The organism is Photobacterium sp. GB-210 (assembly GCF_003026075.1).
Classification (GTDB): Bacteria; Pseudomonadota; Gammaproteobacteria; order Enterobacterales; family Vibrionaceae; genus Photobacterium.
Genome location: NZ_PYNU01000021.1, coordinates 1 through 57,671, shown reverse-complemented (window position 1 = coordinate 57,671; position 57,671 = coordinate 1). Strand labels below are relative to the sequence as shown.

Sequence of the window (57,671 nt, the reverse complement as noted above, 5' to 3'; positions counted from 1 at the left end):
AGCTTGGTGTAATCGTAATGCATGGTGACAGTTGCGGTAACAGGTTTAGAAGCCGTTAATTCAAAAGTACAAATACCTGTAGGACAAAACACATCAATATCTTCTGCGGACGTCACCGCGATAGAATCTACATTCTTAATTGGCGTACCGGTGATTTTTGCTTCCCCACAGCCTGTTAATAATAATGCCGTTGTAACTGCAACAAGGCCAAGTTGAATTTTTTTCACACTGATATCCTCATGTATTCCGCTGAACGGTGATCTTTGTTCACTATAACAAAGAAAGTTTTACGTAGACTATATCAAACATAACAAGTTCAATGAATTAGCATTGCTGAGACAGTGCTAACATCCATAAATCACAAACCAACAACAATCAATTCACAATTTCACCTCTTTACCCTAACAAGTATCACTAATTGTTTTCACTTCTGTTTATTGGCTAAACGAATACATAATTTATTTCTTATCAATAACCAATAAAGGTTAATTTTTAATTAACCTTATAGGCATACTATAGATATAATCACCTACAATGTGTGAATAGGCTTTCTTTTATTCATGTTATAGACGCACCTATTTTTATTCCCACCCTATGGTGCACTCGAAGTTTCTAGGAGAAATAAATGAGTATCATTATTTTGGTCTGTTTGATCATTATTAATGGATTATTTGCTATGTCTGAGATAGCACTTGTCACAGCAAAGAAAAACCGGTTACAGCGATTAGCAGATGAAGGGAATATCTCTGCTCAAAAAGCAATAGAGCTAGGTGAATCACCAACTCAATTTCTATCAACAATGCAGATCGGTATCACTGTTATTGGTATTCTGAACGGTGTTATTGGTGAAGCTGCATTAGCTGGCCCTATTTCACATTGGTTAATTGAGTTAGGCCTTCCTGCAAAATCCGTTGGCTTTACTGCTTCAGCAATTGCGGTCATTGTTTTAACGTATGTATCGATTGTTATTGGTGAATTAGTCCCTAAACGATTAGGTCAAGTAAACGCTGTTTCTATTGCGGTATTTTTCGCCCGCCCAATTGCAGTTATCGCTTTTATTTCTCGTCCATTTGTCTGGCTATTGGCAAACTCAACCGATTTACTGTTGCGTTTATTGGGCAAAGGAAAAGACGACAGTTCAGCACTAACAGAAGATGATATCCGTGCAGTGATCGCGGAAGGTTCTCAGTCAGGTGTTATCCACCAGCATGAACATAACATGGTGCGTAATGTCTTCAATTTCGATGACCGCAAAGTATCTTCAATGATGACGCCACGAAATGAAATTGCGTATCTTGATTTAAATTATTCGCCTGAGAGCTATTTACAAAAATTACTCTCAAGCACGCATGCTTGCCTTCCTGTTGGAAATAACGGCTTCAGCGATTTAAAGGGCACATTAAATGCCAAGCAGTTATTACAATTTATCAATGATAATACGGCTGAAAATCCACTATCAATTTTAGATTACTTAACCCCTCCCGTTTTCGTACCAGAAAACTGGACAGGTACAACGCTATTAGAAATGTTCCAAAGCTCAGGTACAGACTTTGCCTTCGTGGTTGATGAATATGGTGATATTCAAGGTATTGTGACTTCTCAAGATATTTTAGAGGCATTAGCCGGTAAATTTACCCCTGATAATCCAAAGGATGTTTGGTCAAAGCAAAACCCAGATGGCAGTTGGAATTTAGATGGCATGATGCCAATCACTGTATTTAAAGATCTATTAGATATTAATAAACTGCCAGACGAAGAAGACGGCGGTTACCACACACTTAGCGGTATGTTAGTGTGGCTATTAGATGATTTACCTAAATTGGATGACTGTATTCGCTGGCAAGGTTGGCAATTCCGCATTCTAACATTAGAAAATAACCGTATAGATCGTATATTAGCTCAACGCTACGAATAATCTGTTGCGTTTCATTCAATCAAAAAAAGTTAGCCATAAAGGCTAACTTTTTTTTCATCTGCTCTATTAACTATAAGCAGGACTCGTTGTTTGTAACGTTGCTCTAAATGCCTTGATCATAAAAAAAGATAAAATACTTCAAAAGCAATACCAAATACTAATAAGCCGTAGGTATCATGTTTTAAAGAATCAGGAAAAACAAAATACATAAGACCCAAAAATACAAACGCAAATGGAATTAAATAAAAGATTGCAACTCGCCAGCCTACAACCCAACTTAACGAAAAGTATTTAATTAAAAAGTTCTTTCCGTTATTGCCGCCATTGACGATAAAAAAAATAATAAAGTTAATTATCATAATGAAGTTATTAGCGAGTGATTCTAACGAATCTGTTTTTGGTAAGTAATAGGAATACAGCATCAACAAAATAGTCGGAATCAAAACATACAACGCAGATTACCGCTCAGTGACATTGTTGTGTTTTAAATCAAGCAACAAGGCTTTCAAATTGAAAAAATACATATCCTCCTCCCTTATTGTCAATAAGCCTATCCTGTGAAGGTGGAGATAGTGATTGTAATAATTGATGAATTAGAATGAGTTATCAAAATATAACGTTTTGATGATAGCTATTTCAATCGAACGTGATCATACCTGCAGTTACTGATTAATATAACGAAAGGTCAAGTTTATGCGTGGCTCATTGACACGTTTAGTTTTAGGTAGTGCATGTTGCCAATACTGCTGGGTCTCTCCTGCCATTATCAGCAAAGATCCCGGTGTTAATTGAAAGGCAATTTTCTCTTTAGTGGTTTTATGTTTAAACACGAACTGCCGTGTTACACCAAAGCTTAAAGAAGCAATAACAGGTTGATGACCTAATTCACGCTCATTGTCTTGATGCCACCCCATGTAATCTTCTCCATCACGGTATAGATTGCCAAGCACTGAGTTAAACGACGTTTTCGCTTGCTGTTCACACTGTGCTTTTAGATCTAATATTGCCGATGTCCAAGGTTGTGGATGCATGGTAAGCCCTGAATAAGTATAAACAGCATCACCGAGCCATGTTTGTAACCTCGGCTGAAGCACTGACCTACCAAATAGCGTTATGTGTTCTTGTTGCCAGTTCAGTTCGTTTTTCAATTGCTGAAAGTACTGTTCAGACTGCTGTAAATTCAAAAACTGTGGATGCCAATAGAGTAATCCATTGTTGATTGTTATCCACTCCCCTTGATCAGCAAACAAATCCATCGTGTTTTCCTAAATTCATTTAACAACAAGTTATACGTTTTTAAGGTACAAAAAAGCCACAGTCAACACTATGGCTTTTAAGACGTTAAGATCAATTTGATTATCGTGAAAGCATCTCGACAAGGCACACAGGTGCACCGACATTACAACGATAACCTGTTGCTGTGATATCACCCGTCTCAACATTACGGTGATAGCTAACAATATCGTTAGAATGTTGATTCGCCACCAGCAACCATTCGCCATTTTGGGAAATCACAAAATCACGAGGGAATGCCCCGCCACAATCAACAGCGGCTAATTGAGTGACGTTTTCACCGTCTACATTAAAATAACTAATCTTGTTTTGAGCACGACAAGAAACATATAAAAAGCGTTCATCTGGTGATAAGTAAATAGCAGATGCCGCTTGTTTATTTTCTTCATTAGCAAGCAGTGCTTGTTGTGATACTTGCTCCCAGCAGCCATTTTGTTTTGTGATCACCACAAGCGTTTCAGACAGTTCACACACAACATAGCCGATTGATTCATCATGGCTGAAAACAAGATGTCGAGGGCCTGATCCTGCTGGCATGTTTAGCGTTTGATTTAAGGCAAATGATAATGTGTTTACGTCATAATCGTAAAAGTAAACGCAATCACTGCCTAAATCAACAACGGCTAACTGATTGGTATGCTTTAGAAATGTAACTTGATGTGCATGAGGGGCTTCTTGACGATCAACATTTGGTCCACAGCCATCAACAAATAAATCTGCGATACACTCTGTCGGTTGACCTTCTTCATCTAAACCATAAACAGTGACATTACCTGAACCATAGTTCGCCACCGCCAAAAGCTTATCTTTTACATCAATATGACAAGGATAATCCCCAGCAATAGCTAAAGAACAACGCGCTTGATGATCAGAATAATGAAGCTGTGCACCACTGTGTCGATCAACTTCATTAAAGGTATATAACCCGTTTTGAGTCGCAGCAAGATAAGATGGATTATGCTGTTGTTGCAACGTATCTGGCACTATCTCATTGTTTAACGTTAATACGCCAGATTGAGGATCAAGGGAAATGCCTACAACACCATGACTATCACTCGGTGCATCGGTATAAGTACCTACATAAAAATGTAAGGGAGATTGTTTTGTCATGGAAACCTTCATAAATAAATCCGTTATCAATCATTAAAATGCCGCCTGAATAATCAGACGGCAACGACTTCGTTTAATGATTTTCTAAAATGTGAAGTAACTGCTTAGTTGGCGAGACGATAGCAACGATGGTTTCGTCAAATATGACGGCATTTTTATCAATAATTTGATGATAAGCCGCTACCTCTTGCTCTGATAACTGACATCCCTGTTTAGTTTTATCAATCAGTTTCATACCGAGTTCTGCAACCGCTATAACAGCATCAGTCATCGGCAGAGTATTTACAGCAGCAATATTGTTAGCAAAAATTGGTTTTGCTTGCTGCGCGGCTAACTTAACGGTTAAGTAATGCATATTTAGCGTAGCAAGGGCTGACATATCCCCCTTATTAATACGTGAAACCAGATCGTTCATCTCATACACTGCCAAACTTTCAACAGGCAATGCATCCGCAAAGCGATTTAAACGCTCATACTGGTTATATAAATCGCCTTTCGTTGGTGTCGAATTCCACTTCTCCCAATGACGTGCATAATATTGGGCTGGCTCAACGTACTTGGCTAAGGTTTGTAACGGGCTTGAATCAGTACCATTAGCAAGACGTTTTAGCATCATGTTTGCATCTGCATGATGGCGTAACCCAACAGATATCTCTGACCACGTATCGATTGCTTTCATCCGCTTATACATGCTGCGCTCATCGGTTAACGCTTGGCTTGACCACAAACGCTCTGCAATTGCGTAACTTCGCGGCCATAAACGGTGTTCAATCGTCATAGAATCAAGGTTTTCGCCCCATATTGTGATTTCACCACCTAAAATCAATGCTTGTTCTTTTTCAGTTAATTCTGCTGGATAGCCCCCATTAGGTTCTGGGATCTGACTGCCTTTTATATCACTACTTGCAATAAGTTGCCCTGTTGCAGGCCAGCGCACATTACCGATTAACTGATAACTGCTGTCTGCAAGTTTGTCATTGGAAAAATCGTAATTAAATTCGGTGTATGACATGAAGTTATCGAAATAACCTCGGAATTTAACGCCTGGCACATACATAAGAATGTATACCTCTTCACGAGACTTACCGTTGTAGTCTGTAAACGCCCGATAACTGCCATCAGCAGCGGTAATAATAGTTAAGTTACCTTTACGTGGGCCATCTTTGCTTCTTGGCTTTACCCAATCATAAGTCTCGAATACCTCGCCTTGACGAAGTTTGTCATCCACCGTGCTCCCTTTAGGCATAGGATCGTTTCGATAGTGATAGCTTGTCGGTTGTGGCTGATCAAGGTAATACCCCGTAGAAAGAATACCTTGATACCCTTCTTTTGCGGCACGGCCTATGCTGTCATGACCTTGCCAGCTTTGGATCACTATCGATTTGGGTAACTCTTTATGCCAAATTTCATCCCACCCGATCATTTTCTTACCGCGCTCTGCCAGCATCTGCTCTACTTTAGTATTAAGATAAGACTGTAAACCGCGTTCACCATCAATATGATGCTCTTTAATAAACTGCTGAATTTTCGGGTTGTCACGCCATTGTTTATAGTTAGGCTCATCCCCGCCTATGTGGAAATACTCATCAGGAAATAAGGCAACAACTTCATCAAACACACTCGCTAGCATTGCATAAAGTTCTGGATTAGTAGGATCCATTAAAGGTTCAAATACTCCCCATCCACGTTGCTGAGGGTATTGTTGCTTTCCTATGCCAGACATTAATTCAGGGTAAGCATGAGCCACCGCAGATGCATGACCTGGTAATGATATTTCTGGAATAACACGAATACCTAAATTACGCGCATAATCGACAACCTGACGAATCTGAGCTTTGCTATAGAAATCACCATCGGTCGTGTCACGCCAAAGTTTTTGGTATTTATCGAGTTGAATACGTATGCCTTGATCGTCCCATAGATGCCAGTGAAAAACATTGAGTTTGGCTGATGCCATTGCATCTAATTGACGAAGGATCACATCAAGCTCAATGAAATGTCTTGAAGTATCATAAGATACCCCACGCCAAGGAAAGCGTGGCCTATCTTGAATAGAAACAGCAGGAAAAAAATAACCAGTAGCATCCGTAGAAACTATTTGAAGCAGAGTTTCTAAGCCACGAAATACACCATAATGCTGCGCTGCATTAATCACAATTTTACCGTTGCCAACATCAAGCGTGTAAGACTCGTCACTATTAATGTTCTGAACATCCGATTTGGGGCGATGATAAATATTAATCACTAACGTCGCGTCTTGTTCAGATTGTGCTTGCCAGTTCAACATGGGCAACCCTGTCTGACGATAAAGTCGCTCCATGATTCTTTTGGCGTAAAATTGTACACGAGGCGAATCGTAACCTTTGATATAAATAGCAAAGGATTTATCCAACGTGACTATGCCTTGTTTACGCTCCACTCTCTGTGGATAAGGCATTAAATTTAAATCGCTATTTGGCGTCATTGCTATGCAACCATTAGAAACGTGGAACAAGGAAAGACATTTTTATGATCTCAGGTAATTATAAAATTAAATGTCGCATTATATCGTTGGGGATAATGGCGCCTGAATGTTGGATCACAATTGCCGCTAAAGCATGTCCTAACGTTGCTGAGTCTTGATGGCTTTTCCCTGTAACTCGCCCAGCTAAATAGCCTGCAGCAAAAGAGTCACCTGCTGCACAAGTATCAATCACATTGCTCACCTGCTCTGTCGCAACATCAGCACGCTGAACAAGCTGATCTTGGCGCCAAATAAGCTGGCAAGGTTCACTCCCTCGTTTTATCACTATTTCATGACAGCCCATGCGTAAACAACGAGCAGCAACGCTTTCATCATCTCCCCACACCAATACATCATCGTCTTGTGTGATTAACGCGATATCAACCAGCGGTAAGATTTGGCTATACCAATGTTGCGCTTCTTCGCTCGACCATAATTGAGGGCGATAGTTATTATCAAAGATGATCTTTCCACCTGTTTGCGAAAAAGCTTCAAGCCGGTTTTTAAGTCGTAAGCGGCTTGCTTGGTCTAAAATGGCAAGACTAATACCGCTCAGGTAAAAGTAATCGTATTGCTTATCTTGTAATGCAATTTCTAATTTATTCAGTGATGAGGTTGAGAAATAGCGTTTTGCTGCCGAGTTATCTCGCCAATAGAGAAAACTCCGCTCACCCGTTTTATCCGTTTGTACCATGTATAAACCGGGTAATTGCTGAGCGAAGATTTCAACTAAATTGGTGTGGATTCCTTCTAGATGCCATGTTTCCAGCAGCTCTTGAGATAATGTGTCGACACCTAATCCTGTCGCATAAGAAACATGTACTGAGTGCTGGCAAGTTAATCGTGAAAGATAAAGCGCAGTATTTAATGTATCGCCACCAAAGCCTTTACGAATAGGATCGCCGCTTAGTTCGATCATACACTCACCAAAAAATGCAATCTTGGTTTCAGCGGAGTTAAGCATCAATTGAAAACTCGATATGTAATGATATAAATAAAAAAAGAGCGCCTAAATAATCGAAGAGATGGCATTTAGGCACTCCAAATAAAGCTTAAATCTAGGGTTAGCGGCGGTCTTCTCGGTAACAAGTCACATCGACTTCGACTTTTACATCAACAACCAAATCACACACCATGCAAATACGTGCTGGTGGATGTTCACCAAAAAATTCACGAAACACTTTATTGAATGATTGGAAATAACGAGCATCAGTAAGCACGACTTTTACATGCATTACATCGGCAAGGGTATAGCCTGCTTCGTCCATGATATCGATACAGTTTTGGATCGCTAAACGAGACTGGTCAACGATTCCGCCTTCTACTACCTCACCATCAATCATCGGTGTTTGACCAGAGACATAAAGAAACCCTCCAGCCTCAGTTGCGCGAGCAAATGGCAAGTGTTGACCTCCAGTTCCTACCCCACCTTCTACACCATAACGTTTGATTGACATACGACTCTCCACCGATAACTAGTTATTCTTTAAATATGTTTTTTTAATTATTTTCTTGGGTGCTACTTCTAAATAAAAATACGCCTTTCCTTTTGCCACTGACGTTGCCATTTGAATAGGTTAATTGTCCATTTACAAAGACGCTTTCTATACCCTTAGCAATAGATATTGGGTTTTGAAATGTGGCTGTATCTTTTATGGTATCAGGATCAAATAAAACTAAATCGGCAAACGCCCCTATTTTTATTTCACCACGATCTTTTAATTGATATCGATTCGCCGACATTCCCGTCATTTTATGAACCGCTTCTTCTAATGAAAATAACTGTTCTTCACGACAGTATTGACCTAACACTCGCGGGAACGTTCCCCATAAACGAGGGTGTGGCTTCGGATCATTCGGTAAGCCATCAGACCCCACCATGGTCAATTTATATTTTAAAACTCGTTTTACATCCTCTTCATCCATACAGTGATAAACAGCCCCTGCCGGTTGTAATGCTCTTGCTGCTTCTAATAATGAAAGATTCAACTCTTCAGTTATCACTTTCAGGGTTTTACCTGCGAGTTCTGGTTTGGGTTCTGACCAAGTAATAAAAATATCAAAATCATCTGTAACTTGATTTAAATCGAGCGTTGATGAACTGGCTGAATATGGATAACAATCACAAGCAATATCTTGATATTCTGAGACTTTATCCATCAAGGATAACACTTCTACCGTGCGCCCCCAGTTACCAGCTCCTGCACATTTTAAGTGAGATATAACCACAGGTACTTGCGCATGCTTTCCTGTTTCAAAGGCTTCTTCCATCGCACTGATGATCGCTTCAAACTCTGTACGCATATGGGTTGTATATATACCACCATATTGACTTAGCACAGTTGCCAACCTCATGACTTCATCTGCGGTGGCAGCTTTTGCACTTTGGTAAGCTAAACCGGAGCTTAATCCCAATGCACCTTGCTTCATCGCTTGAGCTAAGCTCTCGCGCATAGATTCAATTTCTTCATTTGTGGCAGTACGTTGCAAATCATCTATTACGTTATTGCGTAATGTGGTATGCCCCACCAAGGCTGCAACATTCACTGCTGGCTCCGCAGCTTGCACCGCCTTTACATAATCGCCAAAGGTTGAATATTGAAAATCGTCTTTTTTTCCCAATAAGTTCATTGGCTCCGGTGGCTCTCCTTTCAAAATCGTGGGGCTTGCACTAATGCCACAATTGCCCACTATCACGGTTGTGACACCTTGGCTAATTTTAGAAAGACACTCAGGAGCACGGATCACATTGGTATCATCATGGGTATGTACATCAATAAAACCCGGAGACAACACCAATCCTTCAGCGTGAATAATTTGCTTAGCGTCATAACCATCTAATTGACCAATCGCTTGAATACGATCCTGACAAATAGCGACATCCGCAATGAACGATGCCGCGCCAGTACCGTCAACAATGACTGCTTTTTTAATGATGGTATCGCACAGCATATTGAGCACGCTCTAAATTTATAAGATACAGACATAGTAAAGAAACGCGGATTTTAATCAGTGATAAAACACACAAAAAGGTAACAATTGTTTGATAGTTTCTAACACGTAACTTACCCTTTTATACATTTATAAAATAAGTATCAACAACTTAACTTATGTTAGAAAAGGTGATGCATGGATAAGAATCTCTTTGAATACGATAAAAACTATCATGATAACTGCTTTACCACCCCAGATTTCGGTGAAAAAGCTCAGCCTATTACGACTGAGTCAAACCGGCATTACTGCCTAATCGATGAAGAGATTGCTTTGCCTGCTGCGGTGATCAAAGCCTCTTTACTGGATAATAACCTTCAGTGGATGCAACAATTTGCGAATCACCATAACGTGAAATTGGCACCTCATGGTAAAACGACCATGACCCCAGCCTTTTTCCGCCAACAACTTGAACATGGAGCGTGGGGCATCACTATTGCAAGTCCTGCTCAAGCCCAAATAGCCGTACTCAGTGGGGCACAAAATATCATTATGGCGAATCAATTAGTGGGTCGCGCAAACATGATGATCATTTCGCAATTAATCAAAGATTATGATGTAGACTTTTATTGTTGCGTCGACTCAAGACGCAATGTTGAAGCCTTGGAAGACTTCTTTGCCAGCCATGATCAAAAACTGAATATATTAATTGAAATGGGTGTTGATGGCGGTCGTTGTGGTTGTCGTACAGCGCAAGAAGTCATGGCGTTAGCTCAACTTATTCACCAAAGCCCCCACTTAAACTTAAAAGGTATTGAAGTCTACGAAGGGGTTATTCATGGCGATGATGCAGAACAACGAGTCAGAGACTTTCTCAATCGTACTATTGCAATCACCATCCAATTACAGCAAGAACACCTCATTCAAGGAATGCCATTAGTCACAGGTGCGGGCTCTGCTTGGTATGACATTGTTGCTGAATGTTTTAATAAGCAGCAAGAGTTAGAGGCTGTTATTCGTCCCGGTTGTTATGCCATCCATGACACGGGCATTTATCTTGATGCGCAACATCAAGTCATGCAGCGTGCTGAAAAAAATCAGGGAATAGCATGTGATTTAGGTGGTGATTTAGCATCAGCACTGGAGCTTTGGGCTTATGTGGTCTCTCGACCAGAGCCGAATAAAGTGATTGTCGGCTTTGGCAAGCGTGATGCTGCTTTTGATGCAGGATTACCTATTCTTGAACGCGCTTATCGTAATGGTGAACCTGTTGTTTTTGATCAGGTAAAAACAACGGCTGTGATGGATCAACATGCTTTTCTCTCTGTTTCAAGTGATTGCGATCTACAAGTAGGTGATGTCCTCGTATTTTCAACTTCTCACCCTTGTCTAACCTTTGATAAATGGCGTGCTGTCGCAGTATCTGATGATAACGATCGCGTCACTCACTGGGTAAGAACATGGTTTTAAACGCACTAATTAACAAGAGGAAAACAATATGAGTGTAGATGTCGATATTATTTCTCAAATAACAGAGCGTTATAATGCCCTTCGTGATGCCGAAAAGAAAGTCGCACAATGGATCATGGATGACATCCAAAGCGCAGCCAATGCCAGTATTACTGAATTAGCACAAGGCGCTGATGTTAGTGAAGCTTCTATTACTCGTTTTGCTAAAGCGATTGGATGTAAGAACGTGCGTGACATGAAAATTAAACTCGCGCAAAGCTTATCTGTCGGTCAGCGATTTATTCTAGAGCCACCAGATCAAAGTGGTTATCAAGGTATTTATGAATCAATCAAACAGTCGTTAGATGTAAACCGCAGTTTAATTGTCGAAAAAGATATTGATACCGCTGCTGATTGGTTACACAACGCTCGGCAAGTCATCGCTATTGGAATGGGCGGCGGTTCAACAATTGCCGCACAAGAAATGCAGCACCGTTTATTTAGGTTAGGCTACCCTGTTGTGGCTTACAACGATGGGTTGTTGTCACGAATGATAGCCGCAACCGCCGAAAGTAATGATGTTTTGGTGATGATTTCATCTACTGGTTACACACCAATCGTGGTTGAAACCGCGCAGTTAGCCAAAGAGTACGGCTTAAAGATTATTGCTATAACCCCGAATAATACCCCACTCGCGGAACTAGCTAGTTTGGTGCTACAAATTAAACATCAAGAAACAGACTTTATCTATAAACCATCAGCATCACGCTATGCCATGCTGGCACTGGTTGATGTCATATCAATGGCTATTGCGGTTAAAAACAAACGACGTTCAAGAGACAAACTGCGACGGTTAAAAATAGCCCTTGATGCTCATCGAGGTGGCTTAGAGCGACAACCGCTTGGAGATTAATAAGAGAAATATCTATGTGGCTGTTTAAAGGGAAAATACTGGGTTAACAATCTTTATCTTCAATACCGACAACAGGTGGTTCACCATCGTAATAATTTACAAAGTAAACGCCACACTGATCGTTATAACTAAAACCACGAGGAAATATTTTACCGACTTTAGGTGTGGTATTGCCTGCTGGTAATGCTGAGATTTGACCACTAGGTATTGTACCTTGATTACCCAAACCACACCACTCAGCCTGGCATTGGGTATCTCTACCACTGGTATACATTACATCATTCAAGGTCAATAAGTAACGCATGCTATGCATCCAATGCCCGGTTGGATAACCCATAACAATTTCAATATCAACATCACCTGCATCTATCACTGACTTGTTAGGATCATGCTCAACACCAAGAACTATGGCGCGCGTATGGACAAAATCACTTGCCGTTATCAGTGAAGATTTCACTCCTTTTAATAAAGCAATGCGAGCATCTCTACTGATATTTAAAAACTTAGGGGCGACGAAAACAGCAATAATTCCAACAATAACGATGATGATAACTAGTTCAATAAGACTAAACCCTCTAATTTTCACTATCGTTATCCTTTATGTACATCAGTTTTTTGTGTCGTATATTTCCATCCTATTGACTGAGCAATGAATAGCAAACAAAGTGTTGGAAAAACGTTAGCAATATCAATAGATCATAAAAGCACAACATAAATTACATTGTGCTTTCGTATTCCTGTGTTTTAAGCCCCAAAATGCTGTAAAATAGCCTGACCAATTTGAGCTATTTCTTTATCACGCTCAGGAATACTCGCTTTAGTACCTGTTAGATAAATACTGATCACTAACGGTTGTTTTTGTTCGTTCCATACCACAGCAGTAATACCACGTGAACCATGGCCACCAGCGCCTGAGCGATCTGCAATTTCCCACCCTTTTGGTAAGACTGAACGCAACAAGCCATTTGAAACTTTATTGGCTTTCATCCAGTCTTTCAGTTGTTGTTTTGAAGACGCATTTAAAGCATTACCTAATACTAAATTGCTAATCGTTTTATTCATTGCATAAGGTGTAGTGGTATCACGCTCATCACCTGGTGTTGCCTCATTGAGTAATGGTTCAATACGATCTAACCTTGTTACATTGTCACCACTATCAATTAAAAATGTCGTTACGCCTACTGGGCCACCAATATGACTTAGTACTAAATTCGCCGCTGAATTATCACTGGTTGTCATGGTGGCAAAACACGCGTCTTTTAATGACACCTCTGTGCCGACTTTGTCTTGAAATACTGGCGCATAATCTAAAATTGTATCGGCGTTGATCAGATAGGTTTTATCCATCATGCCATCATTGATTTGGTTATCATGTAGTAACTTTGCACAAGCAAGTGTTTTAAAGGTACTCATTAATGGAAAACGTTGATCGCTGTTATAGCCAAACAACTGCTTTCCTTTGCCATCAACGACTGAGACACCAATTCTTGCACCTAATTGCTTTTCAGCATGTTCAATTGCTGAATTAACTGTGATGTTTTCCGCTAGGCTCACGCTAGAAAAGCCCAAAAGAGAGCCCATTAATACTGAACCAATAATGTGTTTTGATATTTTTTTTGATAAATAACGCATGTACACCTCTGATAATAGCTTTCACATTTTATCAGTAAAAAAATCCATTAAAAGTAACGTTTGCGATATAAAGTTAATTAAAATTGGATAACCACCTATATTTTCATTTACTATTTTACTTTATGCATTATTAGTATTAGTTTGATTTAGTATTTACATAATCTCCGTAACCACCCATATTCAAGCTACTACATAAATATAATGACTATTGAACCTACCACCTTACTTGCGATTGCAGCAATCTTTGTCGGATCTTATGTCCAAACAGCTATCGGCTTTGGTTTAGCAATTGTTTCTGCACCTATTTTAATTGTTTATGCTCCACAATATGTCCCTGCCCCTATTTGCCTTATTGCATTATTTATCTCATTACTTAACGCCTTAAAACATCGCAGTAGTATTGAACTTGGTGGTTTAAAAATGGCCATTTTAGGGCGGGTACCTGGCTCTATTGCAGGTGCGGCTTTACTTGTTTATGTTTCGGCTCATGTCCTAACATTGTGGATTGGTTTACTGGTACTACTTGCAGTGGTTGTGAGTATCTTACCTTATCGGATTGAACCGACGCCTCGTAGAATGGTTATTGCAGGCTTCTTCTCAGGCTTATTCGGTACAAGCTCCGCCATTGGTGGGCCGCCAATGGCGATATTGTTGCAACATCAAGAAGCCAATCAATTACGTGGTAACCTATCAGCATTCTTTGTCTTTAGTTCTATTGTTTCTTTAGCGGCACAAATTCCTGTCGGCTTTCTTTCTTTTGATAAACTTTGGATCACCCTCCCTTTAATCCCAAGTGCATGGCTGGGATATTGGTTAGCGCTCAAGACTACCCAGTCTCTGCCGAAAGAAAAAATACGCTACGCTGCTCTTATCCTGTGCTTAATTTGCGGTATCATTGCCATCTATGAAAGTATCCACTAGTAAATATGTACTCAATATCACATATCACTAAGATTAGTACCCACAGTATCAATTAAACCAAACAAAATGATTGACCATTACCGATACAACTTGATAAACATATGTTAACAAACATTAATTTTTATCAGTTATTTAAGAGGTATAATATGGATATTGTTGTTGCCTTAACGAATGGAAAGTTCGGTATTGTTGAAGACTGCATCACGGCAGATGATATTGAAGGTAGCTGTATTGAGTGCTGGGTTGAAAATGACACAGGCTTTACTTACGAAAAAGCGATTGTCGCATATTGTTTATAGTCTATTTACTTTAGAATTAAGCATCTAAATAATAGGTGCTTAATTCTCTCATCATATCAAGCCAACTCTATTCAAGAACTATTGTTTTATTTATCTGAAAATATGTTGGCAATTCAATTGATAATTATAGTTAGGGTAAATGCATAGAGCATATCCTAACTATGTTATTTTCCCATCACCTGAGACTACAAAAGTAAGTAATCGCCTCTCCCGCATTAGATCTCATTAACCTATTAACCTTCTTGCAAGCCTTTCTAAATACACATAAATGTCCTATCAGTAATGCTTTTATCTAGATTAATAACAAACCAACAATCCACATAACTATGCATCGGCTATAAGCAATACCGTGACGAATGCGCACAGAGCCATCTTCTATTCCCATTACTACATTAATTACGCTGATTAAACATCCACAGCAGCCTCAACAGTCAATTAACCGATTTAATACTGTAACTGTTTTTAACCCAACCACTGTACAAAACACTGTATGAATTACTGTATAAACACCTGTGACATAGCGCAATATTTTAACTATTGATAATTTTCAGTTTTCATAAAACAAAATAACACAAATAAAACATACTTAAATATTCATTTAAAATCAGATATTTAAATTAATTTGAATTCGAACGCCACCTATAAAAAACCACACAAGATATAAAAAGATCACACAAAAAACACTTGCATCAGGAGCTAAATAAAACTACTGTACACACATACAGTATGTATATATAACCACTAGTTGAGGAAAGCACTAATGAACTACCACTCATCAATTACTGCTTCACAAGTTTACAAGTCAACATTTGCAGCAGATTCAACCCAGCAACCTCTTTCTGCTGCGGTCGGACAACCAATTGAAGTGAGTTATAGTGCAGAGCAGCAAACTCAATTAGCCTATTTCTTACGACTATTAAAAAAAGCGAATAGTGAAAATCGTTGGATCATGTTTATTGGCTATGATGCCTTAATCGATAAGTCATTATTAAAAAATGCAGGTATCGACATCAACAAGGTCTTGCTGTTAAAAACACCTGTTCATCAAAGTAAACATAATTTAATGGTGAAGGCATTAGAAATGGGAAATTGCAGTGCTGTTATTGTTGCTGGTGAAATCGAACAATTTGATACTCCCCTTATATACTCTGCAGCGACCAGCGGACATGCGATGGCATTTGTACTAAATAAAAATACAACAACCCACTTAACTGTGCATTAACATGGACTAGGATCGTAACAAAATGGTTACAGTGACGTAATTTTAATGAGGATAACGTTAATAAGTTTAAATAATTCCCCTTGTTCCATCCCAAATAAACATACAAACTATCATTTTATTAAGATAATGGTTTTTAGGTACATAAAAAGACCATATAATCTTATATATATGATAATTAAAGATTAGGTTACAACATGGATAATAAGCTTGGATTAGGGGCGCTAACAGCACTCGTGATCGGCTCAATGATTGGTGCCGGCGTATTTAGCCTTCCTCAGAATATGGCACTCGTTGCAAGTCCAGCGGCTGTAATGATAGGATGGATGATCACTGGTATTGGCATGATCTTTCTCGCCCTATCATTTCAATACCTTACAATTATAAAACCTGAAATTAATAGTGGTGTATTTGGCTATGCGCAAGCTGGTTTTGGTGACTACATCGGATTTTGTTCCGCATGGGGTTACTGGCTAAGTGCAATGCTAGCAAATGTCTCATATTTAGTGATTGTCTTTAGCACATTAGGCATGTTTTTCGATAAACCTAATGATGTTATTTTTGGACTTGGTAATACGTGGCAATCTGTTGTTGGCGCTTCTATTATTTTATGGCTCGTCCACTTCTTAATTTTGCGAGGTGTTAAAACAGCAGCAAAAATTAATATGGTAACAACCATCGCTAAATTAGTACCTCTATTCTTATTTGTCTTCTTTACCATGCTTGCCTTCAAATGGCACACATTCATTTTTGATTTTACTGGCATTGAGTTTGGTTCCAAACATGACCTACTTGATCAAGTAAAATCGACTATGTTAATCACAGTATGGGTATTTATTGGTGTTGAAGGTGCCGTCGTTGTTTCATCACGAGCTCGCGATCGGAAAGATATTGGCCGAGCAACAATTCTCGGTCTATTAACAGCGCTTATTATCTATATTTTTGTAACGCTTCTTTCTATGGGTATTATCAGCACTCCTGAACTCGCAAAATTACAAAATCCATCAACGGCTAAAATATTAGAACACATTTTAGGACCGTGGGGAGCCGTTCTAATTGGCTGTGGCTTACTTATTTCTGTATGTGGTGCTTTCCTTAGCTGGACGGTTTTAGCAACAGAAGCACCGTTCCTTGCCGCTAATAATAATGTATTTCCTAAAATTTATAAGAAACAAAATGAAGCCGGTACTGCCGTTACTTCATTAAACCTAACGACTATTTGTATTCAGGTATCTTTATTTGTAGTGACTTTTGCAGGTGGAACCTACAATAGCATTTTGGTCATTGCCTCTGAAATGATTTTGATCCCCTACTTTTTAGTTGCTGCTTATACGTTAAAAATAGCGATACAAACTAAAAATAGAGGTTCTTTACTCTGGGTTGGTATCTTTGCAACCGTATACGGTATCTGGCTACTCTACGCATCTGGTTTGCACCATTTGCTGTTGTCTGCAATTTTGTATTTACCTGGAGTGTTTTTCTTTATTAAAGCAAAACGAGAACAAAATAAGCCTATTTTTGTAGGTAGAGAAATCTATTTTGTTTTATTCCTTATTACCATTTCAGCGTTTGGTATCTACTTACTTGTAACAGGAAAGTTAGTCATCTAAATTGCAACTAAAAAAGCCGTGTTAATAAAATCAACACGGCTTTTTTCACATCATCTGTTTAACTTATAACTGTCGTTCATTCCAAGCTATCTCAACGCGATTTCTACCACGCTCTTTAGCCTTCATTAAGGCCTCATCAGCACGTTCAATAAAGTGGCTATAATCTTCATTCTCAAGTTCTGCTACACCTAAACTACAAGTCACTTTCATACCGTTATCCCATACAGCACTCTCTATACATTCACGTATTGATTCAGCCAGTTCTGCGGTAGCACCTAAAGGTGTTGCTGGGCAAAAAATCACAAATTCTTCTCCTCCCCAACGAGCAAATACATCAGATTTTCGTACACGCTTATTGATCAAACTTGCAAATCGTCGTAATACTTCATCACCTAAGCGATGGCCATACTTATCGTTCACTTGTTTAAAGTAGTCAATATCGATAAATATCATTGAAAAAGAAATATTATTAACAATTGAGTGTGTTGTTACCTCTGCTAACCATTCATTAATTTCATGTCTATTACGAGTTCGCGTCAAGGGATCCGTAAATGCTAACTCTTCAAACACCAAGCTTTTCTCGTACAAAGTACGGTTTGCAGCACGTAAACGTTGTGTACGTTCTTCTGTTTCTTTAATCTTTTTTCTTAGATAAATGCGATCAATAATGATAAAAGATATTGCTGTTACTACCCAAAGCGATAACAATATTTTTACTAACGCTTGTTCAGTGATCCTTTCACCATAAAAAACCAGCTTATTTAATCTAATGGAATAATTCGCTTCTTTTACATAACTGCCTGTAGCAACTTCAATGATTGAAATGTTATCAAACTGTCGACTTGATTTATCAACAGGCACTTCGTAATCAGCTATCCACCATGATAAAACTTGGAAAGAACGAAGAGGAAATACAACTAGCCCTTTATCCTCTCCAGGGGCATACTCAATTGCATTAAACTTTAGAGAAATAGGATCTGATAACTTCGCGTAAGCTGAATCATAATTACGTAAATAAATACGGACTCTTTCTCCCTCTAAAGGGCTGTCATAATCAATATCAATCCCAACACTATCATAATCACTAAGATCAATACCTTTATCAACTGAGTCTGTTAGTGATATCGCAATTTCACAAAAAGGCCATTGCGCTTTATTAACGATATCACATTCAAGTAATGCACCATTCCTATCTATATATAAAGACGATTCTGTTGCACCATTCTGTCCTTTATCATCAATAATTTTGTATGTACTATTTACAGGAGACACAATGTACTCTTTCTTTGCGCCACCAAGCATAAACCACCCATAAACAATACAGGTAAAAATAACTAGAAATAATATAGTGTAACGGACTGGTTTTATTAAACCTGTCATGAAAACCTCAGAGACAATTAAAGAAAAAAATATGCATATAATTTAGTAGTAAAACTAACAAAGCTTACCGATTATAACAATAGAATAATCATTAATATGTAAGCCTTATTATACTTTCAGTGCAAAGCATTAACACTAATAAAACAATAAGTTATCTTGAATTTATCATTATTGCCTCACCGTATATTAGCGACGATTTCTATGCTTACCTCTATTCTGGTGGATTCTACTTTTCGACTTTGCTCGTCGCTTTTCAGCTGCTGCACCACGGTGAACAGATTGTGTTTCTATTAATTCAGGATTAGGCTCATAGCCTTCTAACCATTGCTGTGGTAGACGGCTATCTAATAACTCTTCAATCGCTTTTAATGCCCATTCTTCATCAAGGCTCATCAAAGTAATTGCATGACCAGTCATTCCTGCTCGGCCTGTACGACCAATACGGTGAACATAATCTTCAGCTTTGAAAGGCATATCAAAGTTAACTACATATTCAAGTTGCTCAATATCCAGACCTCTGGCAGCAACATCAGTCGCGACTAATACACGAGTCTTACCTGATTTAAAATCATCTAATGCACGTTGGCGCGCACCTTGGCTTTTGTCACCATTGATCGATGACGCTTTAATACCATCTAAACCCAAATCTTTTGCTAACTGATCAGAGCCCTGCTTAGTTTTAGTGAAAACCAATACCTGTCGCCAATTACGAGAACCAATTAAATACGCAAGTAATTCAGCTTTACGATGTTTATCAACAGGATAAACCATTTGTTCAACGGTTTCCGCAGCAGTATTTGCTGGCGTTACTTCTACCATTTTAGGGTTGGTAAGAATATCAAATGCTAGCTTTTTAACTTGCTTTGAAAAAGTAGCAGAGAAAAATAATGTCTGACGTTCTGCCGGCATTCGCTTCATAATACGTTGAATATCAACAATGAACCCCATGTCTAACATACGATCTGCTTCATCTAATACAAACGTTTCAACTTCAGATAAAGAGACAGAACCATTAAAGACGTGATCAAGTAAACGTCCAGGTGTCGCGACTAAAACTTCAGCGCCTGCATTTAAGGCTTTAACTTGTACATTCATACTCGTACCGCCATAAGCAACCGCCACTTTTAACTCGGTATATTTGGCATACGTTGTAATACTATCAAATACTTGTTGAGCTAATTCTCGTGTTGGAGTCAAAATTAAAGCACGAATTTTATTACGTGACTTCTGATTATTTTCGACCGCTGACGACACCTGCTCAGCTTGCGATGGTAACGTCATTAAGCGTTGTAATAGTGGAAGTGCAAATGCTGCTGTTTTACCTGTGCCAGTTTGTGCACCAGCCATTACATCGTCACCTTTCAATGCCAATGGAATTGCTTGTTGCTGCACATCTGTAGGTGTTGAATAACCTAATTCAGTCAATGCTTTTAACAAATTGGGATGAAGGTTTAGGGATTGAAACGACATAATGATTTCCTAACAGTAAAAACACTTATAACTTTCGATACAAGTAAGAACCGTGAGTCTACCATAAAAGGAAATAAGCGAGCTTTTATCAATTGAAACAATATATAAAAATTATCAACAATGCAGATTTATAGAAAGGATGTTATTGGATATAGAGCTGTTTTTTTATTCTATAAATTCGCAGTTCTCTGATAGTAACAAAAACAAAATTTATAATCACAGTGATAAACAGGAAAGATGCTCCTAGTGGAGAATAGTCGAAGCTCATCATAAGATAGCCTAATGCACTGAATGAAATTAAAACTAATATCCACCTCAATGGCGAACCAAATCGTAAATCGTCGCGTTTCTTATCGTAATACACTGAAAAACGGCCTAAGAAAAACCCAAACTTAATGTCTACACCATAAGATTTTATCTCATAAGGCTGCGAGATTTTTTTTAATTCCTGCTCAAGCTCTGCAATATCCATATTCATTTCCTTATAAAAGTATATCCATACTAGCAATTTAAAAATAAGAATTTTAAACAGAGGTAAAATTATGAGGCTCGTTTAACAAAAAAGAGCTCTATAAGAGCCCTTTTGATTGAATCTAAAAAATATTATTTTATATTTAAGAATGCCGCACCACGTACGCCACCCGCATCACCATATTTTGCTTTCACTACTTTTGGCGCAACAGCTACAGACAATAAATATTTAGGTAAACGCTTTGGTAATTCATCGTAAATAACATCAAAATTAGATAAACCACCACCAAGTACCACAACGTGCGGATCTAAACCAGTAAAGATATTAGCGAAACAGATAGCAAGCAACTCTAAGAAACGTTCTACATGCTCAACTGCTTTTTCTTCACCTTCACGATAATGACCAATAATTTCAATTGCTTTTAACTTTTCACCGTAATAGTGCTGGTATAACAATTCAAAACCACGACCCGAAAGATAATTATCAATACAGCCTTTTTGACCACATCCACAACCGAGTAACGGTGCATTTTCACCTAAAAACAACCATGCATCTAACGGTAATCGAGCATGGCCTAGTTCACCACCTACATGGTTTAGACCAGAAAACACCTTGCCATCAAATACCATACCACCGCCAACGCCAGTACCAAGGATCAAACCTAGTACTGATGGCGAATCTTTATGTTCATCATCCCACGCTTCAGATAATGCAAAACAATTCGCATCGTTATCAAGTGCCACTTTACGACCCAGTTTCGCTTCTAAGTCTGCACGTAACGTGCGCCCTTTTGCAGCAGGAATATTAGACGTTAATACAACGCCATTTCGTGCATCTTCAATACCAGGAATACCGATGCCTACCAAGCCTTCACAACCAAATTTTTCATCGGCTTGTTGAACCAAAGTAACAACTATATCGATTAACTTATTGTAATCATCACCTGGTGTTGCCACACGCTCTGTTGCTACACGCTCAAGCTTTTCATTAAATGCCCCAAATTCAATTTTGGTACCGCCGATATCAAAGCCGTAGTACATCCTATAACCTCACAAATAATGCTCAACAACACCCGACCAGTGTACAAAACTTTCACTACTTTGAAAATTATCCACACTAAGCACCACTCTATCTGTGACTAATAGCAAATTTAGCCTCATGATGAGGTGTAAAGATCTCGTTTAAAGAAAAAATTTAGCTAAATTACATAATCATCACTGATTAAATGACAACCTCTCTCATTAACAACAAGTGACAAGGTAACGTTTACATTTAATTTCCGTACTCAAGCATAAAACTTTGAAGTGTTTTTAAGGCAGGGTCATCAGGCAATAGTCGATTCATTTTACCTGTGATGTAATTTTCACGAAATACATCAAACCACAGGTCTAACATTTCAGCATTTTCATGCTCACCAAATAAATCAACAATTTTAGCAGCAACTTCTGCTGTACCTAATTGGTTATCCTTAGACGCCTCACGCATTTTATAACGTGATGGTTTATCAGGGTTTATCGATAAGACTGGGAAATTATTTAAGTAAGGACTTTTACGAAACATTTTTTTTGCTTCAGCCCAACTACCATCCAGCATGATAAATAATGGACGTTTGCCGTCTGGCAGCTCAACGTTTTCGGCAACACGTTCAGGCTCTGCATATTCAGCAGGAAAAACCACATAAGGTTGCCATTGTGGATCATTAAGCAGTGCTAACATCTCTGTATTCGGTTCAGTACGAGACCAAATATAAGCGAAGGTATCTTCAAAAACATCAGCAATCAAACGGCCTGTATTGCTTGGTTTTAAGATCTCGTCATCGAACATGATGAGTAGAAACGCAGCATTCGATGTTGCTAATGGTCGATACTCACAAATACAAAGATGAGTTCGCAGCATACATTGACGACAACGCTCAACTTTACAACCGCGAGCTAAAAATGGACGAGTCGAACGCGCTAAACGTTCGTCATATAAAGTATGTACAGCATGTATGCGCATGAAGGATAACCTGAGACAAAATGAACTGCCGCATTCTACCGAATACCATGCGCAACATACAAAAATTAACTCTATCCAGTTCGTCTCTGATTATTAATTAGTCGATACTGGCGTTTCAAATGTTAAGACGGGATCATTTTCATCTTCTAAATGATAACGGCTCAACATACCTTGTTGTTGTTGCGCGATGACAGCGACACGTTCAGCTTCATCAACAAGCGTATCAAGCTGGTGATTATTTTGTTGAGCACGACTTGCAACCTGCTCCAAATTTTGGGCAACATGTTGTGACGCTCGTTCTTGTTGTTGTGTCGCGACGGCAATCGTCACCATTTGTTGATTGATATCTGAAATAGTATTTTTGATCAAATTTATAGCTTGTTGCACATCACTGCTACGTTCAATAGACGACATCATTTCTTTACGACTCACTAACATCGCTTCATTGACGTCATCAGCCGCTTTATGAAGCGAGGCTATCGTATTGCGAATAGACTCTGTTTGTTGATTCGTTTCACTTGCCAATTGACGAACTTCATCTGCAACAACAGCAAACCCACGGCCTTGTTCTCCCGCTCTTGCTGCTTCAATGGCTGCATTTAAAGCCAGTAAGTTAGTGTTATTCGCGATAGAACTTATAAGCTCCACGACTTCTGTAATTTCTTTTACGTAATTATCTAACTCTTGCATTCGCTTTTCATTAATAGCGAATTGCTCTTCTAATGCTAATAAGCCTTGAGTACTGCACTCAATAATCCCAACACCATTTAAAGCTAATTGTTGAGCCTTTTGCGCTTGTTTTTCTGATTCAGAGCTACTTTGCGAGATCTCTCGAATAGAACCTTCAAGTTGTGTCATCGATGTTGTTACAACAGCCAATTCCTCACTTTGATTTTGTAGCGCAACACGCGAAGTTGTAGAAGCGTGCATGCTTAATTCAGCAGCACTGGTTAACTCATTACTGTTAGTAATTAACTGCTGTAGTGATTCTCTATCATGTTCACACAGATCGTTGAGCACTTGTGCTAACTGAGCAAATTCACTAGCAGCATTAGTATTTGCCTTAACCGTTAAATTCCCCTCACTAATTTTATTTACAACGTCACTAATATGTTCAATCGACTTTTTCACTACGCGGCTTATCCACGTTCCTGCAAGCACTGAAATAATTAACCCAATGATGCTAAAAATTAGGAACATTTGTCGTGCATCATTGCTTGCATGTGTAAAACCATTTTCACCATTTTTAATTAAGCCATGTGATTGCTGGGTAATCACTTGGAGTAAATCCATAATCAAACTAGTTTGGTGTTTAACTTCGGTATATTTAATGCTTTGTTCTTCATTGAGTTTCAATACATTTAAATAACGTTCAATATATCCCTGTTTGGCAAATAACTTTTTTACCATTTCAAATGGCACAGTGAGGCTTGAAAAATCATTTATCGCACCATTTTCACGTACCAATTCACCCCAAGCATATTTCATCCCTGATAAATTCGTACGTTTAAGATCTTTTGCTATCAACTTTGCTTTAACCAAATCAGGTTCTGTTACTAACAGCATCAAGTTACCGCTTAACTCTACAGCATGATTTAAAAAGTTAGTGACATTACTCATCGCATACTCGTTATCAGAATATAACGTTATACCAACACGACTCATTTCTGAACGAACAGATGAAACCGCATAGTTCATCGTTGAGCGCTCAGTTGCTAGCTTTTCTTTATTTAGAATAATTTCTTTTTGAATGGAATAAATATCAAACGCTAATTGATTAATGGATTCAACTTCAGACAAGTATTTTTCTGCATATTGTTTTAACCAGTTTATCTTATAAGTTTTTGCTAGTATCTCTAACTCTTTACCTGCATCTTCACCTTGGCTATGCATATTCTTATAAATAGCAAATGTTTGATTCAGTGACTGTTCATTATTACTCATCAACATATCACTTAAGCTTTGCTCAACTTCTAATGCACTTGTCACAATCGTGGTGTTTTTTAATGATACTGGCACCGCTTGGTTGCTTAATACATCAAACTCTCGGGTCATGTTATTTAATCCATTATTACCCGAAAAAGAAAGCGTAAGACTGATTGTTACCAGTATTGCTAAAACAAACTGAATTCTTAAAACAACAGATAATTTTTTTGCGCGATGTGCTTGCTTCATTAACCTATCCTCAGAACATTGTTAAGAGAGAAAAGTAAAAAGCAAAATGCTAACTACCAATTATTAATATTATGAATACTCTCTATGGAGCATTAAGGTAATAATTAATTGTTAAAGAAATATTTCAATTATTTATTTTATTAATATTCTTGTTTTTAATGATAATAGACATGAATTAAGTTCTACTTAACTTACATTCCATATAGGGATTTTTGATGTTTTTTATATGATAAAATACAGCATAAAGTTGAAATAAAATATGACATTAAATGCCTTATTCCTTTTCTGCATTTATTAAATGGATTAACTACATTAAAATTTTTAATAAATTTTTAAAATTGCTGAGTCAAATAAGTTTTTTACTAAACTAATAAAGTCTTCTAAGAAACTAATTTGCACATCAGAAGCTTCACATAACCAAATTCCTTCAAGAACTTGATTGAGATCAGCAAGAACTAAATCAGCTTCTTGCATTAACTGAAAACGAACATCTTGCTCAATATCAGGGTTTTGCGAAAATACGGTCATCAATTGCGTTGCGATTAAATCAGTGACGACATCTTCTATAGTAATGCTTTTTTCAGATACGGATAACCCTTCAAATAAGGTTAAACTTGAGGCTAAATACTCAACTAAAGCTTCATATCCTTCTGTATTTACGACCAGATTTTCCACAATACTATCCATATATAATCAGAAAATTTTTATATACTTTACTATTTATTTTTTCATTAACCAATATTTCTATTGAATTCATTGATATTTTTTACATTTGTCGCTAGTGAAGTAAATTTACCATCCGCTTGCATTACTGTCGTTTGATTTCGTCCTTTATTCTTCGATTCATACAGAGCAGAATCAGTTTGTTCTAGCCATGATTCATAGTTGGTTATACCTGGGTGTAACTGGCACACACCTAAACTTATCGTGACATTAATTGTCTTACCATCAACAACAACATTCGCCTTTTCTACTTTTTTACGTAATCTTTCAGTAAAATAGCTGGTCATATCTGCCGTAGTTCCAGGTAAAATCACACCAAACTCTTCTCCCCCATAGCGCCCTGCTATATCGCTTTGCCGTTTTGCTTTTCGAACGATGTCAGCAATCGTTTTAATGACGGCATCACCAGCAACATGGCCATAAGTATCATTAACATTTTTAAAATGATCGATATCAAACATAACTAATGTCATCGATTGATGCATTTGCTGATAGTGTTCAAACTCTTCAACTAAACAATTTTCCCAATGCCCACGATTATACAGCTGGGTTAATCGATCTGTGATACTAAGATGAGTTAATTGCTCGTTTGACTCCCTTAGGTGGTTTTTATTTTTAGCTATATCCGTGACATCTGTAATCGTTAAACAGATATGAGTATATTCACCAGTCAAAGACTTCAAAGGTGTTAATGTCATGTTTTGATACATGAAATCAGCACCTCCAGAGATTGGACTAAAATTACTAAACTTGAATACCCAAGGACGATCTTCCCATGCAGAAAAAGAGCGCATTCGTAATTTAAATGTTGATGATATTTTATTTTTTAGCCAATTCTTAGGTAAATTCTCTACAACATCAAATAAAGGCTTACCCATTATTTGATCGGTTGATATACCGCTATATGCCTGCATAAATGTATTCCATGCATATACATTGTAATCTTTATCCAATATCACAATCCCTGCATCCAAATGATCAAGGACCTGCATGGTTAAATGAAAATCAGCTAATGAAATATCACTCAATTTAATGTTTCCATAATCTGGTGAATAACTTTGGTGGAGTGACTATCCATCATAAATAGTACTTCACATTCAAGATCCAGTGTTTCAGCTTTATATACGTATTCCACGGTAAAAAAATCACTCTCTTCATGCTCTTTCTGACTCAAATTCATATATTCTTCTAAAATGATTGGCTGCCGAACTGAGAATGGAATACTTATTTGTTCTGATAAAGCAACGAGAAAAGAAGAAACCATGATATTACTAATATCAATAACAACTTCATTTTTATCTTCATTTGTTTGACTAAAACCCAATTTTTCGCCAAACGAAAGAATATCTTTACCGCGTAAATCAACTAAAGCTTCACCATGAATACCACCACCGACAAAGCGCTGAGCAATTGCAATTGATTGATGATCACTACGAATATCAGCAATTGTCATAGCAAGATCGCTACTTTGCATAGTGGCGACATATGGCAATGGCATTTTAATAAACTCACCAAGATGGTCTGAAATAATTGCAGCACCACGACCAAGTGAGATATTTGCGATTTCTCTAAAACCTTCAATATAATCAACAGATAAAGTGTTATCGTTCGCGGTTGTATTTGTTAACACCGTGATTTGTAAATTCGATAGCAGTTGTTTGAGCTTTTTCTTGTCAAATGGCTTTGACAAAAAATAATCGGCACCAAGCATCAAACAACGCCTTGCTGCTTCTTTTTGGACATCTGCAGAAATAATCACAATTGTAGGCTTATAACTGAAACTCGGAAGTCGTTTTAATACTTCAAAACCATCCATGATAGGCATAGTCAGATCTAGAAAAACGACATCAATATTATTTTTAGCTATTTTATCTAGGCCATCACTACCATTTTCAGCATAATATAAATTTATGTCATAGCTATCCTTCAACAAACGCGTCATTGATTTATGGACTAGCGGTGAGTCATCACAAATTAGTATATTTTTCGCCATAACAATAGATTAGGATCTTTTTAACATTAATAAAAATATCATAGAGATATTGCTACAAATATCTATCATTTGGTTATGAAATTTAGTTGATAAGTGACATTGGTCTAATTTTTGACTTTGGTTCCAAAAATTACATTACAACAGAGTGATAAGTTTATCGATGATATTCGGATAAGCTTGTATTTATACTCGTAAAGTGATGTTGCCGTTATAATAAGATGACTATAAATGACCATAATTTCACGGTATTCTAATACTGTCCATTTGGATGTATGAAAATAAATTAACACTATATTAATTATGTAAGGTTTGTCAGTATGAAGGTTATTCGCTGGATTCTTGGGCGTATTATTCTTGTCCTAAATTTTATTTTTTCTCCTCGCGGGATAAAACGTTCTTCCGAACAGCAAAATGAGGTCAACAAAGCGGTAGCTAAACTCAAGTTATATCAATTTGATGCATGCCCTTTTTGTGTAAAGGTACGTCGCGAAGCTAAACGACTAAGCTTACCGTTAGAAACACGTGATGCAAAAGTATCACCTTGGGAGCAAGAATTAATCGAACAAGGCGGTAAGCGCAAAGTTCCTTGTTTACGCATTGAAAAAGAAGACGGCGTTGAATGGATGTATGAGTCTAGCGATATTATCGCCTATCTTCAAAAACGTTTTAATGGCTAGGTTACAGAGTTAAAATCCTCCCCAAATAACCTTTTAATAACAACGACTAAAGTTCCCTCTTTTGATGCCGATAAACAACCGTTATTGTTTTATCGGCATCTTCTCCACTTTATTAAAGCAACTATTTAGTGGCTGCCTTCAACATCTTGATACAACAGGACGTACAATGAGAAAATTAAAAACCGTCACTACTGATGATATTCTATTAAAACTGTGCCAATCACTTTCCGATGTCTTATCTAAAGCAACAGAAACTGACGTTTCCTATTCCGCCATGGTACAAAAAATTAATAAAACAAGTTTAAAACCTGATATTGGTTGCTTTGTACTATTTGATGGCGGTTTTACTGGTTTAGTCGTTACAAACTTTACCAACCAAGCAGCAATGGAGCTTTATAAAGAATATATGCTACGTATGGGGATTTCTGAAGATGAGCTCGCTGTACATCATACCTCTGATGAGGTTGCGAATATTCTTGGTGAATTAATGAATCAAGTCGTTGGGGATTTTACGGGTAAGATCGGACGTGAGTTAAAAGTCTCAATTACTCAGAACCAACCAAAAATGTTAGCACTCAACAAACAAATCTTATTATCTGTTGATACCAACTTAGATCGCCCTCAAGCTCGTCGTGTTAGCTTTACTACAGCCAAGAACAACATTTTCTATCTTGAATTTGCTATGGATAAAACCGAATTTATCCAACTGGAAGAATTTGAACAAGACACTCAAGACACCGACAGCATTTTTGAATCAGCCAAGCTTGAACAACAAAAGGAAAATGCTAAAAATCAAACGTTAAAAGATATTAACGACCAAGATCTCTTTGATCAACTAGGCATTTAATCTAATAGGTTTTAATGAATATTTAATAGGCAATATATTACTCTCATGTATTGCCTTTTCTCAAAACAAATATCGGTGTGAGATATTAGTCACATTTTATATCTATTCCTCCTGCTAACCACTCTTTTCCCCTTCAGTTTAATTTACAAAATAGACTTTTAAGTTTACCTTCTTTGCGAAATTATTTGATGAGAATGCTGTAATGACACACAAGCGTATTACTAGTTTTGAATCTGGGCGACTCATTGCTTTACTCGCAATTATAGGCTTACACAGTCAAGTCTTTATGAAAACACCGTTGATTTTCGGAGAGCCCCTCATTGGGATGTTCTTAAATCAAATGAGTCGTTTTGCTGTGCCGCTATTTTTCATTATTGCAGGTTATTTTTATTACCCAAAATTAGTCGCCAGCACGTCAAAAGAAGATGTTTTAGTAAAGTACGCAAAACCTCTGCTCATTATGTGGTTAAGTTGGAGTGTTGTTTTTCTAATAATCCCTTTTAACTTTTCGATACTACTCAGTGACGGTTACCTTGCCGAGCGCAGTAATCACTGGAATAGTTTACTTGCAAACCCAATAAATACTTTGTTTGAAGGTTCTCTTGTACACTTGTGGTACATCCCTGCTCTAATTTGCGCGATAGGTATCATAACCTTGTTACATAAATATCGCCTTGATAACCTACTATTACCTGTTGGTTTAATATTATTCATTTATGGTTGTGCTGCAGGCAGCTATGTTCCAATTACAAATATAGAAGCACCAATTTTAACCCGTAACGGCCCCTTTTTTAGTACGTTATTTGTTGTATTAGGTTATGAAATACATCGTCGCCAGATAACATTGAATACCAAACTAAGCTTAATTATTGCTAGTATTGGTTTTGCTGTATTTTTAATAGAGGCAAATTACCTCTATTTCTTTGCTAATGGTGCCTTTTATCATGATTTCTTATTAAGTTCACCAGTATGGGCTGTAGGGATTTTCTTATTTCTTCAAGATAAGTCTAATTTTGGAGAACAGTTAAAGCCAACAGCATTTAGTAAAGATATTTTAGGTATATACCTCTGTCATTTACTTATTGTTATTTACTTTTTTAATTTGGTTTTCATGCTTAATATCAATCCGATATTATCCAGCTTTTTAGCATTACCTTTTGCTTTTATCATTTCATTCCTCTTAGTGAAGCTCTTACGGAAACTCCCTTTTGGGTATCTATTAGTTCGCTAACAGCATGAAAAAAGCCCTCTCGTTTACACTTGAGGGCTTTGTTCATTTACATATTTTTATTTTACTGCAGCATCAAAAACCAGTTTGCCTAATCGATACAATCGTTGAGCTTGCTCGGTATAATCAATACGATCGCCATCAATACGACGACGATTTAACTGGGTATTGATACCTTCTTGATACACCTCTTGAATCGTCTCTTGAAGTACATCTAAGTTATAAGTCAATCTTTCACTACTAACAGATAATGGAATGATAGTGTCGCTTTTCATCAAGTTTTGGTTGTAATTAACGGCATCTAAAATGATTTCCCCTTTCTTGGTTTGGATATCATTCAAATCATAAGGGGGTAACCATTCATCAACAGGCTTCAGCTTATCCACCTGATTAACAAGAACAACGATCTTTGGTGCTTTACGATGCTGATTTTTCGGTTGTGTATAAAACTCTTCAATCATCTGTTTTAACGTAATATCAGCTTGGCGCGATGATTGATTCGCTTTAAGTACCCACAACACCACATCACTTTGCGTAACTTGTTTTAACAGCATTTGATTAATACTTTCAGTACCGTCAATACCAGGTAGATCAATTAAATTAATCACATCGGTTCCTTCGACTTCGCAACGATAGGTTGTTGCTTTATCTGTTGAAGGTAACGCACTAATTTCTGCCGACATCTCCCCTAGTAAACCATTAACCACAGATGATTTACCCGCACTAATTTGCCCTATTACTGCAACACGTAGTGGTTCAATAGGAACCGCTCCAGCCTGTTGATCTTTGTCATGCATTTTACTGTGCGGAACGGAAGCATCATCAAGTTTGAAATGACCGCTATAAAGATCGATGGCGACTGAGGCAACTTCTTGTAGCAAGGTCATTTTTAGTTTGGTTTGCACTTCTAAGCTGACATCATCAAATAGCTTACCTAACACTAATCCGCGCGCTTCTGCTAACCATCCTGTTGGTGTTGCAATACGAAATAATCGATAGACATCATAGGCAGATTTCGCATAGCCCACTTTATCCTTTAACTGATAGCCTTGCTGAAGGCTCTTTAATGTTATTTTCTCAGCAAATGGCACATGCTCTTGTAAAAAATAACGATAACGCCGACTTACTTCTTCCACCATAAGTAAAAACTCAGGAGCAGTAAAAGATAGGCGTTGGGCTGATTTACCTTTATTAAAACGATCCGCGACTTCTGCAACTAAGACATATGCATGCGCTTGTAATGACTCCCACTCAGGTGCATCACTCAGTTGTTGCTGAATGATCAATGTCACTTCTTGCCACACCTGATTTTCATGCGCTCCCCATTGAGGATTACCTTCCACATGCAATGGGGCTAAATCATCACTGACAGCATCACTCACTACTCTTTTTCGGCGAATAAACCAATAAGGGACAAAAACAATCAAACACGAAATTGCAATTAAAGCGAAAAACAGTATCCATTGACCATTATTGATTAATGCGACAATACCAAAGCCTGATAACACGACAACTGGCAATAAAATAGCAACAGCCACCAGCGGAATAAAACCATCTGATAACTGACTAATAAGTTGATAACTCTTATTTACGCGCTTCATGGCTATCCTTACTATCAAGATTATTTTGATTAACTTGCTGGTCAGCCACTTTTTTAACTGATTTAAACGCTTGTTGATACGTTGTCTTTAATAACTCTTTCGATACGGTTTCACCTTTACTCCGGTGGTAGAGGTACATAGCGGCGGCACGCCCAATCGCATAAGAGGATGAAAAGCTCATTGCGGCAGCCGTCGCACTACCGACAGTTTGCCCATAAGCGGGAATAAATTTTACTAACTGATTAACGCTTAACTTGGAGATATAATGCAATAAGAAACCAGAACCAAGCATACTAATAAATTCTGCATAGTCTTTCTTATTCCACGTCACACCATATTGATTGGCAAGGCTGTGTAACATTTTTCCTTGAATAGCTGGAACTGTAAATAAGCCAATGGCTGGAATCGCATCACTCGCGCCTGCAGCACCTGCATACCATAAGACTTCTTTACGTAATCGCTCGAAGTTTTGCTCTTCTCTATTACTGTGAGCCTGTTTATTTGAGAGAAGGCTCAACATAGGCAGCGTTTCAGAAAGCACTAAGTTTAAGGTATCTAAGCCGATGTACTGTTGCTCATCAGGGATCAAATCAACCCCAATTGGCTGATAAGTATTTAATTGTTCATCCGTATTTTTCGCTTGCCATACGGACTCTTTAATACCCCATGCGTCCATAACCCGCTGATGATTATAAAAAATGGCTCGCTCGCGTTCTTGGCTATCATTCAGGCTATTTATTGCCGTGTGAACAACCAATAAATGTTTAATTTTGCCTGAACGCTTAATGGTTTTTAACGCCTCAAGAACGGATGATTGTTCTGGTTCTTCAGCTTTCATGATAACGATCAATGCGTGGCTTTTACCGCTACACATCGCTATGTCCTCAGCAGGATCATAATTAGCTTCTGCCAAACCTCGGGTATCTAGAAAACGAACTAATGGGCTATCTGTTGGGTATTGGTAAACTTCTGCAGTACGTGTGCACGGTTGAAAACCGTTACCGATCTCAACCGCACTACTTCCTGTAATGGTTTGAATAACCGTCGATTTACCCGCACCTGTTTTACCCAAAAGCCATAATGTTGGAATATGCTTTTGCCATTCATCGAATGCGGGCTCAAGCTCTGGATTAACCGTTGGGTTAATATAATCATAAACTTTCTTGAAAAAACGATTCATTGTTTATAAATACTCAATAACGTTCAAAAACAACGACTATCGCTTTTATCAAACGATAGTTAACTACTCATCACGACCTAAATGCTTACTGCCACTAGAACTAACTAAACTCGATACTACAATTGCCATATAAAACACGCCGACAATAGCTTCTAAATATGCGAAAACTTTCGCAATCGAAGAGACCGGTAAAATATCGCCATAACCTAATGTCGTTAAGGTAACAAAACTAAAATACGCCGCATCAGAGAAATTTTCATGCCATGGCCCTGAATTGATACCATGAATTGAATCGGGGAAAACACGAACAAGAATCAAATACGCAATCGCCCACATTAATCCAAGCAATAAAAATAATGCCATAGAGCCAATGATCTTATTGGTATTTATTGAGCCTGTGAACAGGATCTGACGCATAATAGATTTAAACGTGCCAAAAAAGAATACAAACATCAGCGATAGCATAATAATTTCAATTTCTTCAATACCTAATAGGATTCTAGCAATCATCGCCATAATCCAGATTCCGACCAAAGATGTTAAAAAACGAAACCATGACCTATCAAAACGTAAGCTTAATAAGCAGACAATAAACGTAATGACAGTAAAGGCCTCTAACGCATACTGAACTATGCCATGCGGGATCACTTTTTCTAGTGACGCACTAATTAATAAGCTTATTAAAGCTATCGTCAGAAAAAAGAAATTATTCTGCGAGTTAATTTGTTCTATCTTTTTTTGTAACACAGTATTCTATACTCCATGTAATATACCATCTAATTAAGCTTATCGTGCTAACCGATGATGCGCTTTGGCAAAATGGCCTGAACAAAAAGCTCCAATAATTGAAAGTTCACCGGCTAAACATAAAACGGCACACACTTCTGCTAATGCTTGAGAGTGGCCACTTCCATATAAACCTAATAGTTCTAAACACGCTTTTTGGCTAGGGAGATGTGTTCCTCCACCTACAGTCCCTACCATTAAATTGGGTAATGTCACCGATACGCAAAGAACATCATGTTGATTTAGTTCCATTCGCGTTATACCAACAGAAGATTCCGCAACACATGCCGCATCTTGCCCACATGCAATATAAAATGCAGCAAGCGCATTCGCATAATGTGCATTAACACCGATAGTACCGCTTAACGCACCGCCTACTGTGGTCATTTTGCCAAAGTCGACCATTTTTTCAGGGGTCGTATGAAGATATTTCTTCACTAGCTCACGGCTTAAATGTACTTCAGCAGTCACTTTCTTCCCACGAACCGAACGCAACGTTTGTGCCGTTGCTTTTTTATCACCAGATAAATTACAGTCTAGAAAGGCTTCAACAGGTTTAATCGGTGTATTAGCAAGAATATATTCAAAAACGGCATTAGTTGAAATCGTCACCATGTTTTGACCAGATGCGTCACCGGTTAGATATTCAAATACCAAGTAAACATGATTACCTTCCATGCTCAAATTAATGTCTGATAACTTACCGTAGCGCGTGGTTGATTCTGCAATCGTTTTAAAAGTATCGTATTGTGTTGTGACCCAAGTAATAAATTTGCTCGCCTGTACAAGTGATTCAAACGCAAAACCTGGTGCTCGTGTTACGCCTTCATTTAACAATATAGCACTTGCTCCTCCTGCTTCACTGATCAGAAGAGCCCCACGATGATAAGATGCAACTAATGCCGCTTCTGTTGTTGCTAATGGCACAAAGTACTCACCACTAGCAAATAGACCATTCACTTTTAAAGGCCCTGCAATACCTAACGGCAACTTTACTGAGCCAATAAAGTTTTCTATGTTCTTTTCGTAGCAATGCTGTTGTTGCTGAGTTTCGGTATCATACAAAATAGTTTGAGAGTTAATGTTATTCAACACTTCCCAGCGTTTGGCGATGATACGATCACTGATATATGGGTTACGCGGTAACTTTTTTGTTAATTGTTTTACTATGGGATCAAGGCGTTGATGTAATTGCGAAGAAGAAAGCTGACCTAACATGGAGGTCACATAATCCGGACGATGTAAGTTAAATTTTGGCATGAATACAACACATTACTAAATGAATGCGTATTATATCGCTAAACGCACCATTCACTGCTCATGCCAGATAAGATTTAAATTGAGAGACTAAAGCACCATAACATGGTCGCAAAGAATACGGTCCTCTTGGCAAACTAATACCATTTCAGCCATAAACTCACCTTCTGCTTTGCTGAAAAATTGCTTCCACACAATAACAACAGAATCAGGTCTTTTAAACACAGCAACAGGAAAGCGTTCAGTAAAAAAGCCTTTTTCCGATTGGTACTGTTCACACACTTGTTTAAGGTAATCTTTCGTCACAATAGCCTTTAATCGCGGAGTAAAATCGCGAACGTGTGCTGAATGATCTTGCCGTGTTGACGCATCCATTAAGTTATCCATTATAGGTGTTGCTAACAGCAAGATTTCACCATCATCAATAGAAGTAAAATTCATTAAAACCTCTTTTAAATGGGCTTAGTGAGGTTGCTTTGGATAACACGGTACATTTTCAGGTAATTGATACCAGCTCACTTTTTCACTTACCCAAACATGCATTTGTGGCTTGAACATAACATCGTCAACGCAAGCAACAGGCTTAAGTTTAAGCTTAACTGTAGAGCGATCATCAGGGTTAAAATGATAAATACGATTACCACATTCAGGGCAAAATACCGCCGTATTGGTGTTGCCACTATCGGCTTCACGACTCCACATTTTTAATTCACCACTAAATGTAATATCTTCTGCAGCAATCACCGCTGTAATACTAAATGGGCTAGTTGATAGTTTTTGGCACTCTTTGCAATGACAAGCAAAGACTTTTAATGGCTTATTTTTTAATACATAAGAAACCTGACCACACTGGCATTGCGCTTTTATTTCCACAAATAATCTCTCACTTTCAAGTAAAATATCACAGTAACAGTGCCTTGAATTTAAACTTAGATCTTGTTCACAAATATCAGATAAGAAAAAAGCCGAACGAGTCGGCTTTTATCAATATTATTCGTATCCGGTAAGCTCCATAAAGCCTTTTCCTTTATGACTACCACTGACCCGAATAGGTCCTTCCCAATAAGGGAAAATAAAAGGTAACCACTGTTCTCGACGAACAACGGTAGTTTTAATCTTTATGGATTGTGATGGTATCTCGATTTCCCATATTAACGGGAACTGCTTTCCTTTAACGGAAAAATATTTAATCGGTTTCATGCGGATCTGGTGGTTATCAAGCTTAACCACTTTACCATTTCTCCAAGAACGAGAACCAAAAAAGTAAGGCTTTTCACCGTGTTCACGTAGTTGAGAAACCATCAATGCACTGCCATCATCAAGGTGAATAGAGAACCAATCCCATCCCTGCTGCTGCAAGCTAAGCATACTGCTACTCCATTCACGATCAAACCAACCTTGGCCTTTTACGCGATAGGTTTCGCCATCAAGCTCTAGCATCCCTTTTACATTCAAAAAGGGCGCACTGTAATAATAAGAGGCAATATCTAGCAGTGGGTGTTTCCGGCTATAGCCATTATCACCCTGTAAAACTATCGATCCCGCTTGTGTGATATCTAAAATTGCTTTCATATTATCATCAGCAAATTCAAGCCTACCGGGAAACGGTGAATTATCTTTTGAGCGCCATGTCCAATTATCTAACCATGCTCGAAATGGGTTTAATACCACCCCTGCTTGCCCTATTCCACCGCGGGCAAAACGCTCTGCTCGCCATGTTTTCTTATCAGTTGTGATCACCGCATGCGCCATATACATTTGTGGCGTTTTCCAACCTTTGGTTTCTTCATCCCCCGTCGCCATTCGGAATAATGTCCATTGCAACGCTATTTGCTTGCCACTTTCAGATTCAAGGTTAGTGGTGAAATACCACCATTCAGCACGATATTCAGGATGTGAACCATAATCTTTAGGAAATTGCAGCTTGTTACCTTTCACTACAGGCTCAAAAACATAGTCGGTTGATTGAGTTAGTGATTCCACAGATTTGCTCGGTGGTTTTTGGTTATCGCAAGCATTTAAAAGCAACGCTAACGTTAGGGTAACTACAACGCGACAGAGCCATATTAATGACATCTTCATTAGAATGACTCCCTTAAAGACAAGATTGCAGAGCGACGAACCAAACGCCAAACAGGCCAGGCTCCAGCCACCAACAAGGCTAATAAGGCAGTACCCAATGTCGTCAAATAATCCACAGGGAAATATTGCACTGGCATTGTCCAACCAAAGGAATATTTAAGCACCACATCAATTAATAGCTGGGCAAGAAACAAGCCTAGCGGCAATGCTATCAACGACGTCATCACGCCAATAAACAGCAACTGCCCACCACCAAGTAACGCCAATTCTCGTCCTGTCATTCCCATGCAACGTAGCAACGCAAACTGACGTTGACGTGATACTTCCCCTGCTATTGTGGCAAAAAATAAACCACATATCGCAATGAACAAGGTTAAATGTCCCAGTGTTGAGGTCACAACAAACGTGCGATCAAAAACCCCCATCGCCTCTTTCATCAAGGCTGCATTATTACGAATACGTTCAGGTTGTAAACGGAAACGAGCACCAAGATCGGCAAGTAATTTATCTGGGTTTGCGTTCTTATTAAGGTGAATAGCTAATCCAACTTGCCCAGAATGGGGCCAGAAACGCTGCCACTTAGACTGTGAAATTAATACCTGACCATAAGGGTTACCATAGTCATAATAAATACCGACAATTTTCCAACCTTTATTCATCGGTGCGGGCAAATTAATGATATCTCCGACATCCCAATGATTTTTAAGTGCTATAGACTCACTCACCATAACCGAGCGGCTTTTATGCAGTGTCTTCCAATAGTCATAAGCTGTTTTTTTAACGACTAACGCTTTTTTCTCGCCAGAAGTATCACCAATACTCATGACTTGAATAGTACCAGCGTCAGACGGCGTTTCTTTTTGCCAGCTCCACCAAACTTGCGCAACTTCTGGCTGGTCTTGTAACCACTTAGAGATACGTGGTGCCATATTCATTGATGGACGTATATAAATATCAGCGGCTAACCGTTGCTCTAGCCAACTTTCAGTGGTGTTTCTAAAGCTACCTACCATGGTTTCCATACCAATATTTGATGCTAAAGCCAGCATAAATGCCATCGCAGCAACACCTCGATAGCTCAAACTTGCCGCGGCATCATTAAAAAACCATCGTAATTGTGCCGAGCGACAAAGCTTGCCGAGCCATAAAAACAATTTCCACATCAGATATGGCATGAATAAGCCTGAAGCAATCAAGATAAATGCAATCAGCGCAAAGCCAGCTAGTTGTCCATGAGGCAGTTGATAGATGCCAAAGGCAATCAACATGAAGATACCTGAAAACAAAGCTTGCCACGCAAATTCTCGACCGCTAAAGCGAATTAAAGACAAATGAGCTGCGAGCCGTGATGGTTGCGATCTCACTAACCGGATCAAAGGCCAAGTACAGGCAAACGCACAACCAAAGAAAGCAATGGCTAAACTTGCCAGTCCCCACATCCAATGCCACTGAATTTGCAAGCTAACGTTAGCACTATAAAGATCATTGAGAGATGCAGCGACACTCGGCAGTAATTGCTGAGCTAATAACAAGCCCAATAAATTACCGCCAATCAAGCCTAAAACAATCCAAGCGATTAATTCAAAAACTAACGCTTTCGCGATTTGTCCACTGGTGACGCCTAATTGACGTAACACACCGACTAAAGGCTGGCGCTGAGCAAAAGATAGTGACATCGCTTGATAGAAAATAAATAACCCAACCACAAACGATAGCATGCCCATTGCAAACAAATTTAAGTGAAATGCATTAGTTAAGGGCTCTAATTTCGCACTTTGTTTCCGTTCTAAGGTTAATCCTGGAGGAAGAATATGAGTTAACTTACTTAATTGTTTTCGGCTCATCTCCCCGCAAACAACAGCAGTGAAACCAGAACTTGGGTTCAATTCTCGCAACAATGCAATATCAGCAATCATACGAGGTTGATTCATTCTTTTGTCTTGAATAATCTCGACTGGACCGATTTTTTTTCCAGAATCTAACGTGATCATACTGCCATCAGACAAGCCAATATAATTTGCGAGCTGTTGACCTATCATGATCGGATAAGGTGGACGCATCAATTTCAGCAGTTCTACCTTACCTTCATCTAATCCATTCGAACCTGACACAGACATCATTGTAACGGGATCAATACCTAGCAATTGAAAGTCACGTTGCTGATCAGTCACGATGCGATATTCTTCCATCGGCGAGCAAGTTTTCAATCCAGCTCGGCGCATTTGAATATAAAAACCCTGTGGGACTTTCATCCCCATTTGTACGTGGCGAATGCGATAAGGGAAAGGATTAGAAAAAAGTTGTTCACCTTCGCGGTAACTTTCTTTGGCTTGCTGATTTACGGCCATAACGCCAACAAGTAAGGCAATACCTAACGTTAGGCCTAACCATACAAGAACAATTTGAAACGGGTGACGTCGATAATGCCCCCATAACGCATTAACTACGGGGCGTAACATGAAGTTGCCCTCCCTGCAGACGAACATGGCCTTGCATGTGTGATGCGACTTTCTTACTGTGTGTTACAACAAGTAGGGTGCAGTGAAGTTTTTTTGTGAGAGATAGAAGTAACCGAATAACGGCTTCAGCATTGCGTTCGTCAAGGCTACCCGTTGGCTCATCGGCTAACAGGATCTTAGGCTCCATATAAATAGCACGTGCAATCGCTACACGCTGTTGCTGCCCTCCTGATATTTCTTCAGGATAACGCTCTAACAACGGCATAAGATCTAATGCAGAGATCAATTGACGCCATAACTTATCATCTGACGCTAATCCCTTAAGCTGACGGCAAAATTTAATATTATCAGCAACGGTTAATGTCGGTAATAAATTATATTGCTGGAAAACCAAGCCAATATTATCACGCCTAAAGGCCGTTCGTTCTCGCTCTGAAATAGAATGTATGGGTGTGTTGCCCAGCCAAATCTCCCCTTCATCAGGAGTATCTAGCCCTGCAATTAGGTTTAATAACGTACTTTTACCTGAACCACTTTCACCCATTAACGCAACTTGATCACCGGGTTCAAGATCTAAATTCGTTCCTTGAAGCACAAAATGAAATTCGGAGCCGTCACGGTATCCTTTGCAGAGTCCTGCGAGTCGTAACATTTATATCACCAACACTTGAAATCACATCAACTACTTAAAATTTGAGCAATTGATTAAAATAACTAAATAAATACGTCACGCATTTACGCGGCAAATTTACAGCAAATAGCACTGTCATTAAAGTTATTTCAATTGTCAAAGTCGCGATAAATAGTATCACTTAACTTAAGCAACTTATTATTAACAATCTTAACTTTTATAAAAAAATTATAACTTATACTGTGAATTTGTAACCATGCCTAACGTCAATATATTTTCTGTTATTTCATCTGTTATCATGAATATAAAGACGTTAATTCCAGATTGTATTTACATATCTATGACACTTAGCAACATAAATATCCGTCGATGTTTTTTAATTACGTTATACTCATCGCCTATTTCATAATCAGTAGCTTGCGAATGTATCAATTAACGTTCTCCCTAGAAGAATTTCTCACCCAATATTGGCAAAAAAAGCCAACCATTATTAAAGGTGGCTTTAAGCACTTTGTCGATCCTATCAGCCCTGACGAATTAGCGGGGCTTGCGATGGAAGAAGAAGTTGATTCTCGCTACATTGCAAAAAAAGATGACCAATGGGAAGTCCTGCATGGGCCATTAACCTTCGATAATACGCCAGAAGAGAATTGGTCGTTCATCGTACAAGCCGCTAATCATTGGCATGAAGGTGCAGCACAATTAGTCACTCCTTTTCGTCAACTTCCAGGCTGGTTATTTGACGACTTAATGATCAGTTACTCAACCCCTGGTGGCGGTGTTGGTCCTCATATTGACCAGTATGATGTATTTATTGTTCAAGGTTCAGGAAAACGTCATTGGCGTGTGGGTGAGAAACGCGATGATTATGAGGAAGAGTTTCGTCATTCGGCATTACGCCAGATTAAAGGTTTTGAACCAATCATTGATGAAGTGTTAGAAACGGGAGATATTTTATATATTCCACCTGGTTTCCCACATGATGGCTATTCTGTGGAAACATCCATGAGCTTTTCTGTCGGTTTCCGTTCGCCTAAAAAACAAGAGTTATTAAGCACCTTTGCTGATTTCGTGATTTCAAATGATATTGGTGATGTCCACTACCACAATCCAGCCCTCTCTACCCGTCGTTGTAATGGTGCAATTTCAGAGCAAGATTACCATGATCTTGAAACCATGATGCGCAGTTTGCTTGATCACCCGCATTTGTTAAAACAATGGATGGGCGAACATTTAAGCCAAAATCGTCACGAGTTAGATATTGTTCCGTCTGATCCTGAGTGGAGTAATGAAGAAACCTATCAATGCTTAATGAATGGCGATAGCTTTAATCGCATTAGCGGCTTACGTGCGTTTTATCATGATGCTCAACCTGAGATCATCTTCATCAATGGTGAACAATACGCATTACCCGATGAATGTGCAGAGACCGCAAAACAGTTTTGTAATGAGCAAGTCGTGACTGCTGAATCTCTAGGCAATGCCATTCATCACCCTGCCGTATTAACGCTACTTACTCAGCTTATAAACCTTGGATATTGGTACTTAGCAGAATAAATAAAGTCATGTTATCACACTAAAAATGGCCTAAATAAGCGGGAGTCAACCTCTTCTTTTAGGCCGTATATTTAAGCCACTAAATTATTCATCCAACGACGAGAATGTACACGAAATGATGATGCAAACCATTTAATTAGCTCTTCTAAACCTAATAAAGCATAAACCCACTCTATCGGCCAATGTAAAACAAATGCACAGAATGCGGTGACGGGAATACCGATCATCCATTGCGCAATAATATCTTGATAGAAGCAAAACTTAATATCACCACCAGCTCGTAATACACCAACAATCATTACCATTGGAATACTTTTTAACACCAGAATAACTGCAAAAATATCAAAGAAATGATCAGTTAACGCGCGTACATCTTCTGTTAATCCTGAAAATAAGCTTAATAACGGCTGTTTAATTAAAAACATCACACATACCGTTAATAAAGCAAAACCTAAGTTAAGTAACGAGAATGCCCACGCCTTTAAATAGGCTTCATCATTTTTATTGGCACCGAGTAAATTGCCGATAAATACAGCTGACGCATTTGAAATACCGATCAGCATTGCAAGTGACAGTGACTCAATCGGCGTGATCACCGACATTGCAGCAAGCCCATTTACACCTAATTGCCCTATAATCGCATGGTAAACAAAAATTCCCCCCGCCCATGCAAGGTGATTAAATGTAATCGGTAATGATAGTTTAAGAAAACGCTGAATATCTTTTTTATTACAAACAGCTACAACCGTTTGTAAATTAAACGCTAATAAATGTTTTCGCCCATATAAATACGAGGCCAGTAATATCAGTTCAATACCACCACTAAGCAACGTTGCCCATGCAGCACCTTTGATCCCCATCGCTGGCAAACCAAATTTACCAAAAATAAATACCCAATTAAGGAACATATTGGCACTAATACCAATCGCACTAAAAAAGGTACTAACACCGGGCTGGTGCATCGAACGTAAACCCACAGCGATACCAATACCAAATGCCGCGCCGAGTAAGTTAAATGCCGTAATACGTAAATAATCAGAACCTAACGCGATAACTTTTGGCGATTGTGTCGCAAGGCCCATGATCCATTCTGGCGCAAATAAAAACAGTGCCGCTGCGACTGAAGCAAAACAACCGCTGATCATCACGGTTAAGGCTGTTGCTTCTCGTACTCCTTGCTTATTATTCGCCCCCCAATATTGAGCAGTCAACATCGCACCGCCTGTCGAGACGCCAAATAACATAATAATGGCAACAAAAAAGGCTTTACCTGCAATACCAGCAGCGGCTACTTGGGCATTCCCTAACTGGCCTAACATCAAAATATCGACAAGACTTCGACTTGAAAACAACATTGACTGCAACGCAATAGGTAAAGCAATCCAAAATAACGAACGAAGGAAGCCTCGATCAAATTGTTGAAGAATGAGTGTCGGCATTGCAATAATCCCTAATAACAACAATCGATAATATAATAGTTATTATCGTGTAACCATTGGTAAAATTTACTGATAAACTGTCGTGATAAAGCAGAGTAATTATCTAAAATAAAGCATACTGATAGATAATCAATTTGACGTGAAATGTTATGCTAATCGCGAAAATAACTTGATGCCATACCTATTATTCTGAACTTGGTTACAATTAACAAAAATATAAATCTTTATATCTACGATAACTCTTCTTAAGTCACACCATAAGGAAATGGAGCAATGAGGTAATGAAACAAACAATTCTAGTGGTCGGCGCATCAGGCTATGTGGGTAGCCATTTAGTGCCAGAATTGCTAAATCAAGGTCATCACGTTAAAGCCACAGGACGCAACTTACAATTGCTAAGAAAGCGTGGCTGGAATGATCTTGATAATCTTGAATTAATTTACCTTGATCTCAATGATGATAGTGACCTTACGGATCTCTTTCACGGTGTTGATATCGTTTTCTTCCTTGTACATGGTATGAACCATGGTCATGATTTTATTGATTTTGAATTAGACTGCGCGCGCCACTTTAGCCAATATTTAGAACATAGTCAGGTTAAGCAGGTTATCTACTTAGGCGCGCTACAATCTGAAGATGCAGCTTCAACTCACCTGCTAGCTCGTAAAGAAACAGGTAATATTCTTCGCAATAGTGGCAAAACTATCGTCGAATTACGTGCAGGTATCATTATCGGTCCTGGCTCTGCCGCTTTTGAAGTGATGCGCGATTTTGTAAGTCATCTACCTGTGATGCTAACACCACAGTGGGTCAGTTCTCGCAATTCTCCAATTGCGCTTAGAAACTTGTTATTTTATTTAACTGAGCTGATTAAAAAGCCTAATAATGAAAACCTCATTTTTGATGTTGCAGGACCAGAACAACTTACCTACCGCGATCAAATGGTACGTTTAGGTACACTGCTTAATAAGAAAATTCGCGTGATACCGCTTAAATTCTTAAGTCCAGCTATGGCAACTTATTGGCTACGTTTTATTACCTCAGTACCGACCAATATTGCGAGAGCATTGATCAACGGCTTGCAATATGATTTACCAGCTGATGGAAGCAAGTTACAGCAATACATCCCACAAGTCTTAATCAGTTACGATGATGCGGTATCAGAAGCATTAGAGATGAATGATGAGATTATTGATAGTGAGATTTGGGGATTTGACCCTGATGCATTATCGCGCTGGAAATCTAATTATGGCTATTACCCTAAACAAGCGGGCTACACGTTAAAAACCGATGCGAGTGCTGAAGATTTATGGCAACAAGTTCAGCTCGTTGGTGGAAAAGAAGGTTACTTTTTTGCCAACAGTCTATGGCGTATTCGTGAATGGATGGATTCAATGATTGGTGGTAATGCTCTAGAACGTTATCGCCGTGATCCTCAACATTTACAATTGGGCGATCGCATTGACTCTTGGAAGGTGATCAGTCTTGAAGAAAACCATTTCTTATCACTCCTGTTTGGGATGAAAGCGCCAGGTTTAGGACGATTAGAATTTACCATTAATGATCATGGTGATCACCGCTCAGTGGATATTCGAGCATGGTGGCACCCGAAAGGTTTTAAAGGTCTTTTATACTGGTTCGCTATGATGCCTGCACACCTATTCATTTTTAGAGGCATGACATTACAGTTAGTCAAACGTTGTAAAGCGAAAGCGAAAGATGGACAGATTGATACGGTATAACCTTGGCTTTGCTTGTCATTTCTAACAAAACTTATAATCCGTAATAAAAAACGCCCGATAGTGCATGTTATTTCTAACAGCAATATCGGGCGTTTTTCATTTACGGAATGTCACCATCAATAGGTGATATACCGTATTATGCAGCCACTTGTTTTGTTGCACATGTCATTCTGTATGCAGCGATTGGGCCACTGATCAATGTGAACGCAATCAAGATAGAAACCGGGACAGCCGTTATCACAATGAACGATTGCAGTGCATTTAAGCCACCGTCACCTGCAAGCAATAATACCGCAGCAACCACACCCATAGTGATCGCCCAGAACAAACGATGCTTACTATCAGGTTCATTATCACCAGAAACCACCATCGCAATCGAATATGCCATTGAATCACCCGTGGTAACAACAAAGGTTGTCGTCAACACAAGAAACGCAGGTAATAAAATACCGCTTAATGGCAAGTTAGACAGTGATGCTAATAATACCGCCGGTAAACCACCGTCATTCAGTGGGCCAGAAATTACACCCGGTGTTTGTAGCTCAAGGAAAATACCAGTACCACCTAATACAGCGAACCAGAAATTCGTCACGATAGGCGCACCAATCGCAACCGCAAGAACTAAACCACGAATGCTACGCCCTTCTGAAATACGTGCAATAAAGATTGCCATCATCGGTGCAAAACCGATAAACCAACCCCAGAAGAACCATGTCCACCATACATTCCAAGAAGGCTTATCATTCGCTAAGCTTAGCTCGCCAAAATGATGAATGTAATCACCAAACGCGCTACCAAACTCAGTTAAAATAAATTTCGTTGGGCCTAAGAATAGCATTGCTAGTAATAGTCCAAACGCACCAATCACGTTTAAGCGTGATAGCCACTGTAGACCTTTATCCATTCCTGACGCAGCAGAAAGAGAATAAATAGACACAACGACGGCAAGGATCATTAACTGAGATTGAACGTTATTTTCAAGCCCTGTTAGCAACTCTAAACTATAACCTAACTGCGATGCTAGGAAACCAATAGGGCCAATTGTACCTGCGGCAACGGCAATAATTGAGCAAGCATCAATTACACTACCGAACCAATGATCTTCCAACTTCTTTCCAAAGATAGGAAAAAGCAAAGCACGCGGACGTAATTTTACGCCATGTTCATGGTGTGCATACATTAATACAATAGTTGCCAACGTGCCCAATACAGCCCACGCTAAAAAGCCCCAGTGTAAGAACGCTTGACCCAGTGCAGGGTCGACAGCTTGTTGTGTAGATCCAACAACACCTTCAAATGTCGGCGGTGGTGTAATGAAATGGTAAATTGGCTCAGCGGCAGACCAAAATACGCCACCACCCGCTAATAAAGTACACATGATCATCGCTAACCAACGAAAAGTACCGATTGTTGGTTTTTTCACGGTTCCCATCACCTTTTTACCCAAAGGGCTAAAAGCAATGGCTAAAGCAATAAGAAAGTTAACCAGCATTAAGATCTGCCAGCTATAACCAAAAGCATTGGCTGCAGATTCAAAGCTAGTTTGAATTAATGCTGTAAAGCTGGACATATCAGCCAGTGCAGCAAAAATGAATAAGGAAATGAAACCAATAGTTAGAATTGGAACTAGTTTTGCTTCAAAACGAGAAGAATCTGAGTTCAAAGATGTGTTGTTACTATCAGCTATTTGACATGCATTACTTGGCATAAATATCTCACGTTGTTTGTGAGGGACGAGAGATTAGCAGCTAAAAAGCATAAAGACCAGTCAAAAACTCCTTTATTTTCAATAAAAAGACCATGCAATCTATCATTGCATAGCTTTTTAATTGGTAGATCATGACGTTACATATTTATATTACAAATTTTGATTAACGATAAAAAATTGAATATTTATTATACAGGCTGTATTGATAGGATAATAATTACCAAACATCGAAAGTCTTTATTGCTCTAACCATTTCCCATCTGGTATTACAAAATACAGTAGATAATCATGCAGCAATAGCCGTCTATTTGGCAGGTTAACGTCTCTATAATTCGTGGTAATAGGTACAATAATGAGAAAAAGCATCACTTTCACTGCTCACCTCTTCGACTGAGTTTACTCGTCGGCACTGCGATATCACTTAATCGAAGCAAAGAGATCAGCTAATGAAAAATGTTGTCTAATGAAGAAGGGATAAATTCGAATATGTAACAGCAGATTCATCCATAATTAGCTCATAAACAGTCAGTGAGTGAATATGATCAATATGCAGAATTTGTTGCCTAGGTATTAAAAGCTAATCATTCGTTTACTCTAATGGTTCAGAAGCCAATGTCACACAGCCTAACTGCTGCTTAATATATCGCTGGCGCAGTGTTATTTGTACTGTTACACGAGATCGGAATACCAACCGAAACCATCACCGTTCACAAAGTTAAGGCTTTTCGCTCTTCTAACATGTGAAGGATTAGCGAATGCTCTGATTGATAAATCCATTCAGAGAGAGAAATCGATTTTACGTGAAAGGCCAGCCAACGAGACATAGCCCCCATCTGGTTTTGTCATATGAATGAAAAGCGGACTCTTTACCTTGGCTAAAATCAAGTCTAAATCTCGATATAAGCACATATCTAAAAATTTAATCATTAATCCGTTTTTTAATGTATTGCTTAGGCGGTCGTCCGAGGGTTTTTTTAAAGAAAGTAATAAAGGCGCTTACTGATTCGTAGCCTAAATCTTCTGATACTCGCTGTACAGGCTCCCCTGATGACAGTTTTTGCAATGCAATCACAATATGAAGCTGTCCACGCCAATTACCAAAGGTTAATCCTAATTCCTGCTTCACTAAACGCGCCAAGGTTCTTTCACTCATCGCATATTTACTTGCCCATTCACCAACAGTACTGCGATCGCTTGGGTTATTAATGAGCTCTAAAGCAATACTGTGTAATCGACTCTCAGTCGGAATTGGAAAATCAAAATGTTCAGATGGCATGCTCGTTAATTCATCAATCAACACATCCGCTAACCTTGCGGTTTTACATTCGGATGTATAGGAGAGATCGGATTCTGTTAAACGAACAATAAGCTCACGTAAAAGTGGAGAAATAGATAATGTGCACGCTTTAGATGGCATTCCAACTACATCTGGATCAACGAATAGCATACAAGTATCGGCATCAGGAGAAACACTATTACTATGAGGTACTTGGCTTGGGATCCAAACTGCGCAATTCGCGGGAACCATCCAGATAGCGTCAGCAATTTTACAACGAACAAAACCACTTAAAGGAAGAACAAGTTGTCCTTTACGGTGTTGATGGACTGGGATTTCTTCATCCTTCTCTAACCCAGATAGGCGCAATGCAACGACCTTTTGTGGATAAAGATCGGAGTCAAACTCAGGGAAATGGATACTGTACTTCATAATTTGTCCGAATTTAGATATCTACTGTCAATATAACTTAATACAGAAAAAATTAGGAGAGGTATTATGTCATTAAAGATTTAAGGAGAGAGCTATGTCACATAAAAATAAAAAAACAGTCCCTAAAGTTGCACGACCAGCATTGGTTATCCTGGGTATTTTACTTATTGCAAGTAACCTACGTGCGCCACTTACAGGATTAGGACCTATTCTAGAGTTCATCTCACAAGATTTAGGTTTAAGTGCAACACAAGCCGGTATGTTAACTACTTTGCCTCTGTTGGCCTTTGCCCTATTTTCACCGGTATCATCTGGCCTTGCACGTAAAATCGGCTTAGAGCCATCTCTTATGATAGCTCTGGTTCTTGTTGGTGGTGGTGTGCTTATCCGTTCCGGTGGCTCAACCTTAATGCTATTTTTAGGTACATGCATTATCGGTATCGGTATTGCGATTGGTAACGTATTACTGCCAAGCTTACTAAAAAGAGACTTCCCAACAAAAGTTACTACGTTGACTGCTGTCTATGTATTAATCATGGGTATTGGCTCAACGTTAAGTTCAAGTACGGCTATTCCAATGATGAACCTAGCAGGTTCAATGGGCATTACGGCAATTCCGCATTGGGCATTTGCTTTAGCAACCGTACTGATCTTCCCTATTATTTCAATTATTGTATGGTTGCCACAATTATCAGGTCACACTCGCCCTTCAGCTGATACGGCTGATATTGATAGCCATAGCTACCTATGGCGTTCAGCGGCAGCATGGCAAGTTACCATCTTTTTAGGCTTAAACTCTTTTATCATGTACATCTTTATCAGTTGGTTACCAAGTATCCTAATTGATAACGGCTACACAGAGAACCAAGCGGGTTACTTACATGGTGTATTACAGCTTTCAACTGCCATACCAGCACTCGTGCTTATTCCACTTATGGCAAAAATGAAAGACAAACGTGCAATGAGCTTTGCGATGGCTGTCTTAGCCTTCATCGGTATTCTTGGCCTACTTATGATGCCGGAACACGCATTAATCTGGGTAATTTGCTTTGGCTTTAGCTGTGGTGGTGGTTTTATTCTTGGCCTGTCATTTGTTGGTATTCGTACTCATGATGCCCACCAAGCAGCCGCACTATCAGGTATGGCACAATGTATGGGTTACTTACTTGCAGCAACTGGCCCTATTATTTTTGGCTCGCTACATGAATCGACACATAGCTGGGAAGCACCACTATATATGACACTTGCCGTCTGTGTGGTATGGGGATTCTTAGCACTGTTTGCAGGACGCTCACACGTTATCATTCGCTCACAAAGCGGTAAAGATATCGTTATTGATGCACCCGTTCATGAAAATATTCACGAAGAACTTAAACGCGTAAAAAATGAATTAGCGCTAGTGACTGAAGAGCGTAACGAACTTAAAAAAGCATTTAACGCAAAATTATAAAGCTCTCTTAAATTGGCAAGGACGCCAATCTCTTATTACTTATATATCGGCAGGACGCCGATATTTTTTATCTGCTTAACATACACTTATGCAATAACAGCTTGTAATAACAATGATTGCCGCTAATAGCAGTTAGTTTTAACGTAAGTTTTATTTCTTATGAGTAAACCACAATGAAACTATCTTATCTTCTTACGAGTGTTGCTCTTTTTTCTCCCCTTGCACTAGCAGAATCTACGCAATCACAGCCACAACAAAACGTATTTTATATCCTTGCTGTCACCATCATCTTTTTGATCGCCCTTGCATGTTACCGCGTAACTAAAAACAAAGCGCGCAAACATAAACCGGAGATACCTTCATTCATACACCATCTCATTGGTTTTGTGATCGGCTTTATTTGTTTCTATGCCTTATTCTATTTTCTTGGGTTTTGTTTTTAATTCCATCCATCAATAGGCGAATAATAAGATGTCATATACCATTAAATTTGCGCACTATGGCTAGTGTTCTTACAGGAATTATCTCTTTTACTCATTCATCATCTAACCTAATAATAAGAAAGCAACGTGTAATTCACACAATTTACTGACATAACATACAATAAAGTCTATATCCTCAAAGAGTTAGTTTTGCTAACGGCACAATACAGTGCGTCACAGAGGAGATAGTATGAAAGGAATAACCATCGCAAGTGTTTTACTTGCCACCGTATTACTCACTGGATGTAATCAGCAACACGATCACCAAATCCACGGTACATTAACTCACGTCGGCATTGCCACTGACTTCGACTTAAACAACACCCCAGCTGTCAGTATTATCTTGTCAAAAGATACCGAACATTACTTAACTATTTCACTGAATCAGCACAGCCTTCAAACCTTACTTGCACATCAAAACACCCAAAACTTCAATCAAAAAAATAACAATATTGATGCCAATTTAACTTGGGATGGGCATTATATTATCGATAAATCACGAGCATCAGGTATCGTGTTAGACCTAGAATATATTAATAAAACAACACATAGTGCAAAAATTCACTACACCGCCACACTTGTTAACGCCAAGAAAGAAAGCAATAAAACTATAGAGCTTAGTGACTCATTCACTTTAGCTGCTGATGATCTGAAGGTAATCCAAGAACTGAGTTCCAAGCCAGCCAGCTAACTAGATGAAATAACAAATTTAATTGGTAATTGATTAAGGATTTTAACAAGGTGATGGGATATTAATGGACATCGTCGTGTGAACACGTATGATCAGCGCCAATCTATTGAATCCCATATTGGAATAGCATTTTGATTAGAGAAAATGTATTTACCTCATACGAAAATTGGACAAAACCTTTCGTATCAGAAGTCGCTGAAATCATTAACCTACTGAAAGATCATGGCTATGATGCAAAGAAGTTAGCGTTAGTCACTGGTTTGCAAGAGAAGAATGTAAGTAGCTGGACAGCGAAATACAAAAAAGAACCTTTCAATGTGTCGACTATTCCATACCCATGTTGGTGTTTCTTAGCGGCATTAATTGGCAAACAAAGCATTGCAACTAATGGCAAAGTGATCCCAGTTGAGGATATTCGTCGCGTATTACGCTTATTCAAACCATCAGCATTTGGTGCTCGTAATACTTTTGTATGCCCAACCAACGAACAATTTGCCAAGCTAATTGATAGCGGCCTATTTGAAGAAATGACAGCGCAGAATATTTGTGAATTATTTAGTTGGAACCCAAGTCAGTTTGTTGAAAGCATTCAAACAGGCAAACTCCCTTTCCTCAATTGGTGTTTAATCATCATGATGTTAGGAATTAATATTCAAAAAATGGTACTTAAAGACTTAGAAGCCCCATTAGAATACGTACCAGAATAAACTTCGTTTAGTCTTCAAATTCTAGCAAACGACTGTTTTACCACAGTCGTTTTTTTATTCTTAAAAACCATTAACTTATTAACAATCAGAATCTTATCTTTTAAGCATCTTACCCAACCCACCTAACACAATCGCACTAACAACAACATTTACAGCAAAACCAATGCTTATTAATAAAATAGTAAGTGGATTGCAGATATAACTGCTGGTATAGGTACTACACATTGCGCCAACTTCTATCGTAAAGAACGACCATGGCAAAGCTAAATACAAAAAGACGATATGGTTTTCATAAAACAAATGATTAAGATCCGTACTTACGTACAGAGATAAAAACCAAATTATGCCGTAAATAATAGGCACCATAAATGCGATAACAAAAATCCGTTTTCTATTCATTGACCGATTCTCCTTTTCATATTCCCAACACCAGTTTAGCTGCATATTTTCGATTATGTTATACCGTAATAAGCATGTTTCGCGATTCACTTCAGGTTAAGTTACAACTGATATAGTCATAATACATTACGTATAACCTTCGTTATTTCCTCTCCACTGTTTTATGCTTCTGGCTACTCTGCGCGCGGAATATCGTTACCATTAATGAGGTGACTATGGTGAAACCATCAAAACAACTGACATGGCTACCATGGATTGCGGGTATTGCTTTTTTTATGCAGACTCTTGATGCCACAATAATAAATACAGCAATCCCCTCCTTGGCCAAAAGCTTACATGAATCGCCCTTAACGATGCAGCTAACCATCATTAGCTACACTCTGACTGTTGCGATCTTAATTCCTATCAGTGGCTGGCTTGCTGACAGATTTGGCACCCGCATTATATTTGGCTGGGCTGTAGGCTTATTTACACTCGGTTCGTTGGCGTGTGGATTATCTGGCACATTAACGCAACTGGTACTGGCTCGCATTCTCCAAGGTGTTGGTGGCGCAATGATGGTGCCTGTAGCACGCTTAGCATTATTACGGAGCTATCCACGTAATGAATTTGTTCACGCGTTAAACCTAGCAACAATGCCGGGATTAATCGGTCCTATTGTCGGCCCTGTACTTGGTGGCGTATTAGTCACTTATGCTAGTTGGCATTGGATATTCTTAATTAATATCCCTGTCGGTATTATTGGGCTATGGATGACCAAACGCTACATGCCTAACTTTACTTCAACTGCGAGTAAGTTTGATGGTTGGGGATTTATTCTATTTAGCTCAAGTTTAATTACTCTTTTAAGCGGCATTGAACTTTTAACTAAATCAGAGACGGCTTTAATTCCAGTTATAACCTTATTAATTGGTTTTACTCTTCTTGTTACTTATATTTATTACGCATCAAAAAAACAAAACGTGCTTATTCCTTTATCACTTTTTAAGACTAGGACTTTTTCTGTTGGTATCGGTGGAAATATATTTTCTCGTTTAGGTACAGGGGCTATTCCTTTTCTTATACCACTTATGTTGCAAGTTGGGATGGGAGCATCAGCCTTATATGCAGGGTTAATGATGGTACCCTTAGCCTTTGGCGCATTATTAGGTAAATCATATGTCGAAAGAACCCTTAAACGTCTAGGCTATCGCAAAACATTATTTTGGGTCACTATAGTTATTGGTATTATTACAGCGGCATTTGCCCTTATATCAGGCCAGTTATCTCTATGGTTAGCCCTACCATTACTGTTTGCGTTAGGCATTGTTCGCGCAACACAATTTACCGCAATGAACACCATAACATTAGCTGATTTAGATGATAATCATGCAAGTGCAGGCAACAGTATGCTAGCGGTAACCCAACTACTTTCAATTAGTTTTGGTCTTGCTATCTGCGCGTGTGTTTTACACTTTTTCTCAACCTATTACGCTGGCAATGATATGTCTCATTTTCACCAGACATTCATCGCTATGGGCCTGCTAACCGTTATTTCTGCAGTGTCCTTTTTATCCTTAAAACAATCCGACGGTAATAACTTAATACACAGATAACATTCATGTTAGCGATGAAATAAGTGAGCATCTGTACTAAACATACTGATGCTCACATCGATATATGAGTAATAAAATCAAATAAATGTCTTCTGCCATTATTAGAGGCTAATACACCTTTGGTGATATCTCCTTCATGGGAGGAAATTGCGATAATCAATAAAGAAAGGTGTTTAAGTCGTTACTTTTATACATAAGTGGACAACGACAATCATAATCAACGAGCTAGCCAAAATGCCAAAAACAGAAGGTAGCATCCTCCTGCAATTTTAAATAGCTTACCGGCATCAGGCTAAAAATCGTTTGTAATCCAAGTAAGCAGTAACCGATAGAATTAAAGCTCCCGCCCCCATACCTAACGCGCTAAAAATCCCATGCCGCCTTGAAAGTGAAATCGCTCGCCTGGCAACAAAAATAAGGCTGGGACCCGGACTCATAGCGCCGAGAGTAATCGCTCAAGTAACTGCCAATATTGGTATGTATGTTTGAAAATCAATATCCATGAGTTTCCTCAATAACTATCTATCAAAAAAACCAGAGAACCGGTTCAATGAGCCGCTGATAAAATCAAACGCAACCAGAAGCTTAACTTTATGCTTGATACGATTTCGCTAGTTTATCCAAAAATTCGTGTAGCTTTTGGTTCATCTCATCATAGTTATGACTCAGTAATACTTCGGGCTTCTCAACAAAACGAGAATCTTCTACCTCACTGAGATCAGTATTTTCGATGAGCAGCGCTACGACTTCTTTAGTCAATTCCATATGACACTGAAAACCAAACACCAAATCGCTATAAGCAACAATTTGTCTAGGACAACCTTCACTATACGCAATGATTTCAGCATCAGGTATCAGTCCAGGCATATCGTTATGCCAATGGCCTACTTCCAAAACGGTGCCAAAATGCTCAAACAGCGGATGGGTAATACCGTCTTTGGTTAGCGTGATAGGGAACTTACCTATTTCACGTTCAGGGCTATGTTCATAATGAGCACCTAACGCTTCACCAATAAGTTGGGATCCCAAGCAAATACCAAGTACAACTTTGCCTGCATTAATCGCTTTTGTAATGACTGCCTGTTCACCTTTGGTATCGAAGTGAGAACATTGTTCGATAGTGGTTGCAGGATCTTGTGGGCCCCCCATAACAATCAGAAAGTCAATGTCTTCAATATCTTGGGGGAGAGGTTCACCTAGATATACTCGCGAGTATGTAATGGTATAACGGTATTTCTTCGCCCAAGCTTCATAAGCTCCAGGAGCCTCAAAATCTTCATGAATAATGAAATGGATACGCATCTTTAACCCTTTACTGAATAATAGGCTGACAATGTTATACCAAATCTAAGTGGCGCATTTTATACTAACAGACACCTAATGTAGATAAGTCGCCAACCATGCAAGCCAATGAGATAATCAGAAACTTTCCTGATAAACAATTCATAACTAGAACGACCCAAATGGCCTCTGGCTATATTGATGATTTCCACTCACATCCATGGCACCAAATATTGTTCCCAAGCCAGGGATTGTTACAATCAGACATTGGTGATAAAAGCGGGATAGTGCCTCATAATGCCATGCTCTATATACCCGCAAATACAGTTCATAAATCCGTTGCGATTACAGATACACAATTTTTGGCGATTTACCTCAACCCAGGCAAAAATCTTCGGTATGGAAGCGAACCTAAATCCTGTCAGGTAAACTCTTTCATCAAAGAGTTGATACTACTTCTGTTTGAAAGCAACACACACTCTCAATCTGAGTCCAATATTACGCATTTACTGATGGTGTTGAGAGATCAAATCGAAGCTGCAGAAAGTTATGAAATACCACTGCTTATTCCTACCGATAAGCGTCTTTTCTCTATTTTCGATCAGCTTCAAAAACAGCCTGATTTGCCGTTTACATTAAAAGAATGGGCGACAAAAGTCGGTGCATCTGAGCGCACATTGTCCCGATTATGCTCGAAAGAGTTTTCTCAATCTTTTGCACAATGGCGACAAAACATAAGGCTAGTTTTATCTTTACAATTGTTAAGCTCGAAAATGAGTATTCAAGAAATTGCTATCGAGTCGGGATATTCTTCCGATTCCGCTTATGTACAGGCATTTAAGAAATTGTTTAATCAGACACCAAGAAAGTACCGAACAGCAAACCTTTAGCTCGTATTCTGATTCGTTGTTTTACGAATCAGAGTAACATCACTTGTGATGTGTCTTTTGCCTAGCTTTTGGTAGGGGAAATGCAGGTCTCTAAAAATTATAGAGTATTAGATCTGAATGATTTAGGGGCAGAAATGAGTCAGCTATGAAAGCTAGCTCGAAGTTGGACAAAAGCGAGTTACGCACTTTCCTCTATTTTGGCTGGTAAGTAATAGGAAAGGTAGGGATAACGTCAGCATAACGGGCGTTTATTAGCCAAAACTGATTGAAACTGGCAAATCACCGTCTTTAAAAAATGTGCCACGATTGAACGTCCCATTCATGCTCTTGTTATGTGAATACGAAAGCATCCAATGCTTTAAGCATAAAACCAGGAAATACAGCTCCAAGGTTGTAAATCAAACTAATGGTAAACAGGTTTTCTTTTCGTTTTCTTTCTTCAATTCCCATTATCCACACCTTTGCTGCAAGTAATGTCTCTTGATTTAAGGCAAATTTACTCACATACCTATCGGTTAAAAATGACACAACAAAAAGCGAAGGGATCAGAATCTCAATAACGACACCCAACTTTTCCAACAAGATAGAAAAAATAATGCAAGTGGTAATGATTATCGGAAATGTAACTCGCCCTCCCGTAACTCCATTAATTGAACCACTGAAGTCCCTTGTGAGAAGACGAGTGTCATAATAGATATATACTACTGAAATCAACAGTTTTAGCTCTTCAATAAACTTCAAAACTTCTCCCTGAAGACAGACACATAACGCCGCATTAAGTGGTGAGCAACGCAGACCACCAAGCCTAAATTATTGTGCCGTAAACACTGAAACTGAAGCAAACCAAAAATGCCGAGCGTTGGGAATCCATCTTAAATGCTTTGTTGAACGAAGCCGCTGCGCGGCAGAGTAAAAGCCCATAAGCTCGACTACGGTAAATATACCTTTAAAAAAGGAGTATTTATCATGAATAAAGCACAGCAACATCGTTCAGATTATCTTTATGAACAACACCTTACCCATCTCACCTTGCAAGGTAAACGTCCCGCTACGATTGATGCTTATAGTCGTGCTCTACGTCGCATTACCCATCAACTGGATAAATCACCAGACACGTTAACTACCGACGACCTGAAACGGTATTTTACACAACTGATCAAAACACATTCATGGAGTACCGTGAAAATTGATCGCAATGGCTTACAGTTTTTCTTTAAGCATGTCCTTCAACGTGATTGGGAGTGGCTGAACATTGTAAAGCCGCCACA

At 38.8% G+C, this 57,671-nt stretch carries 52 protein-coding genes (1 of these 52 running past the window's edge); 18 read left to right on the top strand and 34 right to left on the bottom strand.

Annotated elements, in window-relative coordinates; genetic code table 11:
• On the bottom strand, nt 1-227 hold the 5' portion of the coding sequence (locus C9J38_RS17840) for a lipoprotein (RefSeq protein WP_107208269.1). The gene continues 142 nt to the left of window position 1, outside the view; only the first 227 of its 369 coding nucleotides appear in the window; its start codon is at nt 225-227; its stop codon lies off the left edge, out of view.
• Nucleotides 228-625: 398 nt separating this feature from the next.
• Here C9J38_RS17840 and C9J38_RS17835 point away from each other — a divergent pair, with 398 nt between their 5' ends.
• A complete protein-coding gene (locus C9J38_RS17835) occupies nt 626-1,915 on the top strand; it encodes a hemolysin family protein (protein WP_107208268.1) in 1,290 nt (429 codons plus the stop codon).
• A gap of 662 nt (nt 1,916-2,577) precedes the next feature.
• On the opposite strand, the gene C9J38_RS17825 is transcribed toward C9J38_RS17835, so the two are convergent.
• The 6 genes from C9J38_RS17825 to C9J38_RS17800 all read right to left on the bottom strand — a co-directional run bounded on the left by C9J38_RS17825 (nt 2,578) and on the right by C9J38_RS17800 (nt 9,773).
• Entirely contained in the window at nt 2,578-3,171 is a 594-nt protein-coding gene (locus C9J38_RS17825; RefSeq protein ID WP_107208267.1) for an alpha-ketoglutarate-dependent dioxygenase AlkB, read from the bottom strand.
• A gap of 100 nt (nt 3,172-3,271) precedes the next feature.
• Complete coding sequence (locus tag C9J38_RS17820) at nt 3,272-4,318, bottom strand: lactonase family protein (RefSeq protein ID WP_107208280.1); 1,047 nt, start codon at nt 4,316-4,318, stop codon at nt 3,272-3,274.
• A 73-nt stretch (nt 4,319-4,391) separates the two neighbouring features.
• Nucleotides 4,392-6,782 carry a family 20 glycosylhydrolase gene (locus C9J38_RS17815; protein WP_233218524.1) on the bottom strand — a complete coding sequence of 797 codons (2,391 nt, stop codon included), beginning with the start codon at nt 6,780-6,782 and terminating at the stop codon, nt 4,392-4,394.
• Nucleotides 6,783-6,840: 58 nt separating this feature from the next.
• Nucleotides 6,841-7,785, bottom strand: a complete 945-nt coding sequence (locus C9J38_RS17810) for a sugar kinase (protein ID WP_107208265.1) — start codon at nt 7,783-7,785, stop codon at nt 6,841-6,843.
• Between the two features lie 100 nt (nt 7,786-7,885).
• The gene (locus C9J38_RS17805; protein WP_005368015.1) at nt 7,886-8,278 is read right to left on the bottom strand and encodes a RidA family protein; all 393 of its coding nucleotides are present in this window, start codon (nt 8,276-8,278) and stop codon (nt 7,886-7,888) included.
• A gap of 43 nt (nt 8,279-8,321) precedes the next feature.
• The gene (locus C9J38_RS17800) at nt 8,322-9,773 is read right to left on the bottom strand and encodes an amidohydrolase family protein (RefSeq protein ID WP_107208264.1); all 1,452 of its coding nucleotides are present in this window, start codon (nt 9,771-9,773) and stop codon (nt 8,322-8,324) included.
• A gap of 177 nt (nt 9,774-9,950) precedes the next feature.
• On the opposite strand from C9J38_RS17800, the gene C9J38_RS17795 reads away from it, so the two are divergent.
• Both C9J38_RS17795 and C9J38_RS17790 read left to right on the top strand, forming a co-directional pair.
• Entirely contained in the window at nt 9,951-11,222 is a 1,272-nt protein-coding gene (locus C9J38_RS17795; protein ID WP_107208263.1) for an amino acid deaminase, read from the top strand.
• A 28-nt stretch (nt 11,223-11,250) separates the two neighbouring features.
• Nucleotides 11,251-12,114 carry a MurR/RpiR family transcriptional regulator gene (locus tag C9J38_RS17790; protein ID WP_107208262.1) on the top strand — a complete coding sequence of 288 codons (864 nt, stop codon included), beginning with the start codon at nt 11,251-11,253 and terminating at the stop codon, nt 12,112-12,114.
• Nucleotides 12,115-12,157: 43 nt separating this feature from the next.
• Here the strand turns inward: C9J38_RS17790 and C9J38_RS17785 are convergent, their stop codons facing one another.
• Together C9J38_RS17785 and bla are read right to left on the bottom strand one after the other, a co-directional pair.
• Nucleotides 12,158-12,700, bottom strand: a complete 543-nt coding sequence (locus C9J38_RS17785) for a prepilin-type N-terminal cleavage/methylation domain-containing protein (RefSeq protein WP_107208261.1) — start codon at nt 12,698-12,700, stop codon at nt 12,158-12,160.
• Nucleotides 12,701-12,858: 158 nt separating this feature from the next.
• Nucleotides 12,859-13,746: a class A beta-lactamase gene (gene bla / locus C9J38_RS17780; RefSeq protein WP_107208260.1), complete on the bottom strand. Its 888-nt coding sequence runs from the start codon at nt 13,744-13,746 to the stop codon at nt 12,859-12,861.
• A gap of 201 nt (nt 13,747-13,947) precedes the next feature.
• Between bla and C9J38_RS17775 the strand changes: the two genes are divergently transcribed.
• The 4 genes from C9J38_RS17775 (at nt 13,948) to C9J38_RS17765 (ending at nt 17,795) form a co-directional block, all read left to right on the top strand.
• The gene (locus C9J38_RS17775; RefSeq protein ID WP_107208259.1) at nt 13,948-14,667 is read left to right on the top strand and encodes a sulfite exporter TauE/SafE family protein; all 720 of its coding nucleotides are present in this window, start codon (nt 13,948-13,950) and stop codon (nt 14,665-14,667) included.
• Nucleotides 14,668-14,813: 146 nt separating this feature from the next.
• The gene (locus C9J38_RS21920) at nt 14,814-14,966 is read left to right on the top strand and encodes a hypothetical protein (protein WP_199187151.1); all 153 of its coding nucleotides are present in this window, start codon (nt 14,814-14,816) and stop codon (nt 14,964-14,966) included.
• Nucleotides 14,967-15,726: 760 nt separating this feature from the next.
• Nucleotides 15,727-16,188: a SulA-like leucine-rich domain-containing protein gene (locus tag C9J38_RS17770; RefSeq protein ID WP_107208258.1), complete on the top strand. Its 462-nt coding sequence runs from the start codon at nt 15,727-15,729 to the stop codon at nt 16,186-16,188.
• Between the two features lie 194 nt (nt 16,189-16,382).
• On the top strand, nt 16,383-17,795 hold the full coding sequence (locus C9J38_RS17765; RefSeq protein ID WP_107208257.1) for a basic amino acid/polyamine antiporter: 1,413 nt from the start codon (nt 16,383-16,385) through the stop codon (nt 17,793-17,795).
• 63 nt (nt 17,796-17,858) lie between these two features.
• Here the strand turns inward: C9J38_RS17765 and C9J38_RS17760 are convergent, their stop codons facing one another.
• The 9 genes from C9J38_RS17760 to C9J38_RS17720 all read right to left on the bottom strand — a co-directional run bounded on the left by C9J38_RS17760 (nt 17,859) and on the right by C9J38_RS17720 (nt 28,006).
• A complete protein-coding gene (locus C9J38_RS17760; RefSeq protein WP_107208256.1) occupies nt 17,859-19,175 on the bottom strand; it encodes a GGDEF domain-containing protein in 1,317 nt (438 codons plus the stop codon).
• Nucleotides 19,176-19,361: 186 nt separating this feature from the next.
• Nucleotides 19,362-20,645 (bottom strand): DEAD/DEAH box helicase, encoded by a 1,284-nt coding sequence (locus tag C9J38_RS17755; protein ID WP_107208255.1) that lies wholly within the window; start codon nt 20,643-20,645, stop codon nt 19,362-19,364.
• Nucleotides 20,646-20,787: 142 nt separating this feature from the next.
• On the bottom strand, nt 20,788-21,117 hold the full coding sequence (locus C9J38_RS17750; RefSeq protein ID WP_107208254.1) for a hypothetical protein: 330 nt from the start codon (nt 21,115-21,117) through the stop codon (nt 20,788-20,790).
• A gap of 131 nt (nt 21,118-21,248) precedes the next feature.
• Complete coding sequence (gene nagK, locus C9J38_RS17745) at nt 21,249-22,157, bottom strand: N-acetylglucosamine kinase (protein WP_107208253.1); 909 nt, start codon at nt 22,155-22,157, stop codon at nt 21,249-21,251.
• A gap of 232 nt (nt 22,158-22,389) precedes the next feature.
• Nucleotides 22,390-23,115 (bottom strand): tRNA-uridine aminocarboxypropyltransferase, encoded by a 726-nt coding sequence (locus tag C9J38_RS17740; RefSeq protein ID WP_107208252.1) that lies wholly within the window; start codon nt 23,113-23,115, stop codon nt 22,390-22,392.
• A 93-nt stretch (nt 23,116-23,208) separates the two neighbouring features.
• Nucleotides 23,209-25,290 (bottom strand): methyl-accepting chemotaxis protein, encoded by a 2,082-nt coding sequence (locus C9J38_RS17735; protein ID WP_107208251.1) that lies wholly within the window; start codon nt 25,288-25,290, stop codon nt 23,209-23,211.
• A 321-nt stretch (nt 25,291-25,611) separates the two neighbouring features.
• On the bottom strand, nt 25,612-25,956 hold the full coding sequence (locus C9J38_RS17730) for a DUF3802 family protein (protein WP_158259295.1): 345 nt from the start codon (nt 25,954-25,956) through the stop codon (nt 25,612-25,614).
• A gap of 65 nt (nt 25,957-26,021) precedes the next feature.
• Entirely contained in the window at nt 26,022-27,041 is a 1,020-nt protein-coding gene (locus C9J38_RS17725) for a GGDEF domain-containing protein (RefSeq protein ID WP_107208249.1), read from the bottom strand.
• Entirely contained in the window at nt 27,038-28,006 is a 969-nt protein-coding gene (locus C9J38_RS17720; protein ID WP_107208248.1) for a response regulator, read from the bottom strand. The genes C9J38_RS17725 and C9J38_RS17720 overlap by 4 nt, the downstream gene beginning before the upstream one ends.
• A 317-nt stretch (nt 28,007-28,323) precedes the next feature.
• Here C9J38_RS17720 and C9J38_RS17715 point away from each other — a divergent pair, with 317 nt between their 5' ends.
• From C9J38_RS17715 to C9J38_RS17705, 3 genes are all read left to right on the top strand, one after another.
• Nucleotides 28,324-28,683, top strand: a complete 360-nt coding sequence (locus C9J38_RS17715) for a glutathione S-transferase N-terminal domain-containing protein (protein ID WP_107208247.1) — start codon at nt 28,324-28,326, stop codon at nt 28,681-28,683.
• Between the two features lie 166 nt (nt 28,684-28,849).
• Nucleotides 28,850-29,530, top strand: coding sequence for a DUF3334 family protein (locus tag C9J38_RS17710; RefSeq protein ID WP_107208246.1), 681 nt, complete (start codon nt 28,850-28,852; stop codon nt 29,528-29,530).
• Nucleotides 29,531-29,732: 202 nt separating this feature from the next.
• Nucleotides 29,733-30,761, top strand: a complete 1,029-nt coding sequence (locus C9J38_RS17705) for an acyltransferase (protein ID WP_107208245.1) — start codon at nt 29,733-29,735, stop codon at nt 30,759-30,761.
• A 56-nt stretch (nt 30,762-30,817) separates the two neighbouring features.
• Here C9J38_RS17705 and C9J38_RS17700 read toward each other — a convergent pair whose 3' ends face one another.
• From C9J38_RS17700 to C9J38_RS17660, 9 genes are all read right to left on the bottom strand, one after another.
• On the bottom strand, nt 30,818-32,359 hold the full coding sequence (locus C9J38_RS17700; RefSeq protein ID WP_107208244.1) for a GTPase family protein: 1,542 nt from the start codon (nt 32,357-32,359) through the stop codon (nt 30,818-30,820).
• Nucleotides 32,343-33,539: a YcjF family protein gene (locus C9J38_RS17695; protein WP_107208243.1), complete on the bottom strand. Its 1,197-nt coding sequence runs from the start codon at nt 33,537-33,539 to the stop codon at nt 32,343-32,345. Before C9J38_RS17695 ends, C9J38_RS17700 begins: the two co-directional genes overlap by 17 nt.
• A gap of 63 nt (nt 33,540-33,602) precedes the next feature.
• Complete coding sequence (locus tag C9J38_RS17690) at nt 33,603-34,286, bottom strand: potassium channel family protein (protein ID WP_107208242.1); 684 nt, start codon at nt 34,284-34,286, stop codon at nt 33,603-33,605.
• Nucleotides 34,287-34,325: 39 nt separating this feature from the next.
• The gene (locus tag C9J38_RS17685) at nt 34,326-35,585 is read right to left on the bottom strand and encodes a hydroxymethylglutaryl-CoA reductase (protein ID WP_107208241.1); all 1,260 of its coding nucleotides are present in this window, start codon (nt 35,583-35,585) and stop codon (nt 34,326-34,328) included.
• Between the two features lie 87 nt (nt 35,586-35,672).
• Nucleotides 35,673-36,023, bottom strand: a complete 351-nt coding sequence (locus C9J38_RS17680) for a hypothetical protein (protein ID WP_107208240.1) — start codon at nt 36,021-36,023, stop codon at nt 35,673-35,675.
• A gap of 21 nt (nt 36,024-36,044) precedes the next feature.
• On the bottom strand, nt 36,045-36,455 hold the full coding sequence (locus C9J38_RS17675; protein WP_107208239.1) for a GFA family protein: 411 nt from the start codon (nt 36,453-36,455) through the stop codon (nt 36,045-36,047).
• A 117-nt stretch (nt 36,456-36,572) separates the two neighbouring features.
• On the bottom strand, nt 36,573-37,664 hold the full coding sequence (locus tag C9J38_RS17670) for a lipocalin-like domain-containing protein (protein ID WP_107208238.1): 1,092 nt from the start codon (nt 37,662-37,664) through the stop codon (nt 36,573-36,575).
• Nucleotides 37,664-40,123 carry an ABC transporter permease gene (locus C9J38_RS17665; RefSeq protein ID WP_107208237.1) on the bottom strand — a complete coding sequence of 820 codons (2,460 nt, stop codon included), beginning with the start codon at nt 40,121-40,123 and terminating at the stop codon, nt 37,664-37,666. Before C9J38_RS17665 ends, C9J38_RS17670 begins: the two co-directional genes overlap by 1 nt.
• Nucleotides 40,104-40,775 (bottom strand): ABC transporter ATP-binding protein, encoded by a 672-nt coding sequence (locus tag C9J38_RS17660; protein WP_105060132.1) that lies wholly within the window; start codon nt 40,773-40,775, stop codon nt 40,104-40,106. Before C9J38_RS17660 ends, C9J38_RS17665 begins: the two co-directional genes overlap by 20 nt.
• 402 nt (nt 40,776-41,177) lie before the next feature.
• Here C9J38_RS17660 and C9J38_RS17655 point away from each other — a divergent pair, with 402 nt between their 5' ends.
• Nucleotides 41,178-42,311 (top strand): cupin domain-containing protein, encoded by a 1,134-nt coding sequence (locus tag C9J38_RS17655; protein ID WP_107208236.1) that lies wholly within the window; start codon nt 41,178-41,180, stop codon nt 42,309-42,311.
• 71 nt (nt 42,312-42,382) lie between these two features.
• On the opposite strand, the gene C9J38_RS17650 is transcribed toward C9J38_RS17655, so the two are convergent.
• On the bottom strand, nt 42,383-43,750 hold the full coding sequence (locus C9J38_RS17650; protein ID WP_107208235.1) for an MATE family efflux transporter: 1,368 nt from the start codon (nt 43,748-43,750) through the stop codon (nt 42,383-42,385).
• 281 nt (nt 43,751-44,031) lie between these two features.
• On the opposite strand from C9J38_RS17650, the gene C9J38_RS17645 reads away from it, so the two are divergent.
• Nucleotides 44,032-45,492: an SDR family oxidoreductase gene (locus C9J38_RS17645; RefSeq protein WP_107208234.1), complete on the top strand. Its 1,461-nt coding sequence runs from the start codon at nt 44,032-44,034 to the stop codon at nt 45,490-45,492.
• 136 nt (nt 45,493-45,628) lie between these two features.
• Here the strand turns inward: C9J38_RS17645 and C9J38_RS17640 are convergent, their stop codons facing one another.
• Entirely contained in the window at nt 45,629-47,200 is a 1,572-nt protein-coding gene (locus C9J38_RS17640) for a BCCT family transporter (RefSeq protein WP_107208233.1), read from the bottom strand.
• 919 nt (nt 47,201-48,119) lie between these two features.
• Entirely contained in the window at nt 48,120-48,908 is a 789-nt protein-coding gene (locus C9J38_RS17635) for a helix-turn-helix domain-containing protein (RefSeq protein WP_107208232.1), read from the bottom strand.
• A 94-nt stretch (nt 48,909-49,002) separates the two neighbouring features.
• Here C9J38_RS17635 and C9J38_RS17630 point away from each other — a divergent pair, with 94 nt between their 5' ends.
• The 3 genes from C9J38_RS17630 (at nt 49,003) to C9J38_RS17615 (ending at nt 52,238) form a co-directional block, all read left to right on the top strand.
• Complete coding sequence (locus tag C9J38_RS17630; protein WP_107208231.1) at nt 49,003-50,358, top strand: CynX/NimT family MFS transporter; 1,356 nt, start codon at nt 49,003-49,005, stop codon at nt 50,356-50,358.
• Nucleotides 50,359-51,030: 672 nt separating this feature from the next.
• Nucleotides 51,031-51,531 carry a hypothetical protein gene (locus C9J38_RS17620; protein ID WP_107208229.1) on the top strand — a complete coding sequence of 167 codons (501 nt, stop codon included), beginning with the start codon at nt 51,031-51,033 and terminating at the stop codon, nt 51,529-51,531.
• Nucleotides 51,532-51,662: 131 nt separating this feature from the next.
• Entirely contained in the window at nt 51,663-52,238 is a 576-nt protein-coding gene (locus C9J38_RS17615; protein WP_107208228.1) for a hypothetical protein, read from the top strand.
• Between the two features lie 93 nt (nt 52,239-52,331).
• Here the strand turns inward: C9J38_RS17615 and C9J38_RS17610 are convergent, their stop codons facing one another.
• The gene (locus tag C9J38_RS17610; RefSeq protein ID WP_107208227.1) at nt 52,332-52,637 is read right to left on the bottom strand and encodes a hypothetical protein; all 306 of its coding nucleotides are present in this window, start codon (nt 52,635-52,637) and stop codon (nt 52,332-52,334) included.
• Nucleotides 52,638-52,852: 215 nt separating this feature from the next.
• Here C9J38_RS17610 and mdtD point away from each other — a divergent pair, with 215 nt between their 5' ends.
• Complete coding sequence (gene mdtD / locus C9J38_RS17605) at nt 52,853-54,232, top strand: multidrug transporter subunit MdtD (protein ID WP_107208226.1); 1,380 nt, start codon at nt 52,853-52,855, stop codon at nt 54,230-54,232.
• Between the two features lie 287 nt (nt 54,233-54,519).
• On the opposite strand, the gene C9J38_RS22085 is transcribed toward mdtD, so the two are convergent.
• Nucleotides 54,520-54,669 (bottom strand): LysE family transporter, encoded by a 150-nt coding sequence (locus tag C9J38_RS22085; protein WP_233218523.1) that lies wholly within the window; start codon nt 54,667-54,669, stop codon nt 54,520-54,522.
• 154 nt (nt 54,670-54,823) lie between these two features.
• The gene (locus tag C9J38_RS17595) at nt 54,824-55,534 is read right to left on the bottom strand and encodes a type 1 glutamine amidotransferase (protein ID WP_107208225.1); all 711 of its coding nucleotides are present in this window, start codon (nt 55,532-55,534) and stop codon (nt 54,824-54,826) included.
• A gap of 98 nt (nt 55,535-55,632) precedes the next feature.
• Between C9J38_RS17595 and C9J38_RS17590 the strand changes: the two genes are divergently transcribed.
• Nucleotides 55,633-56,403, top strand: coding sequence for an AraC family transcriptional regulator (locus C9J38_RS17590; protein ID WP_107208224.1), 771 nt, complete (start codon nt 55,633-55,635; stop codon nt 56,401-56,403).
• Between the two features lie 330 nt (nt 56,404-56,733).
• Here the strand turns inward: C9J38_RS17590 and C9J38_RS17585 are convergent, their stop codons facing one another.
• Entirely contained in the window at nt 56,734-57,144 is a 411-nt protein-coding gene (locus C9J38_RS17585) for a hypothetical protein (RefSeq protein ID WP_107208223.1), read from the bottom strand.
• 225 nt (nt 57,145-57,369) lie between these two features.
• Here C9J38_RS17585 and C9J38_RS17580 point away from each other — a divergent pair.
• A partial coding sequence (locus tag C9J38_RS17580) for a site-specific integrase (RefSeq protein WP_158259521.1) occupies nt 57,370-57,671 on the top strand: 302 nt, incomplete at its 3' end.

Coding starts and splice junctions, on each gene's coding strand:
- C9J38_RS17770 (WP_107208258.1), top strand. CDS start 15,727: ATGAACTACCACTCATCAATTACTGCTTCACAAGTTTACAAGTCAACA.
- C9J38_RS17775 (WP_107208259.1), top strand. CDS start 13,948: ATGACTATTGAACCTACCACCTTACTTGCGATTGCAGCAATCTTTGTC.
- C9J38_RS17640 (WP_107208233.1), bottom strand. CDS start 47,200: ATGCCAAGTAATGCATGTCAAATAGCTGATAGTAACAACACATCTTTG.
- C9J38_RS17800 (WP_107208264.1), bottom strand. CDS start 9,773: ATGCTGTGCGATACCATCATTAAAAAAGCAGTCATTGTTGACGGTACT.
- C9J38_RS17685 (WP_107208241.1), bottom strand. CDS start 35,585: ATGCCAAAATTTAACTTACATCGTCCGGATTATGTGACCTCCATGTTA.
- C9J38_RS22085 (WP_233218523.1), bottom strand. CDS start 54,669: ATGAGTCCGGGTCCCAGCCTTATTTTTGTTGCCAGGCGAGCGATTTCA.
- C9J38_RS17715 (WP_107208247.1), top strand. CDS start 28,324: ATGAAGGTTATTCGCTGGATTCTTGGGCGTATTATTCTTGTCCTAAAT.
- C9J38_RS17750 (WP_107208254.1), bottom strand. CDS start 21,117: ATGGATATTGCAGAGCTTGAGCAGGAATTAAAAAAAATCTCGCAGCCT.
- C9J38_RS17820 (WP_107208280.1), bottom strand. CDS start 4,318: ATGACAAAACAATCTCCCTTACATTTTTATGTAGGTACTTATACCGAT.
- C9J38_RS17710 (WP_107208246.1), top strand. CDS start 28,850: ATGAGAAAATTAAAAACCGTCACTACTGATGATATTCTATTAAAACTG.
- C9J38_RS17815 (WP_233218524.1), bottom strand. CDS start 6,782: ATGACGCCAAATAGCGATTTAAATTTAATGCCTTATCCACAGAGAGTG.
- C9J38_RS17660 (WP_105060132.1), bottom strand. CDS start 40,775: ATGTTACGACTCGCAGGACTCTGCAAAGGATACCGTGACGGCTCCGAA.
- bla (WP_107208260.1), bottom strand. CDS start 13,746: ATGCGTTATTTATCAAAAAAAATATCAAAACACATTATTGGTTCAGTA.
- C9J38_RS17695 (WP_107208243.1), bottom strand. CDS start 33,539: ATGAATCGTTTTTTCAAGAAAGTTTATGATTATATTAACCCAACGGTT.
- C9J38_RS17645 (WP_107208234.1), top strand. CDS start 44,032: ATGAAACAAACAATTCTAGTGGTCGGCGCATCAGGCTATGTGGGTAGC.
- C9J38_RS17665 (WP_107208237.1), bottom strand. CDS start 40,123: ATGTTACGCCCCGTAGTTAATGCGTTATGGGGGCATTATCGACGTCAC.
- C9J38_RS21920 (WP_199187151.1), top strand. CDS start 14,814: ATGGATATTGTTGTTGCCTTAACGAATGGAAAGTTCGGTATTGTTGAA.
- C9J38_RS17755 (WP_107208255.1), bottom strand. CDS start 20,645: ATGTCGTTTCAATCCCTAAACCTTCATCCCAATTTGTTAAAAGCATTG.
- C9J38_RS17795 (WP_107208263.1), top strand. CDS start 9,951: ATGGATAAGAATCTCTTTGAATACGATAAAAACTATCATGATAACTGC.
- C9J38_RS17630 (WP_107208231.1), top strand. CDS start 49,003: ATGTCACATAAAAATAAAAAAACAGTCCCTAAAGTTGCACGACCAGCA.
- C9J38_RS17705 (WP_107208245.1), top strand. CDS start 29,733: ATGACACACAAGCGTATTACTAGTTTTGAATCTGGGCGACTCATTGCT.
- C9J38_RS17810 (WP_107208265.1), bottom strand. CDS start 7,785: ATGCTTAACTCCGCTGAAACCAAGATTGCATTTTTTGGTGAGTGTATG.
- C9J38_RS17590 (WP_107208224.1), top strand. CDS start 55,633: ATGCAAGCCAATGAGATAATCAGAAACTTTCCTGATAAACAATTCATA.
- mdtD (WP_107208226.1), top strand. CDS start 52,853: ATGGTGAAACCATCAAAACAACTGACATGGCTACCATGGATTGCGGGT.
- C9J38_RS17595 (WP_107208225.1), bottom strand. CDS start 55,534: ATGCGTATCCATTTCATTATTCATGAAGATTTTGAGGCTCCTGGAGCT.
- C9J38_RS17620 (WP_107208229.1), top strand. CDS start 51,031: ATGAAAGGAATAACCATCGCAAGTGTTTTACTTGCCACCGTATTACTC.
- C9J38_RS17735 (WP_107208251.1), bottom strand. CDS start 25,290: ATGAAGCAAGCACATCGCGCAAAAAAATTATCTGTTGTTTTAAGAATT.
- C9J38_RS17835 (WP_107208268.1), top strand. CDS start 626: ATGAGTATCATTATTTTGGTCTGTTTGATCATTATTAATGGATTATTT.
- C9J38_RS17790 (WP_107208262.1), top strand. CDS start 11,251: ATGAGTGTAGATGTCGATATTATTTCTCAAATAACAGAGCGTTATAAT.
- C9J38_RS17650 (WP_107208235.1), bottom strand. CDS start 43,750: ATGCCGACACTCATTCTTCAACAATTTGATCGAGGCTTCCTTCGTTCG.
- C9J38_RS17720 (WP_107208248.1), bottom strand. CDS start 28,006: ATGGCGAAAAATATACTAATTTGTGATGACTCACCGCTAGTCCATAAA.
- C9J38_RS17670 (WP_107208238.1), bottom strand. CDS start 37,664: ATGAAGATGTCATTAATATGGCTCTGTCGCGTTGTAGTTACCCTAACG.
- nagK (WP_107208253.1), bottom strand. CDS start 22,157: ATGTACTACGGCTTTGATATCGGCGGTACCAAAATTGAATTTGGGGCA.
- C9J38_RS17610 (WP_107208227.1), bottom strand. CDS start 52,637: ATGAATAGAAAACGGATTTTTGTTATCGCATTTATGGTGCCTATTATT.
- C9J38_RS17680 (WP_107208240.1), bottom strand. CDS start 36,023: ATGAATTTTACTTCTATTGATGATGGTGAAATCTTGCTGTTAGCAACA.
- C9J38_RS17635 (WP_107208232.1), bottom strand. CDS start 48,908: ATGAAGTACAGTATCCATTTCCCTGAGTTTGACTCCGATCTTTATCCA.
- C9J38_RS17765 (WP_107208257.1), top strand. CDS start 16,383: ATGGATAATAAGCTTGGATTAGGGGCGCTAACAGCACTCGTGATCGGC.
- C9J38_RS17805 (WP_005368015.1), bottom strand. CDS start 8,278: ATGTCAATCAAACGTTATGGTGTAGAAGGTGGGGTAGGAACTGGAGGT.
- C9J38_RS17760 (WP_107208256.1), bottom strand. CDS start 19,175: ATGACAGGTTTAATAAAACCAGTCCGTTACACTATATTATTTCTAGTT.
- C9J38_RS17655 (WP_107208236.1), top strand. CDS start 41,178: ATGTATCAATTAACGTTCTCCCTAGAAGAATTTCTCACCCAATATTGG.
- C9J38_RS17700 (WP_107208244.1), bottom strand. CDS start 32,359: ATGAAGCGCGTAAATAAGAGTTATCAACTTATTAGTCAGTTATCAGAT.
- C9J38_RS17740 (WP_107208252.1), bottom strand. CDS start 23,115: ATGCGCATACATGCTGTACATACTTTATATGACGAACGTTTAGCGCGT.
- C9J38_RS17825 (WP_107208267.1), bottom strand. CDS start 3,171: ATGGATTTGTTTGCTGATCAAGGGGAGTGGATAACAATCAACAATGGA.